This is a genomic window from Fibrobacter sp. (assembly GCA_024398965.1).
Classification (GTDB): Bacteria; Fibrobacterota; Fibrobacteria; order Fibrobacterales; family Fibrobacteraceae; genus Fibrobacter.
This window is the reverse complement of the sequence record JAKSIF010000006.1, coordinates 115,343-164,385: the sequence shown is the minus strand read 5'-3', so window position 1 is coordinate 164,385 and position 49,043 is coordinate 115,343. Positions and strand designations below refer to the sequence as shown.

The window sequence follows — 49,043 nt, the reverse complement described above, 5'->3', positions numbered from 1 at the left end:
TTGACGAGGCTGGGCTAGACTCACCGCCACTGTTCTTGTCTCCTGTAGACGAGCTGGATTTCGCAGAGGAAGAGCTGTTCGTAGTCGAAGACGAGACACTGCTGCTGGATTTGTCTCCATTGCCGTCACTGGTCCCGTCGCCGCTGCTCAGGATTTCGCTAGACGAGGATTCCTTTTCCGGTTCAACAAAGCTGCTGCTGTCGTCGTCACCGCAGGCGGTAAAGAACATGGTTGCCGCGAACAGGGCCAGGCAAAAAATTCTGAGCAGGTTCATTCAAATATCCTTGTCATAACTCGTTTGAAAAATAAGGCTATGTTCTATTAGAGTGTAAGACTGCCATTTTATGTTGAATTTACTGAAAAAATACTAAAAAATGGTCTAACCCAACAAAAATTAGGTTAGACCAAGTATCTAAGATACAGTTTTTAGGTAGGTAAATCTCAGTTTCTAATAGGGTGTGTTTTTTAGATAGTTATATTACATCTACACTTTGAAAGAACATAGCCAATTTTATTTTTGAACGTTACATAAGGGGCGTACTAGGAACGGGGATTTTTACCGAAAAATTCCTTGTAGCACTTGGTAAAATAGGAGGGAGCGGAGAACCCGACGCGGTAAGCCACCTCGGAAATACTAAGGCTCGGATCCTGCAAAAGCTCACTGGCCCGTTGCAGACGACGCTCGCGGATAATCTCCACAGGGGACTTCTGGGCCAAACTTTTCACCTTGCGGTACAGCTGAACGCGAGAAACGCACATTTCCTGGCTAATATCCTCTACGGAAAGAGTGGGGCTGTCCAGCTTTTCATCCACACAGGACAGGAATTTCTCCATAAATTCATTCTTTTGAGGGGTTTCTATGGACTTTTCCGGTTCAGTCGGCTGATTTTCGGTCAAAGTTTGGGTCGTAGCGTCCAAAAGTTGGTCTCTTTGTTCCTCAAGTTGGTCTCTTTGCTGTTCCACGCAGGCCTTTTCAGCATCAAGTTCCTCATTTTTGCGGATCAGTTCGTCATTTTTCTGGCGAAGTTCCTCATTCAGGCAGTCTTTTATACGATTTGCATGAATAATCAGGATCAAGAAAACGAAAACAACGCCTGTGAAAAGGCACATGGCAATGCTAAGCATGGTTTGAGTTTCCGATTCATCCTTGATTTTGCCAACCAGGTTGTGCATCTTGGCAATATAGCCCGCTCTTTTCTTGACTTCGCGGTACTGAAGCAGCAAAACATTGGCATTTTCCTTGGTAACAATGCTGGTTTCCAGTACATTGTTCTTTTCGTAAGGCTCCCCACGAAGAATCTTCAGGGCAAGGTCAATCAGCTCATCACCACAGGTGGGGTAAATGCCTGAAGCGATCAGCAGACCATCACGGACATTTTCCATACCGCCATCGGAAATAGGCAGGGCGTCCACACCCAAATACAGAACTTCATTTTTCTGTCCGTCCAACTGCCCGCGGGACGAAAGCACCTTGCGAGCCCCCAGGGCCATGCGGTCGTTATCCCCAAAAACCAGGTCGATGGGGCCATCATAATACTTGAGGATTTCCTCCATGGCCTTGGCACCGGATTCTTCCTTCCAGTCGCCCTCAGCGTAACCTACGATTTTCAAATCAGGATATTTCTTGATGGCATCCGCAAAACCCTGATGGCGCTCCTTAGCCGGCGAAGAACCCTTGAGGCCACCGATTTCGGCAATGTTTCCCTTGCCCTTCAACTGAGCCGCCGCAAACTCCCCCATCATGTTTCCGATGGCGTAATTGTCTGCACCCATGAACGCCGTAAATTCCACGTCGTTCATCTTGCGGTCATAAAGGATCACAGGCACCTTCATATCCTGGGCCCGCTTCATGCTTCCAGAAAGGCCCTTCACCTGATTAGGCGAAACAATCAGGATATCCAATCCTGTATCCAAAAGAGAATCAATCTGACGGCTCTGCTGTACATCATCATCGTCGGCAAAGGCCATACGGATTTCCACATCCTCGTTAAAATAGGAAGCTAGAACCAGCTCATCCTTCAGTTGGTAACGCCAATCCGTCAGCGAACACTGGGAAATACCAATCACATACTTACGATCATGACTGCCACAGCCCAAAAGAATCGCGCACGCAAACGCAACAAATAACGCCCAAAAAAATTTCTTCATGTTTTCAATATACAATAAATTTTAGCTGCAAATAGCAACCTTAATCACGCCGTCCAGCTTGTTTTCGAAAATGCGGTAGGCTTCCTCGATTTCTGCCAGAGGGAACTTGTGGGTAATTAGCGGAGTTGTGTCGATTTTCCCCTGTTCTATGAGGGAAAGGATTTCGGCACAGTCGCAACCGTCAACGCCACCGGTCTTGAACGTGAGATTCTTGCCGTACATTTCCGGCAGCGGTAAAGCCATGGGCTTATTGTAAAGGGCCACCACCGTCACGATGGCGTTGGGTCTTGCGCATTCCCAGGCCATGCGGAAAGTCTCTTCGGTGCCTGCCACTTCCAGCACAACGTCGGCACCGCCATGGGCGCTTTCCCTTTGCACCACCGCGTCACATTCCTCCGGCGTAGTCACAATCACCTGGGGATAATGCTTGCGCACAAATTCGCGACGCATTTCATCCTTTTCGCAAACGATAATCTTCGCCGGATTCTTCAGCATCACGCAAAGCAGCGTGCAAATGCCCGTGGGGCCAGCGCCAATGATTAGCACCGTATCCTCGGTCTTGATTTCAGAAATGCGGGCGGCCCAGAAACCTGTAGCCAGCACATCGCCTACAAAAAGTGCCTGTTCGTCGCTGACGGAATCAGGAATCTTGTTCAGACCCTGATCTGCAAAAGGCACCCGCACAAATTCCGTCTGACCGCCATCAATGCGGCAGCCCAAAGCCCAGCCGCCGTTCTTGTCGATGCAATTGTTGACGAAACCGTTCTTGCAGAAAAAACATTCCCCGCAAAAAGTTTCCACATTCACCGTCACGCGGTCGCCAGCCTTCACGTTCTTCACATCATCACCGACGGATTCCACAACACCCACCATCTCGTGGCCTACGGTAATTCCCGGCACCGCCCGTGGCACAGAACCATGCTTGATGTGCAAGTCACTGGTGCAGATGCTCCCCATGGTCACACGAACAATGGCATCCCTCGGCCCCTGCAATTCAGGCTTCGGCTTTTCTACCAGTTCAAATTTCTTGTGTTCTTTATAAACGTAGGCTTTCATAATCAAAACTCAAAATACCACATTTCTATAGCGGTTCGTATTTACTCATGTAGAGAAATATATCAAAGCTTTCGTGCAGAGAATTTTCAACACATCGTAAAACTTTAATATTTTTAAATCGTAAGTTAAAGGAGTTCTCTATGTCCAAGATTTGGCTCGGATTACTTGGCGTTGTTTCCATGTCCATGCTCATGGCCTGCGGCGATTCCAGTTCCACAAGCGCAGATAAAAATTCCGAAAACGACACAGAATCCTCCAGCAGCATCGGAGGAAATTCCGACAAGCCAACTTCATCTTCCGGCACATCGGTCGAAGCACCAGCCAACGGCTACGACGCAGAGGCAGGCATCCTCACAGACTCCCGTGACCGCAAAAAATACAAGGTGGTGAAAATCGGCAACCAAATCTGGATGGCCGAAAACCTGGACTACGAATACAACGGTAACGAAGAAAGCTGGTGCCCGAACCACAGCCTCTCCGGATGCAACACCTACGGCCACCTTTACACTTGGGAAGCCGCCAACAAGGTCTGCCCCGAAGGCTGGCACTTGCCCAGTCAAGAGGAATTTGAAGTTCTTCTCAAGTTCGCAAGCTCCGACGTAGAAACCGACGAAGATGACGTCAAGACATGGCTCGGAGCTGGCCTCGCCCTGAAGGCTACCGAAGGCTGGTACACCGCCGCCGGCTCCTCCAATCGCGATCCTGACATGGGCACAGACGGCAACGGCCTCGACACCTACGGCTTTGCCATCGTTCCCGCAGGCCAGTACAATCCCGCAGACATGAACTTCGCCGGCATAAAGCACTCTGCCGCCCTCTGGTCCTCCACCGAAGTGGAAGATTTCATCGCCTACTCCCCCATCGCCTACAACGACCGCAGCATCATCAAGGGCGGAAACAACGACATCGACCTGGGCCTTTCCGTACGCTGCATACTGACGGAAGAGTAGAGAACTTTTTTCAAAATGGAGTAAGTTTCTAAGATTGCACCATGAACATAAATTTAGGCTTTGAGCTCAACCAGTTTATTTTCGATTCTCCATTCTGCATCCATAAGGAAGCACCAAAGCAGGGGATGTTGCATTCCCTGCTGAACAATTTGCACAGGCCAGAAATTCAGCAGATTTACGAAAATGTCGCTCCCTTTTGGCATACCGGCGAGGCTCCCGACACATATTTCACAAAGTTCGAATACATGATGTGGCTGGAGCGCAATCTTCACAAGACAGCCGAAGCCTTCGTAACTTACGAAAGCCCGTTCATGATCTCCTTTTGGCTTATGTTCATGGATTATAAAAACGAGGAGTCCTTCAACCAGGAATGCAAAAAAATGAACAAGGGCCAAGCCGCCCGCGATGTTTTCGCAGAGAAGATTTTGTATCTGGCAGAAATGGGTCTGCTCTATCTTTATGGCAAAGATCCTGACCACTTAAAGGCGTATTTGCCCCATGAACTTTTGCAGAACATCGTGAAAAACGCCCCATCCAAAGAAATGGTGGGGTTCGCGGATTATTGCAAGGTTGCAGCCAATCTTTACGGCGTAGCGACCGCTTCCGATATCGCAGACTTATGGAACCGTGACCACGAGACGCAATTCACAGGCGCGGATATAAGCAAGCACATTGAATGGTGTTCCCAAGCTTCCAAATTCTTCCACTTTTTCAACGGCGGATTAACCGATTATAGAATTGAATTCGGCGATGAAATTACAGAAATCATGAACGGGCAACAAGGAAAGCCTATATACCAACCAAACCACGAAGAAATCGAGCATTGGGCTTTTTCGCCCATGGACCTCAACGCACACACTCTCGAATACGAAAAGCTGTACAAGGCTATCAAACAATTTACCGACCCCTCTACGGCCCTGGACGCCTCGTCATATTTACTGGAGGCATGCATCCGCGGTAAAAATCCCTTCAGAGAAATTGAATTCCTGCGGACGGAATTCAGCATTGAATTCAAGGACATCAACGAAGTTGAAAAAGTACTTAGGCCCCTGCAAGATTTCAACAACAATTGCAGAATGTGGGTCAACCTGGGATACACGCCTCTCACCATGCCAAAAAAGTCAAGCGCAGCCCCATTCAACATTCCCACCCAAAGCGATGTTCCAAAAGTCGGTCGCAACGACCCATGCCCCTGCGGCAGCGGCCTAAAGTTCAAGAAGTGCTGCGGCAAAAACATGAGCTAACAATAAAGTTCGTAGACAGAACTCGTCACAGGAACTGTGCAAAATACGCAGGGAGCAATTGGGTCGCCCCATCTTTTTGATAATCCTTTGTATAAATCAAATAGCGATTCCCTACGCGGTTTGAATATTTTTCACAAAAAGCATCAAGCGAAGCGTGTGCTTTATGACTCGAAGATTTAACCTCAATAGGGCAAATCTTATTCCCGCGGGACAACAAAAAATCAACTTCGTAATTATGACCACTAGACGGATTCAAGAATGTATGGTAATAAAGTTGATTACCATTAGCCGCCAATGTCTGGGCAATTACATTTTCATAAAGGTAGCCCAAATTCACATTCGACTTGTCGCTTAGCAATTTTTCATAAATCGTATTTTCAGTAAAATCTTTATCTAAAAAGACCAGCGTTGTAAACAATCCTATGTCGGCAACAAACAACTTAAACAGATTTGGATCCTTGTTGTTAGCAAGCCCAACATTAGGGTCATTGGCATGATACGCAATTAGTACCGTTTTGGATTCCACCAACATCGAAAGAAGCGGAGCAATGCTATCAGCCCGTTCATTGTGCAACACGCTAGAAACCTGATAACGTCTTGCATTCTTGTTCAACTGCGCAGGGATATTCTTAAAAAGATCCGTTATTCGTCCGGTCTCGTCAAGCTTGAAAAAGTCATCTTGGTAAAGCTTTAAAATTCCACGCTTGACATAATCCACCTTTTTCAAGTCATTCGTTTCAAGATAAGATTCTACCGCCATAGGCATTCCTCCAACAAGCATGTATAATCTAAAATCACGCATCAACTTGCGGTGAGCGATACCCACAGGCTCCCGATTATCAAAAACTTTTCTCAACAAGGGAACCGTCCCCTTCTTGCCGATGGCCCACAAGAATTCCTCATAATCCATCGGGAACATCTCTATCCGTTCTTCTTCACTTGGAATCAGGATGTCCTTTACATTTTTCTTTATAGAAATAAGAGACCCCGTTTCGATATAATCGTAGCGACCATCCTTTACCAGGTGCTTAATGGCCTGCCTAGCCCTTGGGCAAAACTGAACTTCGTCAAAAACAATAAGCGTATTCCGAGCTTCAAACGAAACCCCATAAATAAGCTGAAGCTGCAAAAAGATTCTGTTCAAATCCGACAAATCGTCAAATAGAGAAATCACCGCCTTAGACGCAACAGTGAAGTCGATAATCAAGTGAACCGCATACTCGTTTTTTGCAAATTCTTCTACGATGGTAGACTTTCCAATACGACGAGCCCCTTCAACCAGAAGGGCGGTTCTCCCACCGGAATTTCGTTTCCATTCGACCAGCTTATTATAAATTTTGCGCTTAAAGATCATAGCCAACCACAGAATCGTTAAATTTTATTCTCAAAATATACACAAAATCGTCAAATTTCAAAACACCAGTTTCTGCAAATTCGTTAAAAACTCAAAAAAACCTTCAAGATTGGAAAAGGAATCTGTCAAAAGGCCCAACAATTCTTCGATTTTCTCAAAAGTTATACAAATTTCTACGGCACATTTATAAATATGCCGTAGATTTTTGTATATTATAGTCATGATTGAATATGATGGCAAAAAATTCGGCAATACCGAAGGATACCTCCTCCGCGATTCCATGGGAACATACCAATACCGCCAAACTTTGCAAAAAGTCAAGACCGGAGAGATGATTCGCATGCGCGCAGGCGTATTCGCCCCGGTAGAATCACTGGCAAACACAATGATCGATATCGAAAAAGTGATTCCCGGAGGAACACTATGCATGTATTCCGCGTGGTTCCATTATAACTTGACAACTCAAATTCCTTCAGAATATTGCGTCGCCATTCCACGGAAACGAAAAATTGTCCTGCCGGAATTTCCCGCATTTGAACTGTACTACTGGACAGACAAACTATTCGATTTTGGCATCTGCAAAACAGAAATCGGGAGCTACACTATTCAAATAACCGACCTGGAAAGATCCGTTTGTGACGCCATCAAGTACAGGAACAAAATCGGCCTTGACCTTAGCACAGAAATTCTCCGAACCTACCTCCAGAGAAACGACCGAAGTATTTCAAGGTTGCTGGATTACGCCAAAAAATTGAGAGTCGAATCAACCATAAAAAAATACCTAGAGGTATCGCTCTAAATGGTCAAGTTTATAGACAAGTCCATTCGCTGTAGACTCCTAGACCTTACAAAGAAACAAGGCCTCAACTATCAGCAAGTTCTCATTCGCTTTGTACACGAAAGGCTTTTGTACAGGCTCTCTATCAGTGCATTCAAAAATTCACTTTTCCTAAAAGGTGGATCTCTTTTATTCGCTTATGAGAAATTCAGTTCAAGACCAACTGTTGATGTAGATTTTCTCGGGCACAACATTTCATCCGATAAAAAACACATCAAAGACGTATTTTCAAACATCTGCACACAGCCCTGCTCAGAAGACGGGTTGGTTTTCGACAACGAAAATATTCTTGTTGATGACATTATGATAAACAAGGAGTACAAGGGCGTTAGAGTACAGCTGACAGCCCACCTCGACACCATCGTCCAAAGAATTTCCATCGACATCGGTTTTGGAGATATCATAACCCCAAATCCAGTACAAATCACATATCCCGCGCTTCTGTCAGGAATTCCCGAAACAATTTTGCTTTCCTATTCCCTAGAAACAGTTATTGCTGAAAAATTTCACGCAATGATTGTATTGGAAGAAGAAAATAGTCGAATGAAGGATTTCTTCGACATGTACCAAATTTTTTCTAAGCAAACCGTTGATTCAAAAATTTTGCAATCCGCCATCAGAAATACATTTAGAAACAGAAATACAAGCCTTCCCAAACAAGTAATCGCCTTCACCGACAAGTTCGCAGAAGACCCAACTAGAATCCGCTTTTGGGAGGGCTTTCTCCGGCGAATTAAGTGGAAGGAGCCCCTCGACTTCAAGGATGTCATAACCCTTATTCGAGAACGACTTCAACCAATACTAAATGAAATCAATGGGTAGAGAACATGTACAAAAGCCCTAGCAAGGAAATCGTTCAGGCATTGGATGCCGTCATTGAAATTGAAGACTTTCTTCCTCCTCCTGCAGAACTTGCGAAAAGAGAGAAGAAAGAAAAAATCACAATTCAGCTAGATTCTGCTTGCGTGCAATTTTTCAAGGACGCCGCAGAAAAGAGCGGATCAAAGTACCAAACGCTTATTAACGCCGTCTTGGTAAAATATGTGGAGCACTACTCAAAGCCGAAAAGTGTTCGTCATAAACCGATGATGATTTCGGACGTTCACAGCCCCAAGTACGGCGTTTAAAAAGAACACCCTGAAGCCTTAACTTCAAGGTGTTATCTTTCAATTAGCTATTCCCCATCCCATTCCCCCGTTACCGTCACATTCCCCTGATCATCCATTTTATACGAATAAGAATGATCTAAATCCCAAACTTGTTCACCTTCATGTACCTCACATTTAGTATCTAAAAACACTTCGTTATCACGTTTTTGCAATTGTAAATAGAAATCTTTTGACAATTGAATATCGATACATTTTTGCACACCATTTTCATAGGAATAATGTTCCTTTGTATACTCGGTTGCTGCTACAAGCATTTTAGCCTTCACTTCATTTATAAAATCATCCGTAATTTTTACCGAATCCTGCATAGACCCGATAGAATTCGCATTATTTTCTTCTAACAAGCAAATGATATTTCTTCGACTCCCAGAATAAAAGGACACAACAGGATTCAGATATTCCTCAACTTCAGGATATTCGCGGATAAATTTTAAAACGGCACCATCCACCCCCGTTTCGGCATGATCATTAATTTTTCGAAAGCCATCCGGACATACAAGATTACTACCCCAATTACACGAGTCTCTTCCTGCGATGCGATCTAGGGAGACCTTTTCAGAAATTCCATATGCATTTTCAGGCCAATACGCAAATTTGACCCCATTGGGAAGCGTAAGCATATTCACACTTACAAGTTTCTTTATAACAAAATAGCCGTACCCCTGACGCTGATAGTAATCTTCTACTACGGGCAATGGACATCTAAAAAATTGTATTCCAGCCCTACTTGTAGTATCCCTCGAATTCGTATTAACCCATTTACTGTCAAAAGTCCATATTTCCTTTTCCTCCATAATTTTGCTAACGTCAATTAACGGTTTTATAAACACATGGTCGGAATAAATGAAATTAAGAATATTTTCTATTTGTTTTTGACTGAAAATGTAATCTCCAAGGCTTACGGAAGAGATTTTAAACGACGTCCCGTTAGCTTCTATAATAAACTGCACCAAAAATTTATTTGGAGAACCATTACTGTCATAACGAAGATGCGGGCGAAAGAATATAGGGAAAGCAACATCTATATTCCCTCTCATTTCAACAACCTTCACCCCCTTTGCCGTAACAAAATAACGCCATTCAGTGCTACCAAAGGAATTATCAAAAGCCTGGCCTATGGTTATATTATTATAGCCAAATAAAGTTCCGTTTTTGATTAATTTAATCTCGGGAGACTCATCTTTGCAGCCCAAAAGACTTAACGCAAGGATAAATAAAGCTAGAAAACCTTTTTTCATTTTTTCTCCATTAATATTTACTTAGTAAGAGCCTCCCCCCCATTCCGCAAAGAACCACATCTATTTTCAGGAAACAAAAAAAGGACGTGGATCGCTGCATTTACCAAAGCGGGGCTATCGACTGCCTCTAAACGATAAACGCAAACGACCCACGCCCCGAAAGGGCTGTTGCCCATGGCTTATACAGCCAAAAGACCAGCTTAAAAAAGCCGGTACAGCAAACTGAAACATACCGCGCAAAACGGCATGCTTGCGTGAGCGCTCGCCTTGTCCTCGTTTAGATGAAATTGTCGATATTTCGCTTCGGGAACAAGAGCAAAAACTCTATTTTCAATTTAAAGATAAATAAAAACAGGCTAAACAGGTTAAACTTGCCTCAGCAAAAACCTTATTTTCGGCCTAAATTCATTCAAACGCCATTATTTTCAAGGTTTTCTTATTCCAAAACGGAAGTAACTTGACTATAAACCTAAAAATAGGTATATCTTGTTTCATCGGACTGGTCAAAAGACCCAGGTCCATCTTTGGCGAGGAAGTTCCGCGCCTTTTTTTGTACTCACCCATGAACCAAAGACTCCAAAAGGGAGAATAATTTTTCGCCTGCGACTCCCTACAATTTTAAGCAATAAAAATTGCAAATTACGAGGTTCAAATTGGCTTTTTTGAGTAAATTTCAAGATTTCTCGTAAATCACCTCGTAAAAAAGCTCGTAATTTCCTCGTAGATTGAAGAAAAATACGAGGTTCAAACATCTATTAGCAAGACATCTTCTTCAATGTCGCCTTTTGTCTTCTCCCTCAACAATCTCAGCTTGCCTGCGTCCTAATTTTATTATATATTCGTCCTGATAAGGAGGTCTATATGCCGTTTGAACTGCTTGAAGAAAAAATTCGTACAATCCCTGCGGAATACGAACAGGAAATCGAAGCTTTCCTGGATTCAATCCTTTTGCGCATCGCACAAAATGAGAAAGCTTCTAGCAAACGTAAATTCGGCATGGCAAAAGGGGAGTTGCGTTATCCTGACAACATTGATTCCTGCAACGACGAAATTGCAGAAATGTTCGGGGTAAACTAATGAAAGTACTGATAGACACCCACATTGTCTTATGGTACCTAAACGGAGACGAAAAACTTTCCGAACAAGCTAAACAAATTATTGATGATCCGAATAACGACATTTTCGTCAGCAGTGTTTCTATTTGGGAAATTGAAATTAAGCACATCATCCGTCCCAACGAAATGATGTGTTCCGGTGCCGATGTAGCATCCAAATGCAAGCAAGCAGAATTCATAGAGTTGCCTTTACGAAGCGGTCATGTAAAATTGCTGCACACACTAAATCGTAAAGCAGAAGCACCAGCTCATAAAGATCCATTTGACAAGATTCTCATTTCACAGGCAAAAGCCGAGGGAATGACGTTCTTGACGCACGATTCCTTACTAGCTGATTACGAAGAACCTTGCGTGCTTACTGTATAATAAATCTTCTCCTAACAAGAAACACCCTGAAGCGTTGAACTTCAGGGCGTTTTTATTTGCTAGATCCTGCTCCTTCGAACCTAAGAATTGTAGAGCAACAAGTTGCCAACAATTCTATATCGACTTCGCGCCGACGGCGCTTCGCTCAGGGCGGACAGCACTTGGCAACTTGTTGCCTTAGTGCGCATGGTCCCCGCAGGGGGAATGACACGCAAGGAGCGGAGCTTTACCGCTCCCGCGGCGATCCACTATTTAACAACGATATTCACCAGCTTGCCCGGAACAGCGATGACCTTAACAACGGTCTTGCCGTTGGTAAACTCCTGAACGCGTTCGTTAGCCATGGCGAGGGCTTCCAAAGCAGCCTTGTCCATGTCCTTAGCGACATTTGCCTTGGCGCGGAGCTTGCCGTTCACCTGGAACACGACTTCGACGGTGTTTTCCACAGCCTTGCTTGCGTCGGCTTCAGGCCATGCCACGTTGGTGAGGGAACCTTCGTGGCCGAGGATGCTCCACATTTCTTCAGCGATGTGGGGTGCAAAGGGCTGCAGGAGCTTTACGAAGGTTTCGCAAGGTTCGCGGTAGCGCTTGTCCATCTTCATCATTTCGTTGTTGAAGATCATCAGCTGGCTGATAGCGGTATTGAAGCTCATGTTTTCAATGTCGCTTGTGACCTTGATGATGGACTGGTGCATAATCTTCTGGATTTCCTCCGGAGCGGCTTCGTCAACGAAGACGGGAGCTGCATCGTCGTCACCCACCACAGAACGCCATGCGCGGCCCAGGAAGCGGTTCATGCCTTCGATGCCCTTGGTCTGCCAAGGCTTCACGGCATCCAGAGGACCCATGAACATTTCGTACAAACGAAGGCTGTCTGCACCGTAGTCGCGAACCACGTCATCCGGGTTCACAACGTTCTTCAGGGACTTACTCATCTTGGCAACGATCTGCTTCAGTTCGATGTCGGTACCCTTCTTGAAGAATTTACCGTTCTTTTCTTCCACTTCGTCGGTGGGAACCTTGGAGCCGGCTGCGTCTTCGTAAGCGAAGGCAAGAATCATACCCTGGTTAAAGAGCTTTTGGAAGGGTTCGTCGGTAGAGACGAGGCCCAGGTCGAAGAGGACCTTGTGCCAGAAACGGCTGTACAGCAAGTGGAGCACAGCGTGTTCTGCACCGCCCACATACAGGTCGACGGGCATCCAGTACTTTTCGAGTTCCTTGGCCAGGAATGCGTCACCGTTGCAGGCGTCGATATAGCGGAGGTAGTACCAGCAGGAACCAGCCCACTGCGGCATGGTGTTGGTTTCGCGAACGCCCTTGCGGCCGTTAGCGTCAACCACGTTCAGCCATTCGGTTGCGTTGGCCAGCGGAGACTGACCGCCGTCACCCGGCTTGTAGTCCTGCAGGTCCGGCAGCTGCACGGGGAGTTCTGCATCATCGACGGTAGAGATTTCGCCATCTTCCCAGTGGATGATGGGGAACGGTTCGCCCCAGTAGCGCTGACGGCTGAAAAGCCAGTCGCGGAGCTTGTAGTTCACGGTAGCCTTACCGATCTTGTTGGCTTCCAGCCATTCGATGACCTTAGCCTTGCCAGCTTCCTTGTTGAGGCCGTTGAGGCAGAGGGTGTCGTTCTGGCTGTTGATGTAGGTGCCGTCGGCAGCCCAGCATGCTTCGCCAGCGAGAACCTGGGGCTTCACGTCTTCCGGGCAGCTTGCGTCCGGTTCCATGATGCAAATGACAGGCAGGTTAAACTTCTTTGCGAATTCGAAGTCGCGGGTATCGTGGGCAGGCACAGCCATGATAGCGCCGGTACCGTAGCCAGTCAAAACGTAGTCAGCCACCCAAACCGGAATCTTGGTGCCGGTCAGCGGGTTGATGGCGTAGGAGCCAGAGAATACGCCGGTCTTTTCCTTGGCGAGTTCGGTACGGTCCAAATCGCTCTTGAGGGCGGCGGCGTGAACGTAGGCTTCCACAGCTTCCTTCTGTTCCGGAGTAGTGAGGGTCGGAACCAGCTTGTGTTCAGGAGCCACCACCATGTAGGTTGCGCCAAACAGGGTATCGCAACGGGTGGTATAAACGCGGAGCTTGTTTTCGGTGGGCTTGCCGTTTGCATCAGCGATGGCGAAATCCACTTCTGCACCCTGGCTCTTACCGATCCAGTTCTTCTGCATGTCCTTCACGCCCTGGGGCCAGTCAAGCTTGTCGAGGCCCTTCAGCAAGCGGTCGCCGTAATGCGGGATGCGCATGAGCCACTGCTTTAGGTTACGGCGTTCCACTTCCTTGGTGCCGCACTTTTCGTGAGAACCGTCGTTCAGAACTTCTTCGTTAGCGCAAACAATCTTGCAGTGCTTGCACCACCAGACCTGAGCGTCGGCGTAGTAAGCGAGACGCTTGGAATCCTTGAACTTGCGAACTTCGGCAGCACCCTGAGCCTGAACATCGGCGGGAATGGGCAGTTCTTCAATGGGGCGGCCCTTCTGCTGGACCTCATCGAACCAAGTGCCGTAAAGGCGCTTGAAGATCCACTGAGTCCACTTGTAGTACTTCGGGTCGGTGGTGTTCACTTCCTTTTCCCAGTCGTAAGAAAGACCGAGGCGCTGGATCTGACGACGGAAATTGTCGCAGTTCTTCTTGGTGGTAATTGCCGGATGGGTACCGGTCTGAATTGCATACTGTTCAGCAGGGAGACCGAAGGCATCCCAACCCATGGGGTGCAAGACGTTGAAACCCTTGGAACGCTTGTAGCGGCAAATGATATCCGTTGCGGTGTAACCTTCGGGGTGACCAACATGGAGGCCTGCGCCACTGGGATACGGGAACATGTCCAGGCAGTAGAACTTGGGCTTGGACTGGTCGGTGCCAGTCTTGAAGGTCTGATGTTCAGCCCAGTAAGCCTGCCACTTGGTTTCAATTTCTTGCGGATTGTACTTTGCCATTTTTAAGATACCTCTTGCGAACCATCCAGGAAGCTAGATCCTTCGACTTCATGCCTACGGCATTTCGCTCAGGATGACACGCGGGATAAATTTTACGGCGGAAATTTAGAAAAAAAGGAATCCCGCCTAGCAGGACTCCCTTTTTTGTAAGCACATAAACCACTCTGTTGTTATTCTTCCTTGCATTCGCCATTAGCAGCAAGTTGGCAAACGGGTTCCCATTCTCCCGCTTCTGTGTAGACATACTTTACGCTGGTTCCCGCCAATCCAAGGGAGCCTTCGTTTTCCGATGGTCTATAAACAACGCAAGTATCCCCCACCTTCGTATCTTCCTTGGTGCACTGTTCACTTACACTGGGGCCAGCAGGTTTTCCCGTTTCCTTCCACACGCCGTCATTGCAAATAAAATAATAGTCCGTATGAAATCGGCCGCTATAAACGGTAAAAGTATCCACCACACCTTCGTTTTCTGCAGTACAGGATTCTACAGGTCCACGATATTCCGTCTTCACCCATTCGCCTTCAACACAGTGATAGTACAGGTCTTCCGCTAGAACATGACCCTCTTGGTATCTCAAAATTGTATCACTTACGGTCTTGTATTGTCCCTCTTCCTCAGATGAACATGTTTCTACAGGTCTCTCACGACACAATAGAGGATTCAATACGCAAAAAGCTTCCTCTTCACTTATAGCAGTCCAAGTTCCTGACTTACAGAGGTAATCCGTCTCACCATTTTCATCCACAATTCCTACAACTCGTCCATCTAAACCATCTTCGCATGAACCTAGTATTTCAAGATCTTCACTTGGAATAGAAGAATCACCTAATTGAGAATTGTCCTTTGCACCTGCGGACGAATCATCGCCGCATGCACATATCACAATGGAAGACGCAACAACCAGAGCCACATAGGCAAGGCCTCGCCAAATAAGACATATATTGCGCATAAAAACTCCTTTAAAACCTATTCCCAAATATACACAAACAGCTAATTTTATGTTCCAACACTCTCAAAAAAAATTATAATTCAAATATGCACGCCACAAAGTTTTCTTTTATCATTTCTTTATTAATCCTTTTGTCCGGGAACACCTTTGCCCAAGGCGTTTTTGAGGGCACCGGAGAAGAAAGCGCATCAAACTGCGTTGGCGATGGTTGTGGAGTAGAATATCCTAACCAAGAGCAATCCAACGAATCCTACCAGGATCCTGCACAAGATGCCATCCAGGATTCCACGAATGTTGCCGTAGCTGACTCCTCTGTACAAGACTCTTCCGCTGCCGATTCCACAAAAAATAACGTAATTGATATGGACGACGAAGAGGATTCACGAGATTATTTTGTAACTGAATCCAAAAACGACTACCAGGCCCGCAAAGAAGGCTTCGCTCGTAAAATCCAATTCGGCGTCCGCGCAGGCCTTGGCGCAAATACCGCCTTCGGAAAAAAATCCAGCGGTTGGAAAATCGGTTTCGACGGGAACATTGGTTTTTCTGCAGCGCTCCCTGTTTCTAGGGACTTTAGCGTCCAGGCAGGTATAGACTATACCTACAGGCGCTACAATTACGAACATGATTCGGACTACGGTCATAACGAAGCTCTTATCACCGAAATGCTCTTTGAAATTCCAGTCATGATCCGATACGCCATTGTTGACGACGGCTTCTATCTGGGGCTTGGTGGCGATATCGGTTTAAAGATGCAGGGGGATTCCGAATTCCGTCAGACCATCGACACCAAGGATCGTCACGCCAAGGAAAAACGCAGCAACACCATGCCCACGGAAGGTGTTGAAATCGGAGCTGTTGCAGACCTTCAGTTCGTTGTAAACAAGCACTTTATCATTGATCTTAGGGTCGTCCAGAATTTCTCCAACCTGCTGGCAACCAACCTTCTTGCAGAATCTTCCTTGAAAGGTTCCAACATTATGACTTTCCACCCGTCCCTGGGTGTGTCATTTATGCTCTAAACAGGCCAAAACAGCCGGTTTTTGGTAAACTTTTTTTTCAACACTCTTTTTACACGAAGAATCTAGTTTTAGGGCGGAGAATATACAGTTCGTTTATTATTATTTGACCATGAATTTCAAGAAATTTGCAAGCATAGCCTCAGTTGCACTGGCTTTCGCCCTCCCCACCTGGGCTCAGGATTCTGATTCCGATGACGAATGGGCTTCTGCAGCAAGTGCCCCCGAAGCAACTGCCGAAGAAGCTCCCGCCGAAGAAGGAGCCACCTACGACGGCTCCGCAGATAGCGAATTTGCCGACGACGAGGAATACGCCAGCGCCTATGCCAAGTACAAGGCTGAAGGCACAAAGAAAGCCGATATCAACAAGCAGCGCAACGAAGGCTTCTCCCGTTCTGTGCTTCTAGGTGTCCGCGCCCAAGTCGGTACAAACACCTTCTTTGGTGAAAATTCCGATGGCTGGAACATGGGTTTCCAGGGCGGTGCAGGTCTTATGCTCAAGATGAATTTGGGCGTCAAGAACTTGAGCCTGGTTCCTGAACTGACTTTCAACTATCGTTACTACACCTACGAAAAGGACATGGAGATTTACACCAACGAAGCCTCCATCGACATTTTCATGTTCGAAATTCCGGTTATTGTACGCTACACATTCGAAGATCTTGGTGTCTACGTAGGCCTTGGCGTCAACTTGGGCCTCAAGCTGAATGGAACATCCGAATTCAGCAGCAGTGGCGGAACTCGTGAAAATACGGTGGCCACATCCGGCATGGAAGTGGGCGGTGCCTTGGACATCGGTTACATGCTCACCCGCTGGGTTAGCGTCGACATTCGAGCCGTTCAATGCTTTACCAGCCTGCTGAACAAGACCTTGGTTGCAGAAGAAACCTTCTACGAATCTTCCCTGAATACCTTTAGTCTTACCGCCGGCGTGAACTTCATGTTCTAGCCAAGTAAAAATTTGAGATAGAAAAGGCCTGCAGTTTTACTGCAGGTCTTTTTATTTTAACTGACGGCGCCCCGAAATGCGAAAAGCCCGCGGAAAGATCCGCGGGCAATTAGCGCTTGGCCTTGAGAGTTCTGCAGGAAATCAATCCCGGAAGATTACTTTCTTGCCTGGAGGGTTCTGCGGAGCTTCTGGATCTCGCGTTCCATCAGGCGCTTTTCTACCGCGAAGAAGCGGTCGTTACGCTGAATGGCGTTCTTGTAGATGACATCAGCCAGGTCGGCCTCCCCTGCCATGAGAGACACCAGGACGCAGTTTCTCAGGAAGAACTCGTCCATGTCGATCATTTCATAACGGTCGTAGAAGTCGGCGATCAGGAGGGCGCCGCGGGCGTAGTCGGCGGCACGGGCGGCTTCCGTAATGTTGAACTCGTCTGCGAAAGACTGAGGGAAGCCATTGGCTGCGACAGCTTCGCGGACCTTCACATAGACCGCATTGGTGTCGCGGGCCTCCAGCGGGATGCTCCTCATATAGGTGGCGTATTCCTCACGGAACTTCAAATAGCCAGAGGAAGCCTCAAGAGCAAGAAGGCGTGGGTTCTCGGGAACCACGGCTTCGGCGGAATCCTGATTTACGGCCTTCGCAGAATCAGTAACAGCGCTGTCTACAGCGGCAACAGTTTCTTGAGCCTGAACCGTAAAGGTATCATTCTTCGCAGCCTGGGTCAGTTCTTCCGCATAAGCAGCAAGACCCGTCTTCAGGAATCCATCCTGTTCGTTTTCAACCATAGCCTTGACGCGGGCCGGCCTACGAAGGGCAAAATCCTCGGGGCTCAGGTACTGCTGCCAGCACACTTCGCAAGAATCAAACATCTGGACAATGTGAGCCTCGGAATGAACAAAGCGGGCTTCCTCGGCGCGGTTATCCACCATGGGAACAAAGATGCTGTTGGGTTCGACACCTTCCAGCAAGGAGGACACCATCTTGTTGGTAAAGAGGAAGTTCCTTTCGCCAAAGAATTCAGGATCGCGATGGATTCGTTCAAATTCCTTGATCATCACGGAATCCGTACTGAATCGGCCGATGCCCTTCTGGTAAACAGGCTCATCACTTGCAATCATAATGATGTCCGGTTCATCAGTGGACTTGTAAAGGCTTACGTAGGGGAAAGTCTGGTCCAAGGCCTTCAAGATATTCAAGAACATCAAGTCATTGAATTCATAGGTCTGGATCCACTGAACCCAAAGTCCTCCCGGCTTCATGTAACGGCGCATCTTGGCGTAGAACTCGTGAGCAAAAAGACCAGCCACGCCGCTAACCCAGGGATTGGACGGCACGCTGATGATCATGTCGTACTGACGGCGATTGGTATGGAAGAATGTGGTTGCATCATCGATAAAGATATGGATACGGGGGTCATCGTAACCGCGGGCATTGTACGGATAGAAGCCCTTGGCCAAGTCCATCATGGCTTCCTCGATTTCCACGCAGTCAAAATCCTTCAGCAGCGGGTCGGCCAGCAGGTAGTGAGCACCCATACCGCTTCCAAAGCCCACCATGGCGGCATCATAGGGTTCCGTCTTTACAGCCATAGGCATAAAGGCGGTAGCAGCCTGAGTCAGTTCGTCGCTGGAAATGGGCTGAGTACGGTCCTTGCTCAAGCTGGCATCAGCCTTACCGTTAGTCTTTACGTAGTAGTGGACCTTAGATTCGTGGAAGCTGATTGTTGCAGTCTTACCGTCAATCACGTGGATCTTTTCGTTAGGATGCATGTTCTTGTAGGAACGGAACACGCCGGAGGTAATCAGCGACGGATCAAAGCTTACAAACAGCGAGGGAAGAACCATGGCGGCGGCGACCACATAGAACATCACGTTATGGCGCCAGCGCTTGCGGTAAACAGCCAACAGGATAAAGCCGATGGCAAAGTCCAGAACAGCGGCAAGAACAAGAGCACCCTTCAACTGCAGGAGAGGCAACAGCAAAAGGCCGCCGCCAGCAGAACCAAGAATGGAACCCAGGGTATTCCAGCCGTAGACCTTTCCGATGGGAGCTTCGCTCTTGAAAGCGCGGGTAAGAATCAAAGTAATCAAGGGCAGAGTCATGCCTGCAAAGAAGCTGGTAGGAACCATCCACAGAAGGGAAAGGCCGTACTTAAAGAGGCTCCAGCAAACGTAACCGTCTGTAGTGGGATTGAAAATCTGGTTGGCCTCATTCATCATAGCCCAGAAAGGCTGATGGAAGTACAAGGTGCAGAGGGCAAAGAAGGCCATGAAAATCTGGGCCAAGGAAAGCACCACCAGACTATCCTTCTTCAAGAGCTTACCGCTGACCGCACTACCGATGGCAAGACCCAGAATGAAGGCGGAAAGCATCTGGTCGAAGCTATGGCTGGAAGAGCCCATCAAAAGGGAAAGCAAGCGAGTCCAGACAATTTCGTAAACGAAGGAAGTAAGACCAGTAATTGCCGCAATCCAAAGCCACATGTTCTTCTTGGGCATGGGCAAGTTGTGAACGGCTGCGTAATCCTCGTTGGGATCCTCGGCATTTTCGTCTTCATCCACAGAATGAACCGGCGAAGTCACAAGACCGATAAAGCTAAATACCGCAGCAAGCAGGAAGTTGATGGAAGCCGCCACAATCAAGGTGGCATGATTACCGATGTTTGGAATAAGCAGGTAACTTGTCGCGAGAATACCAATGGCAGAACCCAGGCTGTTGGTAAAGTAAAGCATGGGGAGCGAAACCTCGGCGCCGCTCTTGCGCATAAGGCCAGCCGCAATGAAGGGGAACGTCATACCCACCGCAATGGCGATAGGGAGCGTGGAGCCCGTGGCCAGAATCACCTTGGCGATTTCAGCGCCGCAGGAGCTTAGGCCTGCCGTGAGTTCAGAATCAAAGAAAAATCCTGTAAGCAGATTGTACAGCGGGTGGTAAGCCACACCACCAATACCGATGGCCAGTTCCACAAGACCATAGCCCAACAGCGGGCGCTTTGTTTTGGTAACCAGCTTGCCAGCCACAAAGCTACCGATGGCAAGGCCACCCATGTAGATACAAAGGGTCAGAACCTGGCCGTAGCTGGAATGTCCAAGGAAGAGCTTTAGGTAGCGAGCCCAGGAACCTTCATAAATCAGGCCCGCAAAACCTGACAACGCAAACAGGAAATAAATGAGAATGTTCATAGCGTAAATTTATACAAATTACGCCATGTTAATTGAAAAGAAAAGTTTAGTCTTCTTTCTTTTCTTCGGTCTTCTTTTCGGGATAGACAATGGCCACCATCTTCTGGGTAAGGCGAGCCGCAATGGAAGTATCTTCCTTGTCGCCCTTTTCGGATGCGGACTTTTCCGCCGCCTTGGAGGCATCGACCTTCCAGGGGGTAAGACCAACCACATTGTCTACCGGAAGGGTAAAGGCAATGCCCTGGCCCATGGTGTCAAGGCCAGCCTTCTGGTACAGGGAATGGAGTACGGCATCCTTGATCTTTGCATCCACAAGAATCATGACGATTTCCTTTTCAGGTTGGATTGCAATGTGGAAGAAGGATTCCGCTTCCTTGTTTGCCGTTCCGCGAGCATTCAAAATGGTACCGCCGCGGGCGCCAGCTTCCTTGGCAGCGTCCATGACCATTTCGGAGAACCCCTTATTCACAATGCAAAAGATGACTTCGTGATTGAATCCGTTCATTTTGCGCTCCTAAGAACAGCGTTTCTATTGTCGCTCAAAAAATTAAAGATGGACTTGCCGATAATGCTTGCCATGGGAATGGTGTAGGCAATTCCCTTGCCGCCAACGATGGTATTGAATTTTTCTTCCAGGCTTTCCAGGGCCGCAGGCAAACGATCTTCACCAATGACGCTGATGATGACCGCACGTTCAGAATCCACAAGGCCCATGGCCGTTGCAATTTCCAGCGGAGCCGTACCCTGGCCGAATACAACCATCTGCATGTTCACACCAAAACTCTGGATATGGTCCATGTAGAAATCCGCCTTGGCGCGGCCCACAACCGTAATCATGATCTTGAGCTTATTCATGGACACACGGGAATGTCCGTCATGATGCGCCTGACTGCGCCTTCTTACAGGATTTATCTTTCCAAAGTCAGCCATACATCACCTACACAAAATCAATAATCTGTTCGTCATCCGCATCCTGGATACGACGCATCATCATACGGTTACGAAGGGTTCTAGAGACAATGGCCTTAAAGCCAAGAATCTGGATAGTAATCAAGGGCGTCATTGCAACCATTGCCACAATACCGAAAGCGTAACTCAAGATGGAATCGCCACCATCGTGAATGGCAGCGCAGGCGCCAATAGCCAAGGGCAATATAAAGCTGGAAGTCAAGGGACCGCTGGCAACTCCACCGGAGTCAAAGGCGATGGCCGTATAAAGCTTCGGAACAAAGAAGGACAAGCCAAGAGAAATAAAGTAGCCGGGAATCAAGTAATAGATAAGAGGGAAACCCATAATCAGGCGAAGCATGGAAAGACCGATGGAAATGCCCACGCCCACGGAAAGTGCAATAAGCATGGACTTCTTGGTCACAAGACCGCCTGTAATCTCTTCGACCTGTTTGTTCAAAACATGCACTGCAGGTTCCGCCAGCACCACCACCATGCCGATGATAAAGCCCGCAACAACCAGTGCCCTGGGCATTCTTGCCAACTGCTGCCCCAGTTCAAAGCCAATGGGCATAAAACCAACAGCCACTGCCGTAAGGAAAATCACCAGGCCCACAAAGGTATAGACAATGCCAAAACCAATCTGTACCAGCTTGGCCCTTGTCAGCTTAAGTACAGTCACTTGCAAAACGGTAAAGAAGACAACAATCAGCCCGAGGGCCACAATCACTTCCTTCGCAACCCCTAGGACCGTATAGATAAAATTCCAACCAAGACTTGCGTCAATGGAATAAGCGCTTTCAGAAAGCTGGTAGGACAAATCCCCCTTCGAGAAAAGCAGCAACCCCATCAGGGCCAAGATAGGTCCAATACTGCAAAGGGCAATAAGACCGAAGCTGTTTTCATTTGCATGCCTGCCGCCGATGGCACCGGCCACACCTACACCTAGAGCCATAATGAAGGGCACCGTAATGGGGCCAGTGGTAACTCCACCAGAATCAAAAGCCAGGGGAACAAAGACAGCCTTGCCCATGGAAATCATCAGCATTCCCAACATGAACAAAACCATGTAGAAGAAAATGATGATGGAGGAAAGATCCTTCTTGAAAACAATCTTCAGAATAGACAAAAGAAGGAACAGACCGACGCCAACGCCCACAGTTCCAATCAAGAGCCCGGGGTTCACAGCAGCCTTCACCTGCTCAGCCAAAACAGACAAGTCCGGCTCCGCAACGGTAATAAGGACTCCCATCACAAAGCATACGGAAGCCAAGAGCAGAAGCCGGCGGGACTTTGCAAGACCGGCACCCACATGTTCTCCCATGGGCGTCATAGCCAAATCCGCCCCAAGATTGAACAGGCCTATTCCAAGAACCAGGAAAACGGCACAAGCGGAAAAAACGACCATTTCCTTAATGGACAAGGTCACCAAGGGCGTAAAGGACACCACGAGCACAATCAGCGCTACGGGTAGCACCGACGTGAAGGCTTCCTTTAACTTGTCCTGCAGGATTTTCAGCATGATAGGCCCAATATAGCAAAAGCGCTCCACAGAACTATTTTTTTATTTTACAATGCAACCCCAATGTGACGCGGGGCATCTAAAGAAAGCAATGAGTTTTAAACCAGCCGATCACATCATCCTTAAAAGAATAAAGGAAGGGAGCCGCGAAGCCCTGGCCCTGCTTTGGCAGGCGCACAGCGCCAACGTGCTGAATCTCGCCTTCCGCATGATGAAGGATCGGGACCAGGCCGAGGACATCCTGATGGACGTATTTGTCCTGGTGCCCAAGGCTGTCAAAGGGTTTCGCGGCGAGTCCGCCCTAAGCACCTGGCTGTACAGGCTTACCGTCAACGCCTGCCTCATGAAACTGAGAGCGCAAAAACGCCATCACGAGCTTGAAGAAGAAAAGTTCGACACCATTATAGAGGAAGCCTTCGGCAAGAGCGACGTTCAAAGCGATATCGGATTTGACCCGCAGCTGCTAACCCTCGGGATGAACGAGCTGCCGGCAGAAACACGAAGCATGCTCTGGCTAAAGGACGCCGAGGATTTGAGCGTAAACGACCTGGCAGAAATCTACAGCATGCCCGAAGGCACAATCAAGGCTCGCCTCAGCCGCGCTAGAAACTTTATGAGGAACTTCCTGAAGGAGCGAATTTATGCAAGACAACAAGCTTGATCTCTCCGGACTTGAACGCATTACACCCCGTGCAGATTCCTGGAACAAGGTCTGCGCACGTCTGGACGTTGAAAAACACCTTGAAAAGTCAAAGGCCATGGGCGCGGGAAACATTCTGCAGTTCCGAATGTCTGCCGCCATCCCTCTTGCAGCAAGCTTTATTTTCATCTGCCTTTATCTGGTCATGACAGCCTCAGGCCAAAGCAGCAGCAACGTATCAATGAACAGCGTGGTATCCACGGAACTTTCCAGCTGGTACGACAACCTGGGCGAAGCTGACTCAGACGATTACGAAATTTTAGACAACACAACTACCATCAGTTACCTGATGAAGGAGTAAAATATGAAGAAACTTTTTATCGCAAGCCTCATCCTGTTTGCATGCTCCCTGGGATTATTCGGCGGCGCAATATACATAGGTTGCTGTAAGGCTAACGCCCCCTGCCCCCGCATAGAAGGAAAAGGTCCGCACGGCCCCGGAATGCCTGGCCCCCATGCAGGAATACCCGACGACATGAAGGAGTTCCAAGGTAAGGAACGCCACAGCAGGGATCGTTTCCAGGCAGAGATGGACTCCGTACTTCAGGTAACCCCGGAACAGAAGGCCTCCCTGGAGCAGCAGCGTAACGAAATGGACTCCTCCTTCAAGGCACTCCGCAAGCAGAAAATGGACGCCGAGAAGCAACTGAAGGAAGCCCTGGACAGCGACAACCTTGAACAGATCAATGCCGCCAAGGCAAGCGTCCTTGCCGCCAACGAGGCAATGCTCAACCAGCGCATCCAAGGAGCCGCCAACCTATCCAAGATCCTCACCAAGGAACAGATGGCAAAGTTCCGCGACTTCCAGAAGGAAAAGTTCCAGAAATTCCACAAGGGTCCCAAAGGCCCACGCCATCACGAAGAACAAAAAAACGTAAATGAATAAACCTTCCTAGGCATCTAGAACTTAAAAAGTCCCCGGCAGCACACCGGGGACTATTTACATTAGAGAGAAAAAGAACTACAAAGGGGCAAATGGCTTAAAAAGCCTATCTTAAACGATATTGGAGAGCATGAGCAGAGCACTTCCTGCAACAAGGAGCAAACCACTCAAAATTGCTTCGACCTTGGGACCGTACTGCTTTGTAATTGTACGAGTCTGAGATTTGTAACGCTGTTCCATAAGAACCATCCTTTCACCAAACAACCTAGGGTTTCTCACCCCTACATCAATAAATTACCCAATTCCACCCCACAAAACTCACATCGGCGTAAAGGTTTCATGGACGATTTATCCATAATGGATAAGAAAAAAGTGGCGAAATTTCGTCAAAATCACCATTTTTCACATTTCATGGACAATTTTCATACCTCATTCTTCATTCTTCATTTTTCATACTTCATACTTCATTCTTCATTATTAGTTGCTAATTGTTTCTAAATTTCACGCGTAATTACAACTCCCGCTATGCGGAAAGGATTAATCTATGTCTAAACTGACTGATTCTCAGGAATGGAAGGCTCTCGAAGCCCACTCCGAAGTTGCCAAGACTTGGCACATGAAGGAACTCTTCGCCAAGGACCCCAGCCGTGCTGCTAAGTTCAGCGCCGAAGCCTGCGGCATCTTCCTGGACTACTCCAAGAACATCATCACCGACGAAACCATGGCCAAGCTCCAGGATCTCCTGAAGGCTGCCAATTTCGAAGACATTCGCGCCAAGTACTTCGGCGGCGAAAAGATTAACACCACCGAAAAGCGCGCTGTGCTCCACACTGCTCTGCGTTACAAGGGTACCGAATCCATCTGCGTCGACGGCAAGGACGTTATGCCCGAAGTTCGTGCAGTTCTCAAGCACATGGAAGACTTCACCAAGCTGGTTCGTTCCGGTTCCTGGAAGGGCCACACCGGCAAGTCCATCAAGTACGTCGTGAACATCGGTATCGGCGGTTCCGACCTGGGCCCCGTGATGGTTACCGAAGCCCTCAAGCCCTATGCTGAAAAGCCGGCTGCAGGCGAAACTTCTCCGGAAGTGTTCTTCGTTTCCAACATCGATGGCACCCACATGGCTGAAACCCTGAAGAAGGTGAACCTGGAAGAAACCCTCTTCATCGTAGCATCCAAGACCTTCACCACCCTCGAAACCATGACCAACGCACAGACCGCCAAGGAAGCTGTGCTGAAGGCCTTCAATGGTGACGAAAAGTCCATCGCAAAGCACTTCGTTGCTCTTTCCACCAACACCGAAGCCGTTTCCGCTTTCGGTATCGACCCGGCCAACATGTTCGAATTCTGGAACTGGGTTGGCGGCCGCTACTCCCTGTGGTCTGCAATCGGTCTGTCCATCGCTCTGCGCATCGGCTTCGACAATTACATGAAGCTCCACCAGGGTGCATACGAAATGGATCAGCACTTCAAGACTGCTCCGGTGGAAAAGAACCTCCCCGCTATCCTCGCCCTCGTCGGTGTGTGGTACAACAACTTCTTCGGCGCATCCAGCTACGCCATGCTGCCCTACGACCAGTACCTCCATCGTCTGGCTGCCTACTTCCAGCAGGCTGACATGGAATCCAACGGCAAGACTGTTGACCGCGACTCCAAGCGCGTGAACTACCAGACTGGCCCGATCCTCTGGGGCGAACCGGGCACCAACGGCCAGCATGCCTTCTACCAGCTGATCCACCAGGGCACCAAGATGATTCCTTGCGACTTCATCGCTCCGGCAAACAGCCACAACCCTGTTGGCGATCACCACCAGAAGCTGCTCTCCAACTTCTTCGCACAGCCCGAAGCTCTCATGAACGGCAAGACCCTCGCACAGGCTCAGGAAGAACTCCGCAAGGCCGGCAAGTCTGAAGAAGAAATCGCTTTCCTCGCTCCGCACAAGGTGTTCGAAGGCAACAAGCCCACCAACTCCATCATGATGGACTACGTTTCTCCGGAACGTCTGGGCGCCCTCATCGCCATGTACGAACACAAGATCTTCACCCAGGGCGTAATCTGGAACATCAACAGCTACGACCAGTGGGGTGTTGAACTGGGTAAGCAGCTGGCCATGAAGATCCTCCCGGAACTGAAGGCTGACACCGAACTCAAGCACGATTCCTCTACCAACCAGCTCATCAACTGGTTCAAGAAGAATCAGAAGTAATTCATTCGCGTCATTCTGGAGGCCACTTTAGTGGCCGATAGAATCCTCCTCATTAGATCCTATCGCTCCCTTACGGTCGCTCCAGGATGACATGTCATACAAAAACAACCCGCTCGGTTATACCGGGCGGGTGTTTTTTATCCATAGAAACTTCTAAAGTCAAGGTTTAAAAACTTACTTGTGCTTGTAAGTCTGGATACATTTGTCAGCATCACGCGTAGAAGCTCTAGACCAGCCATAGTCTCCACGCCAATATTGATACTCGCAAAAGAAACATGCGCCCAAATCCACATTATAAAGATAATCAGATACATTCTGGTTGCTGCATTCCTTGTTTTCATACAACCAGACTTGTTCCTTCGTAATCTGAGCTTCGCTCTTTTTTACTTCCTTAAAGCCTCCCGCCTCGGGACCTCCGCTTCCAGGATAGTGATAGTAATCGAATTCACACTCAAAATAAGTTGTATCTGTTCCAAGAACAATTTCTTCCACACGAAGCACATCACCTTTTTCGCATGCTGGGAGTGTCTTTAGAATATCGCCAGGAACAGACATTCTCCACTTCAGCTCTTTTTTGTCGCATGTATAGTAATCACCAGAAGAGTGTTGCTTTACCTCGTCTGCATTATCCTTATTGCATTCTCCCAAAGTATATCCAAAGTCTATGAACTCTCTATACCAACCACTAGATGTACATTTAAAAATGGAATCCACCCAATGAACGCGTTCACCAACCTTTGAAGAATCGCACAGGAACACATAATGGTTTAGAATTTCATATTGAGTAGAAACTCGCCATCCATCCATACCACATGTGTAGCACGAGGAATCACGGTCTTCACACTCCATAATTTTCAAATCGCCATGATTTACACAAACGCCAAATTTGTTGTCAAGGCTATCAATTAATCTTGGATACACAATAATATCCAAGTCACAAACCAAGCTGTCATTGTAGTACGCAGATAACTTATTCGTCACACGAATTCTTTGCTCGGAGTTTTTACAAGATTCCACACCAAGATATTTTTCAACATATCCACGAAGAAAAACCTTCTTACTTGAGTCACTCCATTTTATAATTCCTTTTTCTAAGGTGGCATCTGCAATAGACACCATCAGTAAACTATCATCCATCACTGCATCACTAAAATCTTTTGAGAAAGCATCCATTCGATCACTGCCAATTAAATCAAACAGGCCCGTTCCACCATAATAACCACCTAAAGCAACTTTCAATTCAGCATGGGATTTGCGTTCTGCTGCGACATAGGGATAGCCATCTTTTATCAACTGCATGACACGCATCTGCCTTATTGAGGAGCCGGGTGTTGCAGAGATTAAGGAGCTTTCCTTCCAATGCTTAGGAGTATTTTCAACTAGCTGGTATAACGAATAAATCTTTTCTTCTGTACTGTCACCCAAAGCAATATCCGCACGAACCAGGACATAGGGCGCAGAAAATTCACTTACCCTAACAACAGCGGAATTCACTTCTTTATCACCCCGCCACATTTTTCTTAAAACAATAGGCAGGTTCATTTCGCTGGTTGTATCAAAAAGAGAATCCAATCCAAAAGCCCTGATTTCCTCAATATGACCTGCATAAGATTCAAATCCAACGACGGTAGAATCCAAATCATTTTCATAAGTGTAATAGGCATTGTAGGTTTCATAATCGCTACAGCCAACAATGAACAAAGAGAGCAACACGAATAAGAGTAAGTCTTTCATCTATCACCCCAAAATTGGTACGATATGGTAATGTTCCCATTCCGTATACTCAACATGTCCCATCTGAATATCCCAATCAATTTGGACACCTTCTACATCAACCTTCAAGTTGAATAAGTGCTTTAGATAAAAATCCCCTTCCTTATAATAATGGATGTCTTTTTTGCCCAAATTCTTTATAGCAAAATCTTCTTGTTTCAATAAAACAGAATAGCTATAGTCTTCATTATGCAATACAATCTTATCTGCATTTCGGCAATCTACCGTGTTACAGTTATAAATATCCAACATTAAGCTAGAGGCCCAACGGTATGTTATATAGTGCTCTTCATAATAAATGGAATCAATTTCCTCTTCAATAAGAATTGTCAGAGGATCATTCGTGCTCACCGTATCCAACGAGCTGTTTTTCACATATATAGTCAGTTTTCTACAGGAAAACGACTCACATTCCACACCAGCGGAATCTGCAGCGAATGTCGTCAAGGAATCTAGATAGGAAAATTCCGTTTTATTTTTCCAAACCCCATCTATTGTTTCGCTGCGATCTTTCCAACCGCCGTCACATCCCCACATAAAAAATGCAAGAGACAAAACTACAAACAAGCAATAAAACCTAACCCTTTTCATGACATAAAATTTAATTAAAGAATTTCTACTTGAAAAAAAATCTCGCCCAGCACTAGGCTGAACGGGATTTCTTTTGAGGAGTGCTTCAAATAAAGGATTAATTTTCACCGTTGTGCATTTCAGTCTGTTCACGGTCGATTGTGTAAGTCAAGTATTCACGGAAGTCTCGATCGATTGTTACACCTTCGAAATCCTCCACGTTGTCATCAAGGATGCCTATTGTGGAAAGATTATCTATCCAGCCATGGATATCGACTTCACTAAATTCGCGAATGACTTTATCCCCAGCGGCTTGTGCAACAAACTCGATTTTAGACTTTGCAACCCAACCGGTGCAATCACCTTTGACCAGGGCTTCGGTTTCCGCTTCCTTGATAAGAGCCAATTCCGCGTCAAAACCCATAGTGCAAAGAATTTCGCTGCCGCCCTGTTTTGCCATAATGTCGAGATCACCCATTTTGGACTTTACCATCCTGGACGCAAAAGACATATTGACCAACATAGCAAGCAGAATTAACGTAGTCAGTTTTAGCGTTTTCATGGTAAGCCTCCTTTAAGCCGGATCATCATCGACCCTTGATTTCAAGTTACAAAAGGCGTTTTCGCCAAACCAGCAATTGTTAAAATTTGTTCACAAAATTGATTCCAAGATGGAATAAAAACATCGTGGTCTGATGAGTCATATTTTCGTATGGATGGGCACATGGGTAAACAGTTAGTATCCGAATTTTTGTACGGATATTGCTGCAGCAAAGTATATTTTGAACATGAAAAATTTGAAGTTCGGAATTCTTGGTTGCGGCTATATCGCTGGTAAGATGGCTGAAGCCGTTAAGGCATTGGAAAACAAGGACATGGGCGTGGAACTGTACGCCGCCGCCGCAAGGGACTTGACGAAGGCCCAGACATTTGCCGGTGAATACGGTGCACAGGTGGCTTACGGCAGTTACGAAGATTTGGCCAACGATTCCGAAGTGGACTTGATTTACATAGCAACGCCCCACTCCCACCATTGCGAACACGCAAAGCTCTGCATTAGCGCAGGCCGCAACATCCTGGTAGAAAAGGCTTTCTGCGGAAACGTAAAGCAGTCTACGGAAGTCATGGCCATGGCCCACGACAAGGGCGTATTCTTGTGCGAAGCCATGTGGACCAGATTCCTGCCTGCCGTAGGTATTGTTCGCGATTGGATTGCCGCAGGTCGCATCGGCGAAGTCCAGAGTGTGGAAGCAGATTTCTCCCAGCCGTTGACTCATGTGGAACGCCTGGTGAATCCGGCTTTGGCTGGTGGCGCCTTGCTGGACTTGGGCATTTACAGTTTGACTTTTGCAGACCTGTTCTTGAACGAAGAAGGCTGCCGCGGCAACAACTCTAGTTGTGACAGCACCGCTGATGGGAATTGCGTCGGCATTGTTGGTAGGGATTGCGCAAACTACGGCGCACCCATTGCAAACCTTGACGCACGCTGTATCAAGACGGATACCGGCGTGGATGCTACCGACTGGATCAACATCACTTACAAAAACGGCAAGAAGGCCTACCTTAAGTGTTCCATCGCAAACCCCTGGCATAACGAAGGCATCATCTACGGAACCAAGGGCTACATCCGCGTGGTGAATTTGAATGACATGGAAGAGTTGCAAGTTTATGATGCCGCCGGTCAGCTTGTAGAAAGCGTAAAGCCGGAGAGAATCTGCAACTGCTACGAGTACGAGGTATTGGCTTGCCGCGACGCTCTAGCCAAGGGCGACAAGGAATGCCCCGAAATGACGCACTACAAGACCATGGAAATGATGGAGTTGATGGATTCCATCCGCGACCGCTTTGGCGTCAGCTACCCCTTTGAAATTGCGCCTGGCGTTACCTGGGACCGCAGCGGCAACAAGTCCATTCTGCAGGTGTTCGACATCGAGACCGGAAAGATTACCACCCTCAAGAAATTCGACTGCGTCATCGAGGCTCCCAACTGGAGCACCGACGGAAAGTACATCACCTACAATAGCAACGGACGCATCTACAAGATGGACCTGGTCCGCGGCGCATCCGACAGCAACAGCAATCCCGGCGAACTTGCCGCAGGCGACATTACGGAAGTGCCCAGCTACTATGTAGACAACTGTAACAACGACCACGTTCTTGATCCTGATGGAAGCGGTCTATATGTAAGCCACCACACGAAAGAAGATGGCCAGTCCCGCATCTACAAGATTTTCTTTGACGGGCGCGAACCTGTGCTGGTGACGCCGCTGGCACCTAGCTACCTCCACGGAATCACGCCCGACGGAAAGCACCTGGCCTACTGCGCCGAACGTAACGGCGAATACGACATCTACACCATTCCTACCGCCGGCGGGAACGAAAAACAGCTGACGACAGCCCGGGGCCTCAATGACGGTCCGGAATACGACAGCAAGGGTGAATACATCTACTTCAATTCCGTACGCACCGGCCGCATGCAGGCCTGGCGCATGAAGGCAGACGGTTCCAAACAGGAACAGCTGACCTTCGACGAACATTGGAATACCTGGTTCCCCCACATTTCTCCGGACCTACAGAAGATCGTGACCGTGGCCTACACCGAGGTAGACGTAAAGCCTGGTGAACACGTTCCCAACAAGATGGTGGAACTACGCCTGATGCGCCGCCAGAGCTCCTGCAGTCAGAACGGTACCTGCGATGCAAAACCCTTTGGCGAACCCAAGACCATTCTGAAGCTGTTTGGAGGTCAGGGAACGGTAAACGTGAATTCCTGGGCACCCGACAGCAGGCATTTCGCCTTCGTCATTTACGAAAAGTAAAAGGAGAACGACGCCGAAAGGAACAATCCGTTCCCCAAGTTGTCCCAGATATCGCCCAGCCCCACGGAATCATTAGACCCTTCCTGGGTGTCATCGTATTTTTCCTTGACATCCACCACAAGGGGCAATACCTGGCGGGCCATTACAGAAAGCCCCAAGGCGCCAACTCTGAAATCGGCCCCAAGGCCCAGTAACGCACCAAAGCCGAAGGCGTCCCAGCCGAATCGGCTTTCTTTATATGAAATTCCAAGAAGCATGGCAGTCTCTTCCACCTGGCGGCCATCAATATCAACATCCGCGACAAAAAAATCCAATGATGCCACAGGCTCCACCCAGGGCATCACCCTTTTGCGGTAGGTGGCTCCCAGCGCAGCCGCCATCAGGTCTGCATCGGCATTGTCCCTGAAGCTCTTCTGCATAAAGCTGAAGGAAAGCACCTGCATCACCGAGGCACTCAACGCACGATTAGCCGCCAAAGTTTCGTGAAAGCGGGAACCGTCGTTGTCCAGATGGGCGCTGGCCCCTAGGGCGACGGCCCTAAGCTCCACGGGCCCCACTCCATAACTCAGATCCACCACATGGGCAGAAGCAGAAATAGGCAAATACACGAACCTCTTACGGCTTTCTTCCTGGGTACGGATTCCCTGTAAAGTTACATCGGCGTTCGCGTAGGCGTACCCTACAGACAAGCCCCCAAGCGGGCTTCCCGACGAAGGCGACACGGAATAACGCCCACCAAGAATCCACAGGCTGACAGAATCACGGATGTAATACTCACTGCTACGATTCACCGGCGAGCTCCCCACGTTTCCAAGGAACACGTGAACCCCATGGTCACCAAGGCGGGCCCCGATCCAGGCATCCTTACGAAGCATAGATGATTCCCAACGGGCGTCAATGACGGGTATTTCTGACGCGTTCCCATCTTCCGGAGTCCACTTGACCCTGCTGGTGCCAAAGGCAATCCCCTTCAGGCTCGCCCCCATGAACAGCAGACCAAAATCACTCTGGAATCCGGCCGTTAGATTTGCACTATTCCATCTAACATCCAGGTCCCAGCCATCTTTCCAATGGCCTCCAAGACGTTCATAATCCACCCCGCCAAAAAAGGTGTGGCGCCCGATCGTCACCGAATCACGGTTCAACAAAAAAAGCCCGCTGCAGGCAATTTCTGCACTGCACGCGAGGCTTACGGCCAATAGGCAAATGGCGACTATTCTTACCAATCTACGTCGTCCATTTCAACCCAAGGGTCCACATTCAAGTCCGGCATAACCGGGCTGGGTTCACGAAAATAATCATCATCGTCTTCATATTCATCCAGGTCGGCAAGCAGTTCCCACATCTTGTCCTTGGTCATGCCCGGGAACACACCACCGAAAGTGATATCCGGGAACTCCAGGAATTCCTTCATTTCCTTCAGGTTGTAGGAACGATAGTGGTAATGGTCTTCGCAGGGGTACTTCACGCCAGTCACCAGGTCCCTAAAGCTGATCAGTTCCTTGCCGTTCTTGTCGGTAAACACCAAAACGTTGGGAGCGTCAGCGCCTTCGGCGATCAGGAACTTGGTCACACCGTCTTCCACCTTGCAGAATTCGAAACTTAGGGTCACCTGCTTGGTCACCTTCATGGTATCAGCGGATTCTTCTTCATCACCATAGTAATCATAGCTGCGATATCTAAACCTCTTCAGTTCAAAACTTGCCTTGCAGCCGTCAAACACCACCTTGTAGGTGCCATAGGCATAGCCTTCCTCGTATTCGATATCAAAATCGACAACCGGGGTTTCCACATAATCATCCAGATCGTCGTCGTAATAGTCAGAATCAAAATCTACGCCAACGTATTCTTCCTTGCCGGTGAGGGGCATGGCTGCCTTGAACAAAGCTTCCAGTTCTCGACTGGCGTAAGAATGCCAATTAAGAGAATCGGCCCAGAAGTCGTTCTTGCCCGGCTTGAACCAATCATCCACAGGCATAATCTTGTGGTAGGGCAGAAGTTTCTTTACATTGGTAATGCCGAAGAACTTGCCGATGTTCACCTTGTAGGACTTACCGGAAACCTTGAATTCGATATCGTTGTGCAGAGCGTCCTTGACGCGGGAAAGGGTATCGATGGCAGCCTGCAGGGAGGAAACACTCACGTCAGCATCTTCATCGTCGCCCACAACGTAAATGTCATGGAGCTGGGTCTTGAGGCCGTTGGCAGCTTCGTCGATACCATACTGCAGGCCAACTTGCACGTAGGTAATGGCGCTGTCCAGCATGTTGGGGATGTTCTTGTAGGCGGGAGCCCAGTCATCCCTGATGGTGGCGAAGGGATTATCCTTGTCCAGAAGCTTGATGGCCTTCTTGACGCCAGGGTTGCTCTTGTAGTTGGCAATGTCGACTTCGATCAGGGAATCGATCCAGTCGTAACTGCCGTTTTCATCGAAATCGATATTGATGCTGGCGACAGCCACCATGAAGGCGCGCATCAGGTAGAGAGCGCCCAGGGCCGGTGCAAATTCACCATTATCCAGCTCCACGGTACGTCTGCCGTTGGTGTATAGCACCGTCACAGAGCCATTGCGGACCACATTGGTAATAAAGGTAATGGCGGAGTCAGTCATGGGCAGAAGGGTTTCGGAAACGGCATCCTGCATGGTTGCGGTCACCACCTTGGAAGACTGCTTGGCCATAACCCTGGTACCCACCACAATGTTCGCCATCTCGGATTCGGAAACCTTGTAAAGGTTGCGTCTGGAATCCGTTTCCACGATACCGCGGTTTTCCAGGGAATCCAGCACGGAATTCAAGGCGTCGTTATTCACCAGGTTGGCGATGGAGGAAAGTGCATAACCCAGCTGGGCTTCACAGTTGGCCGGATAGGCATCTAGAACCTGACGGTAGGTATTCTTGATGCTCGCGCCAATTCCCTGAGCCTTGCGGATTTCACCATCCTCCAGAGCCCCGAGGAATTCCACAAGGTCGCCCTTGGCCATTTCGAGTTTGGAACTACCTGCGGCATCGATATCGCTATTGCAGCTTTCTACCTTGAATGACTGCACATCGCTGGAAACTGCTCCCGACACATTGTCGGAACCGGAATCAGAACTGGAGCAGCCAGCCAAAATGGCAGCAAGGCCAAAAGCTGCTGCCGCTGTATATCTTTTGAAATTCATGAGGACCTCCTATAATCTATCACCCCAAATACCACTCAAATATTAGAATAATAATACAGTTCCTACAAGGATTCTTCACGCTTTCCGCACTCAGAATGACTATAGAGCATATTCTTTTTGTATTATTAGAACATGCTGGCAGACGTTGCAGAACAAATCAAGAAGCTTTCCCCTTTAATGGATGAATCCTCCGAAATCTTTCGGGAGCTTTCCATCTTTTTTGGAGGCTCCGCAAAAATTGATGTTCACCAAAGCGACTTGGCCAAGTTCCTAGGACGCAAGCGGCTCTACAGGGTCATACGACTGCAAGGGGAATCCTACAAGGATTGCGTCTACCAGCTGGTGGACGATCACCCCGAATCTATGGAAGCCCTTGGGATGCTACGCTATTACAAAGCGCCAGCGGGCCGTATCAAGTGGGAAGAAATCGAAAAAGCAGAAACCGCCATAGGCAACGAACTTACCGTCAATGCGTACGGATGGACTCCAGACTCCTGGACCGTCTTTGAAAAGGACGCCGAACAAACGGGCGACGCAAATTCTCACGAACTGGTAGCGATTCTCGCCTTTGACTTTGGCGACTGAGTAAAGCCCCTTAGGGCTGCTTAAATTCAAACAGGGTTATTCCCGGAAGTTTGCCGCGACGGCTTTCCAGATACTCATTCAAAGGCTGTTCTATAACACGTTTTTTCAAGGAAGATGCATGTCGAACCATAGGGAGTTCCCCAGGGCGTAAAATCACAAAACCTGTGTGAGTCGCATCTATCTTATCAAACTTACCAATGTATGCAATGCCTACAACCATGAACGGGCCTTCGTAAGGCTTGCTCATCAATTCCAAGGCCCTGTCATAAGGCAGGTAGCGGATATCCATAGGTTTGTCTTCTTCCTTGCGCTTAATTCCCTTGGCCTTGAAGAAGTCCTTCTTCGGCATGGTGCGCTGAATCGTAGTGTCTCCTGGAAGAGGAATCACCTTTGCAAACTTGCCCTCGCCCACCCAGTCGTTCAACAAGTAATGCTTGCGATGAGCATAGTCAATCTTCCCGTCAAGGTAACGAATCTGCTGATGAACACCAAACACTTTTTCCTCACTGGTGGCAAGAGCCAGAGCCAAGGCGTGTTCAACGTAGGTAACACAGTCAACAGAATCCAGATTTACAAGGGGCTTGTTCTCGATGGAATCCAGATAGCTTTCGCCCATAGGGCCCAGAAGGTAGGGCTTACCGATAAGTGACTTGCTGAAATAGTCAAGGCGATTTGCCAGGCCACGAACATTCTGCCCCGAAATCCAGAGAGACTTCATTTCCATAAGGGATGCATAATGGTCGTTAACCTGCATCACTACGCGGGTCCACAAGGTATCAAGAACATCCTTCAAGGTGGCATCGGGATTCTTGCCTGTTTCGTTTAGATACATGGCCATAGTGAGCGTATCCCCATCCATAGGGAACACGTAGCCAACCAACGCATGGACTTCCCCGATGAAGCCAGTCTTGAAGCGAGTCAGCCAGGGATAAGGATTGTCCAACTGGCGCTTGCCACCGGTACCTAGGCCAGGGCCAGCAAAACTGTTGATGTAGTAACTGCCCTTGGGATGACGAGCCATCTTTGCAAGCAGCATGGTTTCAACAGAGGGCTTGACCTTGTTCTTTGGCGAAAGACCACATCCATCCCAAACTTCAAAGTCAGAAGGATCAAGACCGATTTCACTCAGAAATTTCTGTTCTGCAGCACGGCCACCATCAACGCTACCTTCTCCGGACACCTGGGCGCCCATGTTACGGAACAGGGTCTCTGCGTGCATATTCTGGCTACGCTGATTGATTTCATCCAGGATGCTAAGGAACGGTGCTGCAGAATAGGAAAATCTCTTGATCTCAATCCCATCGGGCACATTGTCCTTACTCTCATAAACGACACCGCGTTCCTTAAGTGCGTAGGCAAAGGCCGCATTGAAAAAGCCAACAGGGTTCCTGATGGGAAGTACAAGCTGGGCAGAATCCACATTCACACCGATAGTTCCGCCAATGGTAATCTCGGACTTCACCGGATCAAGGGCCCATGTCCAGCCCTTCTTTCTACCCTTCACCGTAACCAACTCATTTTTCAAGGTTACATAACCCACATCGGGAATCACTTCCACGTGGGCAGTATCGCCAATCTCCTTGCCGGGCTTGAAACGGATTACTTCGCAGTTGTCATTGAAGCCTAGCGGAGCTATTTCTGCACCATACCAGGCGTCGTAAAAATTCTTGCGCCAGTGCTCCGCTTTCCAAGGACCCTTGTAATAACTGGAATCCAAGTCAATGCGACCGCGGATGGTATCAACACCCAAGGCGCGAATAGAATCCACCATGGCATACAGCACATGGAACGGATCCGCATAATAACGGCCGGAAAAGTTCGGGTCTCCTTCGCCACGAATATTCACCTTGCCGGTGAACACTCCCTTTTGGACGCTTCCATTCAAAGATACATAGGTCTTGGGCTCATAATCCAAGGGCAGAAAATGAATGGCTGCAGCCGTAGTCAAGGACTTTAGAGAACTTGCGGGAGTAAAACGTTCTTCACCACGAATACTCACAAGTTCCTTTCCCGTCTTTACGGAACGAATGGACAAACCATATCGAGAACCCGGAACCAAGGAATCCACATAGACCTGGAATGAATCCGGCACGAAGTTCGCAAAGGTAGAACCAACGGAAAGAACAACAGCAAATAAAGTGGCGAATACAGATCTTTTCATATTACCGTTTACGGTGAATTACGGCATAGCCTACAAAAATAAACAGAGCAAGGCACACCAGCACCAATCCAACAACCATGACAAAGGACATGGATATTCCATTATCCGAATCAGGATCATTCTGGACATAGGCCGATTCTTCCACCGGCGTAATCAGAACGCGCTCAATACGATTACGGACTTCTACCGGACTTGTTTTTTCTTCGTACTTGAGAACCGTATTAATACGTTGATGAGCCTTCAGTACAGCATCTACAATAATTTCATTTGCATCCGCAGTGCGGCTTTCAATGCTTTTCGCAACAACATTCATCATGGTGATGATCGCATATTCCACTTCACTCCATTCCGGAATGTTGGGGAAGCTCCGGCCATTCTTTTCCAGGTTTTCAATGAGATGATTGTAGCGAGAATCCTTAGCCCACAAGCTGATCATAGACTGGTCTGCAGGCAAGAAACCGATCTGACGGGAGAAGAAGTCCATGTTGTCGGCGCGAAGCAGGTAGACAAAAAGTGCCTCGGCAGCCTTCTGTTTCTGAAGAGAACCTCTCTTAGGAAGAGCCAGGTGGCTTCCACCAACAAAGGTAAAACGGCCATTGGGGCCTTCGGGGAAGGAGATAAAGGCAAGGCTATCTTCAGCCAGAAGAGATTCCTTGAGGCCGCCTTGATCACCAGAGAAATCAAGCTTGCGAATGAATTCGGCAGTACCGTAAATTACCAACTGTTCAGACCGAACAAAGCGATCCGCATTCTGAGTCGAATTTTCCTGGAATCCATAGGGGGAGATATCCAGGTCATTCAAAAACTTAAAATAATGACGCAATCCATTCAGGGTATTGGAATCAGCCAAGGCACTGCGGTAGGAGTCCCCTTCCTTGGCAACAAGGTCTCCGCCAAAGCTCCAGATAATGGGAGACATCTGCTGGTGACCGGTCCAATCATTCTTGACGCCATAGCCAAAGGGAGCTACGGATGCACCCACCTTGTTCTTCAACTTCTTCTTGGAAATTGCACGCAAGGTTCCATAGAACTTAGGATAGGTCGCAACGTCATCCTCAGTCAGTTCCAGTTCCTTCCAAAGGCGCTTGTTTACAAGCAAGCCTCGAACGTCAAGGAACCACGGAAGAGAATAAGTCGCCGCATCGGAACCCAGGTGAGAAACCTTCATGGCCTCTGCGTAGAAGCGTGTAGTATCCAAGGAGACCAACAGGGACTCCGGTACAGAGGATATCAAGTCATGGCTTGCGAAATGCGGAACCCAGCTGGAGCCCAATTGGATAACGTCTGGAAATTCCAGGCCGGAAGCCTCTGCAGTAGCAGCATCTGTCGCAAGGGTTCGAGTCAACTGCTCAAATGCAGTTCCCCAGTCCAGAAAGCGAACCTTTACCGGATAGCCGGATCGATGAGCGAAGCGCCGAGTAATCTTACGAAGAGTACTACCCGAATTGATGCCTTCGTCCATAGCCCACAGGACCAGGGTATCCCTAGTCAACGGGGCGGAGCGAATTACGGGAGCGGGTTTTGCCCCAACCTCGGCAAAGGCAATAAAAGCAACAACCAGTGCAACTGCAAAACTTTTAAGATTCAACAAAATAACAACCTACTTAGCGATTCTCAAAAAATCTTCAAAGTACTTGGGATAGGTCTTGCCTACGCAAGCCGGATCCATAATCTTGACCGGAACACCACCCAATGCGGCAAGGCTAAAACACATAGCCATACGATGGTCGTTGTACGTTTCGATAGCAACGTTCTCGTTCAGCTTTTCTGGCGGGGTCACGGTAATACTATCCATGTCAGAGGAAACCTGGGCACCCATCTTACGCAGTTCAGCAACGATTGCAGCAATTCGGTCTGTTTCCTTAACACGCCAGCTGGCAATGCCGCTAATATGGCTCGTACCGTCGGCAAATAGAGCAAGAACAGCGACGGTCATGGCTGCGTCAGGAATGTCATTCAAATTCAAGTCAACGGCGTGAAGGTCTGCACCTTCGCATTCCACCCAGTCCGGGCCCATGGTAATCTTAGCGCCCATCTTTTCGAGAACCTTGACGAAGGCAACATCTCCCTGACGGGATTCAGATCCGACACCAAGGACACGGACCTTGCCCTTTGCAATTGCGGCTGCGGCCAGCGGATAGCTGGCGGAGCTTGCATCACCTTCCACCATGTAATCACCGGGGCTCTTGTACACACCCTTAGGCACATAAAAATCAGTCAAACCGTCATGACGAACTTCAATGCCGAAATGTCTCATGACATCCAGGGTCAGCAAAATGTACGGAGCAGAAATCAACTGACCTTCCACATGAATGTGGAGGGGTTCCTTTGCATAAGGTGCGCAAATCAGGAGCGCGGTCAAATACTGGCTAGAAATATTGCCGCGGACACTGACGGTACCGCCATTGAGACCATGGGCCTTGATACAAACCGGAGGATAGCCTTCCGTTTCCATGTAGCCCACGTCGGCGCCAAGAGACTGCAAAGCCTCCACCAAGTCACGGATGGGGCGTTCCTTCATTCTCTGCTCGCCACTCAAGTGGAATTCGCCTTCACCAAGGGTGAGTGCGGCACAGAGTGATCGCATGGCAGTTCCCGCATTGCCCAGGTAAAGTTCTGCAAGGCAGTCCCCATCTACGTTTTCGGGAGCGTTAATTGCACCACCATTACCCACAATGGTTGCCTCGGTAAAGTCTTCAGACATCTCGATGCCGATATCCAAGGCCTTAAGGGCCTCACCCATATAGAGAGTGTCGTCACTACGGAGCAGGTTGTGCAACTTGGTAGTGCCTTCTGCCAAAGCGGAAATCAGGAAGACACGATTGGTAATACTCTTGGAACCAGGTACACGGACTTCGCCATTGTAGGAGCTCAGGGCCGGCAACTGGATAAAACTGGGTCTAGAAAAAGGTTCTGCCATGTCGCAAATTTATAAATTATACATCGTCTTTTATTTCTGCATCCCCGATTTAATGGGAATTATAACGATACGAGGTTTTATGTTCTTGGAAAAGCTGTTTGGATCTAAGAAGATTGTGGACTCAAGTCAACCCAAGGCCGAGACAAAGGCCCCAACCGGCTATGGTCCCGACGAATCAACACTATCCATCAGCCCCGAAATGATGGCCAGCGCAGCCCGTACCGATTCCGCCCATCAGAAGGACAGCGAAGACGAAATTACCGAATTGAAATTCACGGTACGTTTCTCCGACTGCGACGAACACAATCGACTCAAGCTCTCTCGCCTATTCCAGTTTACCGAAGAAGCCGCCCTATCCGACGCCGAACGCAAGGGTTACGGACTTTGGAACATGATGCGCGCCGGCTTTGGCTGCGCCGTGACCCGCATGAAACTTCGCCTAAACCATACTCCTGTCCTTGGCGAAGAACTGCGGGTCAGCACATGGGCCAAGGAGAATTATAAGGACAAAGTAATATACAAGGACTACATGGTTCGCGACAGCCGCGGGAACATCCTGGTAGAAGGAACATCCAGCTGGCTGCTTGTGGACATGAAGACAGGAAAGGCTGTTCCACCTTCTACAAGCCCCTACCCTGTTCCCATCGAGGAAGGCAAGGAAGCCCTCCCCGAAAAACTCGATATTTTGTCAATGGGCTTGTTCCCCAAGGTCATCGACCACGTGCAGGCCCGCAATACCGACATGGACATCAATCATCACGTGAACCATTGCCGTTATGTAGACTGGGTACTGGACGCACTGAGCCGCGATGAGATCAAGAACCGCGGCATCCGCTCCATACAAATGAATTATATCCAGCAGGTTCCACTTGGCGAAAAAGTGGACATCGTCCGTTTCAAGGATTCCAAGCATCACGCCGTACTCTTTGGCATGAACGCAGAAGACATGAAGGGCAACCCGCTAAAGGCCCGCTGCCACTTCCAGGCTCGCGTAGGTTTCAAGGCGTAACTGCCGCAACAGCGCCGGATGCAGCAACAGCGCTGAATGCAGCAACGTCGGCTGGATGTAGCAACAGCGCGGCCATTGAAACGCATTTTAGGACTAATTCGTTCAACATCGCGATTTAGTCCTACAAAATTCAATAAATGGATCGTTGCATTAGAACTAATCGTACAAAAGAAAAAATTAGTACTAGAAAAAGCAACTGTAATCAACTCATTTGCTTTACTTTTCAAGCAAATCCATTGAAAAACTAGTACTAAATCTCCCCCGCAACATAATTAATACTAGCATCCCCCTGAAAACACCTCCTGACCATAGGACTAAATTCCATCAGCACCACAGGTAGTCCTAAAACAAGACTGCGAAAAACAAGGAGGCCTTTCGAGATTACAACCTACCGCAGGATGCCAACCCCAGGCACCAGCGAGAAGGAAACTGTTCCGTCCCGATCTGTCCGGAATACGGCCGTAGAATCACCGGTTACATAACGAAGCTTCTGAAGCACCTCTTCCCGAGGGTGACCGTAGCTGTTGCCCGCTCCTACGCTTATGACAGCAAAGCCGGGCGCCACCTGCGACAAAAACCGGAGGGAACTGCTTCCTGCGGATCCGTGGTGAGGCACCTGCAGGAGCGCGGCACTTACGTCGGGCGACAGTTCCATCAGGCGGCGTTCGCCGGCGGAGTCCAGATCGCCAGTCAAGAGAAAGCGGTTCCCTGAAGGATCCGCCCTCAGGGAACCCTGCATCACAATACTTGCGCCATTTTCACCTACGGCAACATACTCCGGAGGCCACAGTACCTTCAAGTCAATGCCGTCGGACGTTCCCAAACGAATCACGTCCCCGCGGTACAACGTATCCACCGGGATTCCATAGCGACTTGCTAGACGCAAGACGCTATCGCCCACGAAGCTCCGGGCTGTATCCGGCCCCACGTAAAGATTCCTCACGAAGACTCTCAGTCCCAAAGCTTGCGACGAAACTCCTTGCGGCGAATCTTCTTGCGGATTCCCTCGCGAGGACGCCAATTCCATGAAGCCACCGCCATGATCCCTATGGCCGTGACTCACCACAACCCAGTCCAACGTATCGACGCCCCTTGACTCCAGGGAATCCACCACCCCGACAGAATCAGGCCCCATGTCATACATTCCATAATGACCGTCAAACTCAATCAGGACCGCAAGGCCCTGCCCCACGTCCATAAAATTCACTTTGCCAAAACGTTCCTCGTTGGTCAGCGAATCCTGGTATGAACACCCCCAAAGATTCGAAACCAACAGAAACAGGCAAAGCCAGCCTGCGGCGCATAGGGCAACCCAGATGAATATCCAACCATTTCTGCTTGATTCTGTCCTCATAGTGAATCCTTTTTTTGGTTCTCTACTCTATATACACGGAAGATTTGGCCGAGCCGGATGTGCTTCATACACTTTTTTACCACTTTTTTACTATCTTTCTTTCAAACTGAGGTTTTTTATGCAATTACCCAAGTACAAGAAGAAAAAGCGTATCAAGTTGAAGGTCTGCCAGGAACCCGGTTGCGGTTGTGAATTCTGGGGACACCCGATCGCCAAGTACTGCGAAAAACACCGTGACATCAAGCAGCGTCAGAAGCAGAAGAAGGATGTGGAAAACATCGAATCCAAGAACATCATCTTCCGCCACAACTATACCGAGTCCATGGACCTGACTTTCAGGTGCTGTCTGGAAGGTTGCAACGAAAAGTTCAGCATCAAGGTATTCCCCAAGCAGTATATCTACCCCCGATTCTGCGAGGAGCACCGCAACGACTTCAAGCGAGCCAACTTCCTGCGTATCGTTTCTAAGCTGAAAAACGACTAATTTTCTTTAAAATCGCAGTTTTCACCCCGTAAAAAAAGAAAAATTGAAAATTTTAAAAGAACCACCCTTGAAAGTTAGGGTGGCTTTTTTATATTTGGCTCACACTCATGGTGGGTGTAGCTCAATTGGTTAGAGTCCCAGATTGTGATTCTGGATGTTGTCGGTTCGAGTCCGGTCACCCACCCTTAAAAAGACCTCGCGAAAGCGGGGTCTTTTTATTACTCAGGGGCGTTGCCCCCGAACCCCCGGGCAAATGGTTTTACCATTTGCGAATGTTGGATAAATCATTTTTCACAGCGCTATTACTCAGGGGCGTTGCCCCCGAACCCCCGGGCAATCACAGGGTCATTTTTCCGAAATCGTACAGTCGGCGGTCTTTCGGATTCTTAGCTGTCATCGCATCCAAATGTTTTTGAAGTTCCCCTAATAACGGATCAGTAAACCGAGGCAGAGGCTGATGGAGGTGAAAGTCCTTTAAGTCCTTTGCCTTATGGCTTTTGCAAGGCAATTCTCCTGTAAGAATTTCATAGAACATAATTCCCAGGGAATAAACATCTGTAGCAGGCGTGGTCTCGCCAAAGGTCCAACACTCAGGAGCCATATACTCGATGGTTCCCCAACCGTTAAAAGGATCCTTCGCAGTGAAACTTGCAGGATCGGATTTTCCGCCGTTCAAAACCTTGGCCAAGCCAAAATCTGCAATGCGCAAATTGCCTTCAGCATCCATCAGGATGTTTTCTGGTTTGAGATCGCGGTGAACGAACTTCCTGTGAAATGCCTCGACGCCAGCCACAATCTGACAGAACCAAGCCACGCAGGTTTCCAGCGGAATTCCTGGACGGATATGGGACTTCAAATTCCCGCCATCATAGAAATCCTGGAGCATGTAATAAAATTCCCCGCAGTCACCATCGGCGCAATCAAGGACCAACTTTCCAGAGTCAATTGTATTTACGATGTTGGGGTGATGCATTTCGCGACACACCCGGATCTCATTCTCCAGCTGCTGTTCGTACACGGCTGCAGTGGGGCGGCACAACTTTAATATGACTGTCTTTCCGTGGCTGTCGCAGCCCCTGTAAACAGTCCCCATAAAACCTTTAGCGAAAAACTGGAAGTTGCCGTAGGTTTGGCCACCACATGTAATCTCAGGAATATTCAACGCACGCACAATCCAAGTAAATCCATCACACCAGTCTAATCATCCATGACCTAAATATACAACCAATTTCAAAAAAGTCCCCAGTTCATTACCGAGGGCTTCTTGAATTTCGCTTTTGGTTTGCGGCAAATGCCGCACCATCCGTGAGCAACAAAGCCCTCGGGTGTTAGCCGAGGGCGGTTGCGAGAGCGAGCGCCGACCGGAATTTAATTTCCCGACTCTAGCACGAACGGTCTTTGTAAGCAAAAGGCCCGACCCTGTTAAGGTCGAGCCTTTTGTGAGAGCAATGGTCAGTCACATGTTCTGACCCGCTCTTAAACCATTGCGGTCTCCGTGAGCAACAAAGCCCTCGGGTGTTAACCGAGGGCGGTTGCGAGAGTGAGTGCTAACCGGAATTTAACTTCCCGACTCTAGCACGAACGGTCTTTGTGAGCAAAAGGCCCGACCCTGTTAAGGTCGAGCCTTTTGTGAGAGCGAGCGCTAACGCAGGTACATCGCCTACATTCTGCGCGAGCGGTCTTATTAAGCCAGACGGCTAATCATGTAACCAGCGCAAACTGCGGTACCGATCACGCCAGCCACATTGGGGCCCATAGCGTGCATCAGCAGGAAGTTCTGCGGGTCGTACTTGGCGCCTTCAACCTGAGAAACGCGGGCAGCCATAGGCACTGCAGAAACGCCAGCAGAGCCAATGAGCGGGTTCACCGGATTCTTGGGAGAGAGCTTGTTCATGATCTTTGCGAGGAAGAGGCCGGCTGCAGTAGAGAAGCCGAAGGCCACAACGCCCATAGCGATGATCATGAGGGTCTGGGGGCGCAGGAAGATGTCGGCAGACATGGTGAGGCCCACAGAAGTACCAAGGAAGATGGTCACGATGTTCATGAGTTCGTTCTGACCGGTCTTGACGAGACGATCAACAACGCCAGATTCCTTGAAGATGTTACCAAGCATAAGCATGATGATCAGTGCGGATGCATCGGGCACAACCAGGATGCACACAATCATCACCATGACAGCGAAAGCGAGACGTTCGGCCTTGGAAACCTTGCGGAGGGCCTTCATACGGATCTTGCGTTCCTTGTCGTTGGTCATGAGGCGCATGATAGGCGGCTGGATCAGCGGCACCAATGCCATGTAGGTGTAAGCAGCAACGGCGATGGGGCCGATGAGGTGCTTAGCCAACTTGTTGGCAGTAAAGATGGAGGTCGGACCATCTGCACCACCGATGATACCGATGGAAGCAGCTTCGCCAAGAGTAAAGCCACCGAAAGCAACGGCGCAGAACATGGTAGCGAAGACACCGAACTGAGCACCACCACCCAAGAGGAGGGTACGCGGATTTGCGATCAGCGGTCCAAAGTCAGTCATGGCACCCACGCCCAAGAAGATGATGGGCGGGAAGAGTTCCAGGTGAATACCCTGGCTGATGTAGTAATAGAGGCCTTCGGTCGGGACAAACATGCCCTCGATGCTCCAGCCACCATCGTAGAATCCCTTGGTGGGGATGTTCACCGCAAGAGCGCCCAGTGCGATCGGCAAGAGCAGCAGCGGTTCGAACTTTTTCACGATTGCCAAGTACATCAGGACGAAGCTGACAATCCACATCACCAGCATAGACGGGGTGATGTAGGCAAAGCCAGTGTCGCCAGCGAACTGGACAACGGAGCTAAGGATTGAACTCATTTATAATTACCTCAGTAGGCTGAATTAAGCGATGGTGAGGAGAGTCTGACCATCAACGACGGTGTCGGTTTCCTTAACGGAAACAGAGTTCACGGTACCTGCGCAAGGAGCGACAACCGGGTTTTCCATCTTGAGGGCTTCGATAATTGCAACTTCCTGGTTAGCTTCAACCTTGTCGCCAACCTTGACCTTCAGCTTGAACACAGAACCAGCGAGGGGGCTCTTAACTTCGGTACCGCCAGCAACTGCAGGTGCAGCAGCCGGTGCCGGAGCAGCTACGGGAGCCGGAGCAGCAGGAGCTGCAGCGGGAGCAACGGCGACATTGGAATCAAGAACTTCAACTTCTACATCGTAGCTCTTGCCTTCGAAACTGATACGTACGGTCTTCTTCATTTTGATTTTTCCTGGCTTAATAGCCTGTTGAATTTTTAAAGGTTGTTCCTAAAACTTAGACCTTGATTAAACAATCGTCCAAGCAGGAGAGTTAACATTCTTGTATGCGGTGACGCGGCAGGGCTGACCCAGGACCTGGGTTGCAGCTGCGGTCATGATCACCACCAGTTCGTCGTTGGTAAGGCCCGGATGTTCTTCCAGAGCGGCAATGGCAGCGATAGACAGGAATGCCTGGAGCTGCTTGTTGGTCATGCCCGGATGAACGCTCTTAGCATTGGGATCCCAGTCGCAGTGGGCGGGGCCAATGGTACGGGGAGCTGCGGCTGCAGGAGCAGCGGCAGGTGCAGCGGCGGGTGCAGCCTTGACTGCGGGTGCCGGAGCCTTGTCCTGATTAAGGCCAAGCTTTGCCATGATGAAGTTCATCAGATAGCAGAGCAAGCAAAGGCCGATAATCACAGCCATCACTACGATAAGGCCAGTTGCCTGGAATTCGGCAAGCTTACCCAGAGTGAAGGTTTCCTTTTCGCCCTGGCAGACGCCTTCGACGACGTTACCATTGCAATATTCCTTGCCCAAAGTAGCCTTGGCAATGGGAAGCACCGCGGAGGATGCATCGTCCTTAGCCTTGAGGGCGTTACGAGCAGTCACAGACTGGTCGTATGTCTTATAGAGCACCTGGAATCCACCACCGTGGGCTTCGACAATTTCGAAGACAGCGGAATCGGCACCAGGAGTAAGGTCAAGCTGAGCCTGAACCTTAGCTGCATCGGTCGGAGACATCAAGGCGATCTGCTCGTCAAAACGACCCTTGACCTTTGCAGGCTGAGTAGCCACTACAGCTTCTTCTGCGGCAGCGGGTGCTGCTACTACGGAATCTGCAGTATTCTGTTGCGTTTCATTCATATTGGATTTTATCCATTCTTTTAGGTGAACATTTTGATAAAAATCAACGATTGAAATGTAGTTATTTAGCGAAAAGGTAAAGGATAAAGGTTAAAGGTCTTAGGCAAAATAGAGGTGTTTTTTCATAAGAAAAGGCCCCGCAATTCACCTGGGGACCTTTGCATCTATCAGTCTTTACAAAGTATGGAAAATTACAGTTTCATGGTTCCGGAATCCAGTCCACGAACAGGTACGTAGCGGATCGTACCTGCACTGTTGAAGATTACCGCAGTACCCGCCAGGAAGTTCAGCCAGTTGCGGTTTCCCTGAACATCAAAGAAGCGGAGATCAACCTTACCCTGGGAACCATAAACCGTCAAGGGCAACACCATCATATCGTGAGAGATGTAGAAGTTGACCTTTCTCAAGCTGGAACGCTTATCCAGAATGAAGTTGGATACGAATTCCTGACTGCGATTGTCTAGGTAATAGAAGTTACCGGCGGGAGAACCCGTATAGGCCCAACGGGTCAAATTTTCAACACCCGGCTCCCCAGTCTTTATGTACCAGTTACCATCTAGGCCGTCAAGCACTTCGGGAGTGGCACTTACACCTGCACCAGAGGCAATGCTTTCACAGGTTTCCAGAGTACGAGTATATCCAGAGTAGGCAAAATACATGGAGCCCGCCCCCTTGAACTTAGCACCCACACCCTTCGCCTGGGCCTTGCCGTTATCCGTCAAATGGCCCTTGGACCCCGTCTCATTGGTACGTTCAGCATGACGAAGCACAAACACCACGGATTCGTCGGCGGCAAGGCTCTTATAAACCTCTTCCACATCCATAAAGTCCATGATGTCGTCACCTGTCGCAAGGCGCCACTGATTCCTGGACGCATCATAGATATAACTCTTGTCCCTGTTGATAACGCCCGGACGGATAGCCCCATCATACTTGGAAGTATCCGCGCCAAGTCCCACCGTATCCTTCTCGATATCGGTAGCGGCACGCCAGCGGCCAAGACTTGCATCGCATGTGAATCGAACTCTCGTCTTTGTCGTGTCTTGATAATTACAACCAAAGTAATCGCTCTGGCTATAGCCGATATGATTTACCATGCCATCGTTAGAAGCGTTGCAAGGAGGGAACTGGTATTCGCTAGTCCAGAACTTGCGCAAGTACTTTTCGAAATCCGGAACCTCGCCCAGGCCCCAGCCGGCAACATTCTTACGGATCTTTTCGTAACCGCCGCTAAGATCCAAGGCCATAAGCCAGTCAGCAAGATGAGCCCTGGAATTCCAGTCGTCCCAGT

General features: G+C 48.8%; 42 protein-coding genes and 1 tRNA gene (1 of these 43 cut by a window edge). 18 read left to right on the top strand and 25 right to left on the bottom strand.

The genetic code is table 11. The annotated features are described in order from the left end of the window. From MJZ26_04735 to MJZ26_04725, 3 genes are all read right to left on the bottom strand, one after another. The coding region (locus MJZ26_04735) for a hypothetical protein (protein MCQ2105081.1) at positions 1–274 on the bottom strand (274 nt) is incomplete at its 3' end. A 266-nt stretch (positions 275–540) separates the two neighbouring features. After that, complete coding sequence (locus MJZ26_04730; protein MCQ2105080.1) at positions 541–2,148, bottom strand: substrate-binding domain-containing protein; 1,608 nt, start codon at positions 2,146–2,148, stop codon at positions 541–543. Between the two features lie 21 nt (positions 2,149–2,169). Continuing rightward, positions 2,170–3,204, bottom strand: a complete 1,035-nt coding sequence (locus tag MJZ26_04725; GenBank protein ID MCQ2105079.1) for an alcohol dehydrogenase — start codon at positions 3,202–3,204, stop codon at positions 2,170–2,172. Between the two features lie 140 nt (positions 3,205–3,344). Between MJZ26_04725 and MJZ26_04720 the strand changes: the two genes are divergently transcribed. Beyond that, entirely contained in the window at positions 3,345–4,154 is an 810-nt protein-coding gene (locus MJZ26_04720; GenBank protein ID MCQ2105078.1) for a hypothetical protein, read from the top strand. Positions 4,155–4,195: 41 nt separating this feature from the next. Next, positions 4,196–5,398 carry an SEC-C domain-containing protein gene (locus MJZ26_04715; protein MCQ2105077.1) on the top strand — a complete coding sequence of 401 codons (1,203 nt, stop codon included), beginning with the start codon at positions 4,196–4,198 and terminating at the stop codon, positions 5,396–5,398. Positions 5,399–5,423: 25 nt separating this feature from the next. On the opposite strand, the gene MJZ26_04710 is transcribed toward MJZ26_04715, so the two are convergent. Next, positions 5,424–6,752: an AAA family ATPase gene (locus tag MJZ26_04710; GenBank protein ID MCQ2105076.1), complete on the bottom strand. Its 1,329-nt coding sequence runs from the start codon at positions 6,750–6,752 to the stop codon at positions 5,424–5,426. A gap of 220 nt (positions 6,753–6,972) precedes the next feature. On the opposite strand from MJZ26_04710, the gene MJZ26_04705 reads away from it, so the two are divergent. The 3 genes from MJZ26_04705 (at position 6,973) to MJZ26_04695 (ending at position 8,717) form a co-directional block, all read left to right on the top strand. Further along, positions 6,973–7,551: a hypothetical protein gene (locus MJZ26_04705; GenBank protein ID MCQ2105075.1), complete on the top strand. Its 579-nt coding sequence runs from the start codon at positions 6,973–6,975 to the stop codon at positions 7,549–7,551. A gap of 108 nt (positions 7,552–7,659) precedes the next feature. Then, entirely contained in the window at positions 7,660–8,412 is a 753-nt protein-coding gene (locus MJZ26_04700; protein ID MCQ2105074.1) for a nucleotidyl transferase AbiEii/AbiGii toxin family protein, read from the top strand. A gap of 5 nt (positions 8,413–8,417) precedes the next feature. Beyond that, on the top strand, positions 8,418–8,717 hold the full coding sequence (locus MJZ26_04695) for a BrnA antitoxin family protein (GenBank protein ID MCQ2105073.1): 300 nt from the start codon (positions 8,418–8,420) through the stop codon (positions 8,715–8,717). Positions 8,718–8,764: 47 nt separating this feature from the next. Here the strand turns inward: MJZ26_04695 and MJZ26_04690 are convergent, their stop codons facing one another. Beyond that, entirely contained in the window at positions 8,765–9,997 is a 1,233-nt protein-coding gene (locus MJZ26_04690; GenBank protein MCQ2105072.1) for a hypothetical protein, read from the bottom strand. Positions 9,998–10,858: 861 nt separating this feature from the next. Between MJZ26_04690 and MJZ26_04685 the strand changes: the two genes are divergently transcribed. Both MJZ26_04685 and MJZ26_04680 read left to right on the top strand, forming a co-directional pair. After that, positions 10,859–11,074, top strand: a complete 216-nt coding sequence (locus MJZ26_04685; protein MCQ2105071.1) for a hypothetical protein — start codon at positions 10,859–10,861, stop codon at positions 11,072–11,074. Then, positions 11,074–11,478 carry a type II toxin-antitoxin system VapC family toxin gene (locus MJZ26_04680; protein MCQ2105070.1) on the top strand — a complete coding sequence of 135 codons (405 nt, stop codon included), beginning with the start codon at positions 11,074–11,076 and terminating at the stop codon, positions 11,476–11,478. The genes MJZ26_04685 and MJZ26_04680 overlap by 1 nt, the downstream gene beginning before the upstream one ends. 248 nt (positions 11,479–11,726) lie before the next feature. Here the strand turns inward: MJZ26_04680 and leuS are convergent, their stop codons facing one another. Beyond that, positions 11,727–14,414: a leucine--tRNA ligase gene (gene leuS, locus MJZ26_04675; GenBank protein ID MCQ2105069.1), complete on the bottom strand. Its 2,688-nt coding sequence runs from the start codon at positions 14,412–14,414 to the stop codon at positions 11,727–11,729. A 170-nt stretch (positions 14,415–14,584) separates the two neighbouring features. Then, complete coding sequence (locus MJZ26_04670) at positions 14,585–15,364, bottom strand: hypothetical protein (protein ID MCQ2105068.1); 780 nt, start codon at positions 15,362–15,364, stop codon at positions 14,585–14,587. Positions 15,365–15,495: 131 nt separating this feature from the next. On the opposite strand from MJZ26_04670, the gene MJZ26_04665 reads away from it, so the two are divergent. Both MJZ26_04665 and MJZ26_04660 read left to right on the top strand, forming a co-directional pair. Further along, a complete protein-coding gene (locus MJZ26_04665; protein ID MCQ2105067.1) occupies positions 15,496–16,386 on the top strand; it encodes a PorT family protein in 891 nt (296 codons plus the stop codon). A gap of 109 nt (positions 16,387–16,495) precedes the next feature. After that, entirely contained in the window at positions 16,496–17,332 is an 837-nt protein-coding gene (locus tag MJZ26_04660) for a hypothetical protein (GenBank protein MCQ2105066.1), read from the top strand. A 155-nt stretch (positions 17,333–17,487) separates the two neighbouring features. Here the strand turns inward: MJZ26_04660 and MJZ26_04655 are convergent, their stop codons facing one another. Genes MJZ26_04655 through MJZ26_04640 form a run of 4 tightly spaced genes read right to left on the bottom strand, consistent with a single transcriptional unit; the run spans position 17,488 to position 22,984 of the window. Beyond that, positions 17,488–20,514: a fused MFS/spermidine synthase gene (locus MJZ26_04655; GenBank protein ID MCQ2105065.1), complete on the bottom strand. Its 3,027-nt coding sequence runs from the start codon at positions 20,512–20,514 to the stop codon at positions 17,488–17,490. Between the two features lie 46 nt (positions 20,515–20,560). After that, positions 20,561–21,019, bottom strand: coding sequence for a P-II family nitrogen regulator (locus MJZ26_04650; GenBank protein MCQ2105064.1), 459 nt, complete (start codon positions 21,017–21,019; stop codon positions 20,561–20,563). Further along, positions 21,016–21,444 (bottom strand): hypothetical protein, encoded by a 429-nt coding sequence (locus tag MJZ26_04645; GenBank protein ID MCQ2105063.1) that lies wholly within the window; start codon positions 21,442–21,444, stop codon positions 21,016–21,018. The genes MJZ26_04650 and MJZ26_04645 overlap by 4 nt, the downstream gene beginning before the upstream one ends. 7 nt (positions 21,445–21,451) lie before the next feature. Further along, complete coding sequence (locus MJZ26_04640; protein MCQ2105062.1) at positions 21,452–22,984, bottom strand: DUF1538 domain-containing protein; 1,533 nt, start codon at positions 22,982–22,984, stop codon at positions 21,452–21,454. Positions 22,985–23,075: 91 nt separating this feature from the next. On the opposite strand from MJZ26_04640, the gene MJZ26_04635 reads away from it, so the two are divergent. From MJZ26_04635 to pgi, 4 genes are all read left to right on the top strand, one after another. Beyond that, positions 23,076–23,645, top strand: coding sequence for a sigma-70 family RNA polymerase sigma factor (locus MJZ26_04635; GenBank protein MCQ2105061.1), 570 nt, complete (start codon positions 23,076–23,078; stop codon positions 23,643–23,645). Further along, on the top strand, positions 23,626–23,985 hold the full coding sequence (locus tag MJZ26_04630) for a hypothetical protein (protein MCQ2105060.1): 360 nt from the start codon (positions 23,626–23,628) through the stop codon (positions 23,983–23,985). The genes MJZ26_04635 and MJZ26_04630 overlap by 20 nt, the downstream gene beginning before the upstream one ends. A 3-nt stretch (positions 23,986–23,988) precedes the next feature. Beyond that, a complete protein-coding gene (locus MJZ26_04625; GenBank protein ID MCQ2105059.1) occupies positions 23,989–24,570 on the top strand; it encodes a hypothetical protein in 582 nt (193 codons plus the stop codon). 541 nt (positions 24,571–25,111) lie between these two features. Then, positions 25,112–26,773: a glucose-6-phosphate isomerase gene (gene pgi / locus MJZ26_04620; protein ID MCQ2105058.1), complete on the top strand. Its 1,662-nt coding sequence runs from the start codon at positions 25,112–25,114 to the stop codon at positions 26,771–26,773. A 174-nt stretch (positions 26,774–26,947) separates the two neighbouring features. Here the strand turns inward: pgi and MJZ26_04615 are convergent, their stop codons facing one another. From MJZ26_04615 to MJZ26_04605, 3 genes are read right to left on the bottom strand one after another with little or no spacing between them, the layout of a single operon-like run. After that, the gene (locus MJZ26_04615) at positions 26,948–28,507 is read right to left on the bottom strand and encodes a hypothetical protein (GenBank protein MCQ2105057.1); all 1,560 of its coding nucleotides are present in this window, start codon (positions 28,505–28,507) and stop codon (positions 26,948–26,950) included. A 3-nt stretch (positions 28,508–28,510) separates the two neighbouring features. After that, a complete protein-coding gene (locus MJZ26_04610; protein MCQ2105056.1) occupies positions 28,511–29,245 on the bottom strand; it encodes a hypothetical protein in 735 nt (244 codons plus the stop codon). Next, a complete protein-coding gene (locus MJZ26_04605) occupies positions 29,235–29,678 on the bottom strand; it encodes a hypothetical protein (protein MCQ2105055.1) in 444 nt (147 codons plus the stop codon). Before MJZ26_04605 ends, MJZ26_04610 begins: the two co-directional genes overlap by 11 nt. Positions 29,679–29,904: 226 nt before the next feature. Here MJZ26_04605 and MJZ26_04600 point away from each other — a divergent pair, with 226 nt between their 5' ends. Then, positions 29,905–31,935, top strand: coding sequence for a Gfo/Idh/MocA family oxidoreductase (locus MJZ26_04600; protein ID MCQ2105054.1), 2,031 nt, complete (start codon positions 29,905–29,907; stop codon positions 31,933–31,935). Here MJZ26_04600 and MJZ26_04595 read toward each other — a convergent pair. After that, complete coding sequence (locus tag MJZ26_04595) at positions 31,923–33,032, bottom strand: hypothetical protein (GenBank protein MCQ2105053.1); 1,110 nt, start codon at positions 33,030–33,032, stop codon at positions 31,923–31,925. The genes MJZ26_04600 and MJZ26_04595 overlap by 13 nt on opposite strands. Before the next feature lie 122 nt (positions 33,033–33,154). Then, the gene (locus tag MJZ26_04590) at positions 33,155–35,098 is read right to left on the bottom strand and encodes a hypothetical protein (protein MCQ2105052.1); all 1,944 of its coding nucleotides are present in this window, start codon (positions 35,096–35,098) and stop codon (positions 33,155–33,157) included. Positions 35,099–35,230: 132 nt separating this feature from the next. On the opposite strand from MJZ26_04590, the gene MJZ26_04585 reads away from it, so the two are divergent. Beyond that, positions 35,231–35,683 carry a hypothetical protein gene (locus MJZ26_04585; GenBank protein ID MCQ2105051.1) on the top strand — a complete coding sequence of 151 codons (453 nt, stop codon included), beginning with the start codon at positions 35,231–35,233 and terminating at the stop codon, positions 35,681–35,683. Positions 35,684–35,693: 10 nt separating this feature from the next. Here the strand turns inward: MJZ26_04585 and dacB are convergent, their stop codons facing one another. The 3 genes from dacB to aroA are packed head-to-tail and all read right to left on the bottom strand — an operon-like array spanning position 35,694 to position 40,764. Next, complete coding sequence (gene dacB, locus MJZ26_04580; GenBank protein ID MCQ2105050.1) at positions 35,694–37,844, bottom strand: D-alanyl-D-alanine carboxypeptidase/D-alanyl-D-alanine-endopeptidase; 2,151 nt, start codon at positions 37,842–37,844, stop codon at positions 35,694–35,696. Between the two features lies 1 nt (position 37,845). Beyond that, a complete protein-coding gene (locus MJZ26_04575; GenBank protein ID MCQ2105049.1) occupies positions 37,846–39,435 on the bottom strand; it encodes an extracellular solute-binding protein in 1,590 nt (529 codons plus the stop codon). Positions 39,436–39,444: 9 nt separating this feature from the next. After that, on the bottom strand, positions 39,445–40,764 hold the full coding sequence (gene aroA, locus MJZ26_04570) for a 3-phosphoshikimate 1-carboxyvinyltransferase (protein ID MCQ2105048.1): 1,320 nt from the start codon (positions 40,762–40,764) through the stop codon (positions 39,445–39,447). A gap of 79 nt (positions 40,765–40,843) precedes the next feature. On the opposite strand from aroA, the gene MJZ26_04565 reads away from it, so the two are divergent. Further along, positions 40,844–41,773 (top strand): thioesterase, encoded by a 930-nt coding sequence (locus tag MJZ26_04565; GenBank protein MCQ2105047.1) that lies wholly within the window; start codon positions 40,844–40,846, stop codon positions 41,771–41,773. 388 nt (positions 41,774–42,161) lie between these two features. Here MJZ26_04565 and MJZ26_04560 read toward each other — a convergent pair whose 3' ends face one another. Continuing rightward, positions 42,162–43,127, bottom strand: a complete 966-nt coding sequence (locus tag MJZ26_04560) for an MBL fold metallo-hydrolase (protein ID MCQ2105046.1) — start codon at positions 43,125–43,127, stop codon at positions 42,162–42,164. Between the two features lie 118 nt (positions 43,128–43,245). Here MJZ26_04560 and MJZ26_04555 point away from each other — a divergent pair, with 118 nt between their 5' ends. Together MJZ26_04555 and MJZ26_04550 are read left to right on the top strand one after the other, a co-directional pair. Beyond that, complete coding sequence (locus MJZ26_04555; protein MCQ2105045.1) at positions 43,246–43,611, top strand: hypothetical protein; 366 nt, start codon at positions 43,246–43,248, stop codon at positions 43,609–43,611. A gap of 110 nt (positions 43,612–43,721) precedes the next feature. Then, positions 43,722–43,795 (top strand) — tRNA-His (locus MJZ26_04550). A gap of 153 nt (positions 43,796–43,948) precedes the next feature. Here the strand turns inward: MJZ26_04550 and MJZ26_04545 are convergent. From MJZ26_04545 to MJZ26_04525, 5 genes are all read right to left on the bottom strand, one after another. Then, on the bottom strand, positions 43,949–44,782 hold the full coding sequence (locus MJZ26_04545) for a serine/threonine protein kinase (protein ID MCQ2105044.1): 834 nt from the start codon (positions 44,780–44,782) through the stop codon (positions 43,949–43,951). A gap of 513 nt (positions 44,783–45,295) precedes the next feature. Further along, the gene (locus MJZ26_04540) at positions 45,296–46,456 is read right to left on the bottom strand and encodes a sodium ion-translocating decarboxylase subunit beta (GenBank protein MCQ2105043.1); all 1,161 of its coding nucleotides are present in this window, start codon (positions 46,454–46,456) and stop codon (positions 45,296–45,298) included. A 24-nt stretch (positions 46,457–46,480) separates the two neighbouring features. After that, complete coding sequence (locus tag MJZ26_04535; protein ID MCQ2105042.1) at positions 46,481–46,849, bottom strand: acetyl-CoA carboxylase biotin carboxyl carrier protein subunit; 369 nt, start codon at positions 46,847–46,849, stop codon at positions 46,481–46,483. A 66-nt stretch (positions 46,850–46,915) separates the two neighbouring features. Further along, positions 46,916–47,752: a hypothetical protein gene (locus MJZ26_04530; GenBank protein MCQ2105041.1), complete on the bottom strand. Its 837-nt coding sequence runs from the start codon at positions 47,750–47,752 to the stop codon at positions 46,916–46,918. A 191-nt stretch (positions 47,753–47,943) separates the two neighbouring features. Further along, positions 47,944–49,043: the end of a histidine phosphatase family protein gene (locus MJZ26_04525; GenBank protein ID MCQ2105040.1), read on the bottom strand. The gene runs 1,129 nt beyond the window's last position; the window shows 1,100 of its 2,229 coding nt (coding positions 1,130–2,229); its start codon lies beyond the right edge, outside the window; it ends in the stop codon at positions 47,944–47,946.

Bases quoted from the DNA above. Each gene is read 5' to 3' on its own strand.
- MJZ26_04555 (MCQ2105045.1), top strand. From the start codon at position 43,246: ATGCAATTACCCAAGTACAAGAAGAAAAAGCGTATCAAGTTGAAGGTC.
- MJZ26_04590 (MCQ2105052.1), bottom strand. From the start codon at position 35,098: ATGAATTTCAAAAGATATACAGCGGCAGCAGCTTTTGGCCTTGCTGCC.
- MJZ26_04690 (MCQ2105072.1), bottom strand. From the start codon at position 9,997: ATGAAAAAAGGTTTTCTAGCTTTATTTATCCTTGCGTTAAGTCTTTTG.
- MJZ26_04685 (MCQ2105071.1), top strand. From the start codon at position 10,859: ATGCCGTTTGAACTGCTTGAAGAAAAAATTCGTACAATCCCTGCGGAA.
- aroA (MCQ2105048.1), bottom strand. From the start codon at position 40,764: ATGGCAGAACCTTTTTCTAGACCCAGTTTTATCCAGTTGCCGGCCCTG.
- MJZ26_04605 (MCQ2105055.1), bottom strand. From the start codon at position 29,678: ATGAAAACGCTAAAACTGACTACGTTAATTCTGCTTGCTATGTTGGTC.
- MJZ26_04705 (MCQ2105075.1), top strand. From the start codon at position 6,973: ATGATTGAATATGATGGCAAAAAATTCGGCAATACCGAAGGATACCTC.
- MJZ26_04720 (MCQ2105078.1), top strand. From the start codon at position 3,345: ATGTCCAAGATTTGGCTCGGATTACTTGGCGTTGTTTCCATGTCCATG.
- MJZ26_04680 (MCQ2105070.1), top strand. From the start codon at position 11,074: ATGAAAGTACTGATAGACACCCACATTGTCTTATGGTACCTAAACGGA.
- MJZ26_04640 (MCQ2105062.1), bottom strand. From the start codon at position 22,984: ATGCTGAAAATCCTGCAGGACAAGTTAAAGGAAGCCTTCACGTCGGTG.
- MJZ26_04635 (MCQ2105061.1), top strand. From the start codon at position 23,076: ATGAGTTTTAAACCAGCCGATCACATCATCCTTAAAAGAATAAAGGAA.
- MJZ26_04715 (MCQ2105077.1), top strand. From the start codon at position 4,196: ATGAACATAAATTTAGGCTTTGAGCTCAACCAGTTTATTTTCGATTCT.
- MJZ26_04670 (MCQ2105068.1), bottom strand. From the start codon at position 15,364: ATGCGCAATATATGTCTTATTTGGCGAGGCCTTGCCTATGTGGCTCTG.
- MJZ26_04615 (MCQ2105057.1), bottom strand. From the start codon at position 28,507: ATGAAAGACTTACTCTTATTCGTGTTGCTCTCTTTGTTCATTGTTGGC.
- MJZ26_04730 (MCQ2105080.1), bottom strand. From the start codon at position 2,148: ATGAAGAAATTTTTTTGGGCGTTATTTGTTGCGTTTGCGTGCGCGATT.
- MJZ26_04565 (MCQ2105047.1), top strand. From the start codon at position 40,844: ATGTTCTTGGAAAAGCTGTTTGGATCTAAGAAGATTGTGGACTCAAGT.
- MJZ26_04660 (MCQ2105066.1), top strand. From the start codon at position 16,496: ATGAATTTCAAGAAATTTGCAAGCATAGCCTCAGTTGCACTGGCTTTC.
- MJZ26_04630 (MCQ2105060.1), top strand. From the start codon at position 23,626: ATGCAAGACAACAAGCTTGATCTCTCCGGACTTGAACGCATTACACCC.
- MJZ26_04710 (MCQ2105076.1), bottom strand. From the start codon at position 6,752: ATGATCTTTAAGCGCAAAATTTATAATAAGCTGGTCGAATGGAAACGA.
- pgi (MCQ2105058.1), top strand. From the start codon at position 25,112: ATGTCTAAACTGACTGATTCTCAGGAATGGAAGGCTCTCGAAGCCCAC.
- MJZ26_04540 (MCQ2105043.1), bottom strand. From the start codon at position 46,456: ATGAGTTCAATCCTTAGCTCCGTTGTCCAGTTCGCTGGCGACACTGGC.
- MJZ26_04695 (MCQ2105073.1), top strand. From the start codon at position 8,418: ATGTACAAAAGCCCTAGCAAGGAAATCGTTCAGGCATTGGATGCCGTC.
- MJZ26_04530 (MCQ2105041.1), bottom strand. From the start codon at position 47,752: ATGAATGAAACGCAACAGAATACTGCAGATTCCGTAGTAGCAGCACCC.
- MJZ26_04725 (MCQ2105079.1), bottom strand. From the start codon at position 3,204: ATGAAAGCCTACGTTTATAAAGAACACAAGAAATTTGAACTGGTAGAA.
- MJZ26_04600 (MCQ2105054.1), top strand. From the start codon at position 29,905: ATGAAAAATTTGAAGTTCGGAATTCTTGGTTGCGGCTATATCGCTGGT.
- MJZ26_04645 (MCQ2105063.1), bottom strand. From the start codon at position 21,444: ATGGCTGACTTTGGAAAGATAAATCCTGTAAGAAGGCGCAGTCAGGCG.
- MJZ26_04625 (MCQ2105059.1), top strand. From the start codon at position 23,989: ATGAAGAAACTTTTTATCGCAAGCCTCATCCTGTTTGCATGCTCCCTG.
- dacB (MCQ2105050.1), bottom strand. From the start codon at position 37,844: ATGAAAAGATCTGTATTCGCCACTTTATTTGCTGTTGTTCTTTCCGTT.
- MJZ26_04650 (MCQ2105064.1), bottom strand. From the start codon at position 21,019: ATGAACGGATTCAATCACGAAGTCATCTTTTGCATTGTGAATAAGGGG.
- MJZ26_04655 (MCQ2105065.1), bottom strand. From the start codon at position 20,514: ATGAACATTCTCATTTATTTCCTGTTTGCGTTGTCAGGTTTTGCGGGC.
- leuS (MCQ2105069.1), bottom strand. From the start codon at position 14,414: ATGGCAAAGTACAATCCGCAAGAAATTGAAACCAAGTGGCAGGCTTAC.
- MJZ26_04585 (MCQ2105051.1), top strand. From the start codon at position 35,231: ATGCTGGCAGACGTTGCAGAACAAATCAAGAAGCTTTCCCCTTTAATG.
- MJZ26_04560 (MCQ2105046.1), bottom strand. From the start codon at position 43,127: ATGAGGACAGAATCAAGCAGAAATGGTTGGATATTCATCTGGGTTGCC.
- MJZ26_04535 (MCQ2105042.1), bottom strand. From the start codon at position 46,849: ATGAAGAAGACCGTACGTATCAGTTTCGAAGGCAAGAGCTACGATGTA.